This is a genomic window from Streptomyces sp. KPB2, from assembly GCF_003950055.1.
Classification (GTDB): Bacteria; Actinomycetota; Actinomycetes; order Streptomycetales; family Streptomycetaceae; genus Streptomyces; species Streptomyces salinarius.
In genome coordinates this window covers 7,701,448-7,756,863 of record NZ_CP034353.1, presented here as the reverse complement: position 1 = coordinate 7,756,863, position 55,416 = coordinate 7,701,448, and the positions used below count along the sequence as shown (strand labels likewise).

Below are 55,416 nucleotides of genomic sequence, written 5' to 3'. Positions count from 1 at the left end.
CCGGCGTTCCACACGTTGGCGCTGAAGGCCAGGTAGTCCTTGCCGGGGATGTCCTTCTCCCCGTCGGTGACGACGATGCCGTAGGCCGGCAGCGAACGCAGGTCGGGCTTGGGGACGTCCGGGACGGAGGCCTTGCCGGTGGGACGCTTCGACAGCGGCTGGAGCGCCAGGGCCTTGCGGGAACCGTCGGTCTGGCCCCCCTTGTCGCCGACCGGCATGGAGCGCGCGGCCTGCTTCTTCAGCGCCCACGGCAGGGCGGGCGGCGCCGCCCTGAGCGGTCCGTGGCCCACGTTGTACGAGGGACCCGCCCCGCTCGTGACCGGCGCGGCGGCCTGGGCGGGTGTCGGGGCGTGCCCCGGCCCGTGGTCCGCATGCGCGTCCGGGGCCTGGTGCGCGGCCACGTGACCGGCGTGCTCGCTCGCCGTCGCGGACCGGGACGCGGCCGCTCCGGCGGCGCCCTGGTCGTCCTCGTAACTCCGTTCCACCACGGTCACCTTGACGGTGGCAGGCTTGTTCGCGATGCCGAACAGGTCGCGGTACTTCTTGGCGACGCCGACCTTGGCGGTGTACGTCCCGGCCGCCAGTGCGACGGGCTCGGTGTAGGAACCCCCGTAGGTGTTGGCCGCCCAGCCCTTCTCGACGCCCCACACCGAACCGAGGGTGAACGGGTTGGTGGGGCAGCTCTCCGGATACTTGGAGGTGGCGGGCGCGTCCGGGCGTACCCGGCCGCTGGCGTTGTTCGGGCAGAAGTCCTCGGTCCTGCTGAGGACCTTCCTGCCCGCCTTGTCGGTGACCGTGATCTCCGCGAAGCCGGGCAGTCCGGAGAAGTCCTTCACCGTGCCCTTGGGCAGTGTCTTGGCCCTGGCCTTTCCGCCCGCGTACACGGTCTGCGTGATGGTCACCGGGTCCTTGTAGGACTTCCGGGTCACCTTCAGCTCCAACGGCCTGCCGTCCGCCGTGAGGTAGGTGCCGAGGTCGAGGTAGACGCCCGGGTCCTCCTTCCAGGAGGTGAGCGTGAGTGAGTCGGTGGCGGCGATGAGGCTCAGTTCCGGCCCCGTCGCCGCCTTCGCCGGCTCCGCGGTGGCGGCCACGAGTGAGGCGGTCACGGCCATCGCGGCGACGGCCGTGGTGCCTGCGAGCAGCGGACGCCGCAGCCGGGTGGTGCGCGTTCTGGTCATCGATCCCTCGTCCTTCTGATGCTTGGGGGGTGCTGTGGGAAGGAAGCAGGCGGGCACGTTGTTGCTGTGCTCGCGCTGTGAGAGGGACCGGTCGGCTGCCCGGTTGTCCAAGGGGTGTGAAACGGCGGGAGGTTGGCCGGATCGCAGTGCTCGACGGGACCGGACCGAGGTCCGGCGGTCCGGTCGCGGGCACCCGGAAGTTGCCCGCCGCGCGTGCCCCTACTGCTGGTGCCCGAGCGGCAGTTCGGCGAGACCCCGCCAGCCGGCGGGCGTGAGGCCGACCACGTGCAAGGCGCTGATCACCGTGGTGATGGGCAGCACGGCGGCGGTGCGGCGGGCGATGACGGCGGCGGCCCCCGGGGTCACGTCCAGGGCCACGGTGACGTGCACCGGCGGGCGAGGGCCGAACCGGCCGCCGTAGGGCACCTGCGCCGGAAACGCCGTGCGCACGGAGTCGGCCACCTGGCTCAGGCCGGGCACCGGGACACCGACGAAGCCGCCGGTGCGCGCGACCTCGGACAGACGGACGGGGATCGGGCCGGCCGGCAGGGCGGACCGCAGCCGGCGCAGCTCCGGCTCCCCCACCTCGTCGGCGGGCAGCCAGGGGTAGAGGAGCGCGGCGTGCGCGGGCACGCCCGGCCGCACCGCCGCCCCGTCCACCTCGGCGGCCGACCGCAGCAGCGGCTCGGCGTCCGGCACCAGTGCCAGCACCGCCGTCGTCCCCGTCCGGGCCACCGTGTTCCTCCCCGGGCCTCGTCGTCCCGTGCCCGGTCCGACCCTACGGCTTCAGGGCGGGACGCCGGTCCATGGCACGTGCGGGAAACTCGGATGCGGGTACGGGGCGGCCACCCCTAGGCTGCGCGGCAGGGGGCGGGCGTGTCACCGCACGGGCCTCTCGTGGGCCGGAGCTCCGGGTACGAACGTCATGGATCAACGTGATGGATCGAGGTTGCGCGGCGTATGACCAGTCAACTGTTCGCGATCTGCTTCAACACCTCCCTGCCCGCGGACCTGGCGCGCTTCTGGTCCGGCGTCCTGGGCTGGGAGTCGGCCACCGACGCGGGCGACGGCCTCGCCGTGCTGCCTCCTGACGGCGCCGGGTTCCGCATCCGGTTCCTGCCGGACGCAACACCCAAGACCGGCCAGAACCGGGCGCACTTCGACCTCACGAGCACGTCCCCGGAAGACCAGCGGCGAACGGTGGCCAGGGCGCTGCGACTGGGCGGTAGACACATCGACGTGGGCCAACTCCCGGAAGAGGGACATGTGGTGCTCGCCGATCCGGACGGCAACGAGTTCTGCGTCGTCGCGGCGGGCAACGACTTCCTGGCCGGCACCGGCACCGTCGGAGCACTGGCCTGTGACGGCACGCGGGAAGTCGGCTACTTCTGGAGTGAGGCGCTGCGGTGGCCGCTGGTCTGGGACCAGGACCAGGAGACCGCGATCCAGTCCCCGGCCGGCGGCACCAAGATCACCTGGGGTGGTCCCCCGGTGGCACCGAAGTCCGGCACCAACCGGCTCCAACTCGAACTCGCACTCGCCGCCGACGCCGACTTCGAGGCGGAGACCGACCGCCTGCTCTCACTCGGGGCGAGGCACGCCGCCGGTGCCCGCGAGGTGGGCCGCGGCCGGGCGTTCATGCTCGACCCGGACGGCAACGAGTTCACGGTGCGACGCGTCGGCTGAAGTGCCGTGTGGTCCCACCCCCGGCACCCGGGGGGCCGGGCGAGACGACCACTGCTCTGTGGAACCCGGCCGGTGCCCTTGGCAGCGTGCGCCGGTGTCGGCGATCAGGGGGTTCCAAGTCACCATCGACTGCGCGGAACCCGAGCGTCTCGCTCGCTTCTGGTGCGAGGTGCCGGGGTTCGCCAAGAACCGGGTGGAACCGGGTGCGCCTCGACGTGCGGGTGGCCACCGGGCTCACCGGCTCACTCGTTCACCTGCTCGGTCCCGCCGGGCAGGCGAGGTCACGTGCGGGACGTTCCCCGGTGGTCAGGAACCGGGTCGCCGCCTCGTTGGCGCAGGTGTTGCGGCCGTACGGGTAGACACCGTGGCCGCCCTGGTCGACCGTCACCATCGTGGCCCGCCCGCCGAAGGCCCGCCGCAGTTCCCCGGCACCCGCCAGTGGGGTGCCGGGATCGCGCTCGTTCTGCAGCATCAGCACGTTGGACGGCCCCCGGTCGGTGATGCGCGCCGGCGGTTCGATCCGCTTGCGCGGCCAGAACGCGCACGGGTTGATGTTCGCCGTGGAACCGCCCAGCATGGGGTACTTGAGCCGGTCGACGGCGGCGTTGTGCTGGTACCGGCCGATCCCCCTCGGCCAGCGCGAGTCACCGCAGACCACGGCGAAGCGTGAGGCCATGGTGTTCTCCAGGTTCGCGGGCAGCTCCGGGAGCGGCAGCGGCCGGCCCGTGTCGACGGCCTGCCAGAACTCGGCGAGCCGGGGCATGGAGCCGTCGGCGTAGAGGCTCTCGAAGGTGTAGCCGCGCAAGGCCGCCCCGTCGACGTCCTGGACCGGATTCGCGTCCAGCCGCTCCGCGAGTGCGTAGAACTTGGCGGTGACCTGTGCCGGCGTGGAGCCCAGACCGTACTCGGGGTGCGCGACGGCGAACGCGGCGAAGTCGGGGAAGCGGTCTTCCAGCCCGCGGGCGAACAACCGCATGGCCGTGATGTCGTAGCCGCCGGGCCCCAGGTTGCTGTCGAGTACGATCCGGTCGCCGCGCCGCGGGAAGAGCGTCGTGTAGACCGCGCCGAGGTAACTGCCGTAGGAGGCGCCGAGGTACGACAGCTTGCGCTCGCCCATGGCCGCCCGGATGCGGTCCATGTCGCGCGCGGTGTTGGCGGTGGTCGTGTGCGGCAGCATCCACGCGGTCGGCGAGCCGAGGCACTGCTCGGCGATCTTCCGCGCGGGCCCGGCCGCCCGTGCGACGTCGGCCGCGGTGTGCGCGTACGGCGGGAAGTTGCCGCGCCACTGCTGCTCCCGCGTCAGGTCGCAGGTCACCGGTGTGCTGCGGCCGACGCCGCGGGGGTCGAAGCCGATGATGTCGTAGGTGTCGAGCACCTTCTGCGGCAGGCCCGAAGCGGCGAGGAGAGCCGGGTAGGTGAGGCCCGGGCCGCCGGGGCCGCCCGGGTTGGTGACCAGGACGCCACGCCGCCGCGACGGCTTCTCACTCGGCAGCCGGGAGACGGCGATCTCTATCCGGCGGCCGTTCGGGGCGCGGTAGTCCAACGGGACTTCCAGGGTCGAGCACTGCAGGCGGGGCGGGGCGGCATCCTCGGGGCACGGGCCCCACTTCAGGCTGCCCGGCGCAGACGCGGCCCCCGACGAGACCGCCGACGCCGGCAGGGCGGTCACGGCCAACGTGGCCACGGTGAGAGCGAGGGACAGACTTCTGCGCATGGGGTGCCTCCTGTGGGGGCTTGACCGGTACCTGATCGAGTCTGTTCGGCCGGGGCGGTCCGCACATCGGCCCGGCCGACCGGTTCCGCCTCCGACCTTGGGAGAGGCTCCGGTTGGACCTGGGTCCAAGGCGTCTCGGTCTTCGGTCGGATCCGCCGGCCGCGCGGTGTGGCGACAATGGCGTGGTGAACACGGAGGTTGTGCCGCGGTCCGGGGCGTGGCAGCACGCATGGCGGCTGGCGGTGGCGGCGGTCGTGAGCCTGCCGCTCTGGCTCTCGACCGCCGCGCTGATGCGGAGCCGCTTCGGCGACCCGGGCGCCTGGGTCCTCGTCGGCGATCCGCTGGTGGGCCTGGGCTGTCTGGCGGTCCTTCCGTGGCGGCGGCGGTGGCCCGTCCCGGTCGCCGTGGCCGTCACGGTCGCCTCGAGCGTGTCGGCGCTCGCCACGGGCGCCGCGCTGCTGGCCCTGTGCTCGGTCGCCACCCGCCGCCGTCCGGTGGAGATCGGGGCCGCCGTCCTGGCCTACGTGACCGCCTCACGGCTGGCCGGCGAGGTCTACCCGGTGCAGGGGTCGGCCGGCTCGATGTGGTGGGTCCAGGTCGTGGTGCCGGCGCTGACGGCGGGGACCGCGGTGGCCGCGGGCATGGCGGTCGGGGCGCGGCGGGTCGAGGTGCGGTCGCTGCGTGAACGGGCGGAGAGCGCGGAACGGGAGCAGAGCGCGCGGGCGGCGCAGGTACGAGCCCTGGAGCGGAACCGGATCGCCCGCGAGATGCACGACGTCCTCGCCCACCGCATCTCCCTGGTCGCCATGCAGGCCGGGGTCCTCGACCACCGCGGTGACCTTTCGGCCGAGGAGAACCGGGTCCTGGTCCGCGGTATCGCCGAGGGGGCCCACCAGGCGCTGGAGGAGTTGCGAGAGGTCCTCGGCGTGCTCCGGGCCGACCCCGGTCGTCCGGAGCCCCCGCAGCCGTCCCTCGACCGTGTTCCCGACCTGGTGGCCGACACCCGCGCCTCGGGGCTCGACGTCAGGCTCACCAGCACCGTGACCGCGACTCCGCCCGACGGCGTCGGACGGACCTGTTACCGGATCGTCCAGGAAGCGCTGACCAATGCCGCCAAGCACGCCCCCGGCGCGGTCGTGCGGGTCACCCTCGACGGCGCGGCGGGCGGCACCCTCGACATCGGCGTCCGCAACGGACCGGCTCCGCCGCGCCCCGCACGGCCGCCGGCCTCCGGCTTCGGGCTGCTCGGCCTCGGCGAACGGATCACCGTCGCCGGCGGCGAACTCGGCCACCACCCCACGCCCGACGGCGGATACGTCCTCACCGCACGACTGCCCTGGCCGAAAGGCCCCGCCCACCACCATGAAAGGGGGACATGAGTGGACGGCCGCCCCGCTCCGGTTCCCGCTGCCGCTCCGGTCCGGATCGTCGTCGTCGACGACGAGGAGCTGGTGCGCATGGCCCTGCGGCTCGTCATCGACGGCGAAGCGGACCTGACCGTCGTGGGTGAGGCGGCCGACGGGAACGCCGCTCTCGCCGTGGTGGACGAGCAGCGGCCCGACGTGGTGCTGATGGACGTACGGATGCCGGGACGGGACGGTCTGGACACGACCCGGGAGCTGCTCGCCCGGCCCGCGCCGCCCCGGGTGCTGATGCTGACCACCTTCGACTCCGACGACCTGGTGCTCGGCGCGCTGCGTGCCGGGGCGCACGGCTTCGTCCTCAAGGACACCCCTCCCCCACGCATCCTCGACGCGGTGCGCACCGTCGCGGACGGCAACCCGGCGCTGTCCCCGGCGGCCACGGCGCGAGTGATCGCCGCGGCCACCGGCCCGGGCTCCTCGCACGGGCGCGACCGTACCCGCGAGGCCGCACGCCGGCGGCTGTCCGTGCTGACGGAACGGGAGTGGGAGACCGCCCGGGCCATCGCGGACGGGCTGGGCAACGCGCAGATCGCCCAGCGGCTGCGCATCACCGTCGCGACGGTCAAGGCCCACACCGGCAGTCTGTTCGCCAAGCTGGCGGTGGAGAACCGGGTCCAGGTCGCGCTTGTGGTCCGCGACGCGGAGGATACGACGGGGAGTTGACCGTGGGACCGCGGTCGCCCGCGGTCCCGGGGAGCGGTAGCGGCCCGTCAGGCCTCCGGCGGGCTCAGCGTGTCAGCGTCTCGAAGCCGGCGTCCGCGCAGTACTCGACGACACGTCCCTCCGCCTCCGCGTCACCGTTGTCCATGGCCTGGGCCGTCGCCTCCCCCAGCGTGCGCCCGTCTCCGAGTGACTCGTCCCGCAGAGGCCGCGCCGTGAGGAGGGCGAGCTGCGCGAAGCCCTCGACCTCGTCGTACCCGGACGACTCGGCCTCGGTCGTGCGCGCGGCGTCGCGAGCCTTCTGCCACGCCCCGAGCTGGCGGCAGTACTTCTCCTGCCGGGCGGTCAGGAGCTGCTCGTCCGCGCCGTCGGAGGAGGAGCACGCTGCCGTCAGCACGAGCAGGGCGAGCGTCGGCAGTAGTGCTGTCCTGAGTGTGTGCACCGCGTCTCCCCCGGCTTGACCTTGATTCGTTCGACGCCCCCTGGCTCACGGAACCTACACCGTCGAACGGCTGCGTACCGGCGGGGCCCGGACGGACGCTGCCGCGCGAGGCCGGCCCGGGCGCGCGTGTCGTGATGGCCGAAAGCGGTGGGCGAGGAGGAAGGGTTCGACGACGCCATGCCTGTCGCACATCGGCACACGGGTGTACGGTCTCCGGCCGAAGGCCTTTTGGGAGCGCTCCCATATGTCCTGTCATCTGTCATGTGCACGTCATCGAAGGAGGTTCGCGTTGAAACGCCTTTTGGCCCTACTCGCGACCGGCGCATCGGTCGTCGGTCTCACCGTGCTCGCCGGGCCCCCGGCCCAGGCGGCCACCGGTTGCTCGGCCGAGTACACGATCACCAGTCAGTGGGCGGGCGGTTTCCAAGCCGGCGTGAAGGTCACGAACCTGGGTGATCCCGTCAGCGACTGGACGCTCGGGTTCACGATGCCGGACACCGGCCAGAAGGTCGTCCAGGGCTGGAACGCCACCTGGTCGCAGTCGGGTTCCGCGGTCACCGCCACCGGCGTCGACTGGAACCGCACACTGGCCACCGGCGCGACGACCGACCTGGGCTTCGTGGGATCCTTCACGGGCTCCAACCCTGCGCCCACGTCCTTCAGTCTCAACGGCGTGGCCTGCACGGGGTCCGTCACCGACCCGACGGACCCCCCGACCGACCCGCCCGCGACCGGGACCCCCGCCGACGTCAACGGACAACTGCACGTCTGCGGTGTGCACCTGTGCAACCAGTACGACCGTCCCATACAGCTGCGCGGCATGAGCACGCACGGCATCCAGTGGTTCGGCTCGTGCTACGGCGACGCGTCCTTGGACGCGCTGGCCGACGACTGGAAGTCGGACCTGCTCCGCGTGGCCATGTACGTACAGGAGGACGGCTACGAGACCGACCCGGACGGGTTCACCCGCCAGGTGAACCGCCTGGTCGACATGGCCGAGGCACGCGGCATGTACGCGTTGATCGACTTCCACACGCTCACGCCGGGCGATCCGAACTACAACCTCGACCGGGCCAAGACGTTCTTCTCCTCCGTCGCGGCGCGCAACGCGGACAAGAAGAACGTGATCTACGAGATCGCCAACGAGCCCAACGGCGTGAGCTGGGCGGCCGTCAAGAACTACGCCGAGCAGGTCATCCCGGTCATCCGGGCCGCCGACCCGGACGCCGTCGTGATCGTCGGCACCCGCGGCTGGTCCTCGCTGGGCGTCTCGGACGGCTCGAACGAGAGCGAGGTGGTCAACAACCCCGTCAACGCGGCCAACATCATGTACGCGTTCCACTTCTACGCGGCGAGCCACAAGGACAACTACCGGGCGACGGTGAGCCGGGCGGCCTCGCAACTGCCCCTGTTCGTCACCGAGTTCGGCACGGTGAGCGCCACCGGCGGAGGCGCGGTGGACCGGGCGAGCAGCATCGCATGGCTGGACCTGCTCGACCAGCTGAAGATCAGCTATGCGAACTGGACGTTCTCCGACGCCGACGAGGGCAGCGCCGCGTTCAAGCCGGGCACCTGCAACGGTTCCGACTTCAGCAGCAGCGCCGTGCTGACCGAGTCCGGCACGCTGCTGAAGAGCCGGATCAGCACCGCCGACAACTTCCCGACGAGCTGACCCGCGGCGGGGCCCCGGACCCGTCCGGAGCCCCGCCCTGGCCGGAAGCGTCCGCCATCCGGCACCGCCGTCCCCCGGCCGGCAGGGCGGTCAGACGACCGGAGGGCGGCCCAGACGTGTCATCCGGGCCACGGTCGCCCACCGCATCGGCCGACGCGGACCGCCCGGCACCCGGACCCCTTCGGCGAACCCGGCCGCCCATGCCCGCAGACCGCCCCACGAACGGGTCCGCGCCAGGGTCAGCAGGGTCCACGCCGCGAGATAGGCCGGTACCAGCGGCGCCGGCAGGTGCCGTTTGGCCAGCCACACCCGATTGCGGGCCGTCATCCGGTAGTACACGGCATGCCGCGCCGGCGAGGTCCACGGGTGCTGCAGCAGCAGCGACGGCTCGTACACCACCCGCCACCCGTCGTCGAGCGCCCGCCACGCCAGGTCGGTCTCCTCATGGGTGAAGAAGAAGGCGTCCGGCCAGCCGCCGATCCGGTCCAGCATCCGCATCGACAGCGCGTGTCCGCCGCCCAGGAACGTGGTCACCTCACCACCGCGCAGCGGGTCCTTCGACCGCAGCCGGGGAACGTGCCGGCGCTGGGTGCGGCCGCGCTCGTCGGCGATGCGGAACGACACGATCCCCAGGCGGGGATCGGCCTCGTACATCGAGGCCAGCGTCTGGAACACGTGCGGGTCGACGAGCAGTCCGTCGTCGTCCAGGTCGACGACGACGTCCACGTCCCCGTAGGCCCGGAGGTGCTCGACGGCCACGTTGCGGCCGCCGGACACGCCCAGGTTCTCCGCCAGTTCCACTCCGTCCACGCCCGCGGGCAGCTCGGGCAGCGGGCTGCCGTTGCCGATGACCACGACGCGCGCGGCCGGCCGGGTCTGCCCGGCCACCGAGTCCAGCAGCGCCCGCAACTCGGTGGGCCGGTTGCCCAGGGTCAGGATGGCGATCCCCAGACGAGGGTGGCTCACGGGTGGACTCCGATCGACGTCGCGGTGACGCAGCCTATCGGCCCGCACACCGGTCCGCGCCCGGTGAAGGAGCGTGTCAGGGCTTGAGGGCGACTCCGCAGACGGACACGTCGGCCGTGGGCTCCTCGGGCCGGTCGGTGTCCGGGCGCCAGGTGGCCGTGGACACGACTCCCGGATCCACCGGGGTCAGTCCGGCGAAGTAGGCCGCGATCTCCTGCGGGGACCGCAGGTGGTAGGTGTTGGCCGACTGCCCGTTGTAGGCCTCGACCGCCCGGTTGAGCGCCTCGTTGCCGTTGGTGCCGTCGCTCAGGGCGAGGTAGCTGCCCGGGGGCAGCCCCGCCAGCAGGGTGCTCACCAGCTCCGCGGGACGCTCGGCGTCGGAGATCTGCCCCATGATCCCCAGCATGGTCAGCGCGACCGGGCGGCTGAGGTCCAGGGTCTTGGCGGCTTCGGCCAGGATCCGTTCGGGGTCCCGGACATCGGCGTCGACGTAGGCGCAGGCGCCCTCCGGACTGCTGGTGAGCAGTGCCTGGGCGTGGGTGAGGACGAGTGGGTCGTTGTCCACGTACACGATGCGGCTCTCCGGCGCGATGCGCTGGGCCACCTCGTGCGTGTTGTCCGCTGTGGGCAGTCCCGTGCCGATGTCGAGGAACTGCCGGACACCGGCCTCGCCGGCCAGGAAGCCCACCGCGCGTGCCAGGAACCGTCGTTGCACCCGCGCGACGGCGGCGAACTCGGGAAACGTCGTCAGGATGACCTCACCGGCCTCGCTGTCGACCGGGTAGTTGTCCTTGCCGCCCAGCAGATAGTTCCAGACACGGGCGGAGTGCGGACGATCGGTCTGCAGTCTGGCCCTGACTTCTTCGCTCGGATCACTCATGGGCAAAGCTTCACACAGAGCCGCACGTCATGGGGCCAACTGCCGCCCGCTCGCACCGCGTCCGGCTCAGGGGGACGGTACGGCCGGGGACCGCAGGCCCAGCCACTGCTCGGCGTCCCAAGCCCGGAACCGCTCGACCTCGGTGAACCCCAGCTTCGCGGCGAGGCGCATCGAGCGAGTGTTGGCGGTCTGCGTGGTGAGCACCACCGGCTCGCCGGGAAGGGCGCCGTCGAGCCAGTCGAGAGCCGCCGCGCACGCCTCGCCGGCGTACCCGAGACCCCAGGCCCGCGGCAGGAACAGGTAGCCGAGATCGATCTTCCCCACGGCTGCCGGGCGTTGGTGCTCGGGCGCTCTCCGGAGCAGGATCTCGCCGATCATCGCCCCGTCGAGTTCGACGACGAAACACCCGGGCCACCGCCCCGGCAGCCCGGGCACCTCGCGCTCCAGCTCCTCCGGCGGGCGGGGGCCGCCGAGGTAGGTGTGCACCTCCGGCGAGGCCAGCAGCTCGATGAACGCCGCACGGTCCCGGGCCTCGGACTCACGGAGCACGAGTCGGCCCGTCCTGATCGGCTCGGGCGGCCAGGCGACGGGTTCCAGGTCTGACATGCGCGCAGGCTAACAGCCCCGGAACCCGGCCGGCCCGGGTTCAGCGCAGTCCGGCGAAGAGGTCGTTCTCCGGCAGGGCCGCGCCCGTGGTGTCCCGGACGAGTACGAAGGTCTCCATGCCCATCAGTTCACCGAACCTCTCCTTGCCCATCCTGAGGAAGAAGATGTTCTCGCCCTGGCTGGCGTGCGCGGCCAGCGCGTCGAACTTCTGACCGCTGAACGCGGTGGTGTCGACCCAGGTGGTGATCTCGTCGTCGGGCAGCCCGATCTCGGCCATCGCGGCGGCCTCGTCGGGGTCCGGCTCGGGCACGTCCTCGCCGAACTCGCGCATGATCTCGCCGAAACGCCCCATCATCGAGCGGGGCGCCGTCGTCCAGTAGACCTTCGGCGTCAGCTCCGTCATCTCCAGTGCCGCCATCGTGATGCGGTGCGCCTGGATGTGGTCGGGGTGGCCGTAGAAGCCGTTCTCGTCGTAGGTGACGACCACATCGGGCCGGTAGTGCCGTATGAGTTCCGCGAGTCGTGCGGCGCCCTCCTCCACCGGTGTCCGCCAGAAGGAGCCCGGGGCGTCGTTGCCGGGCCAGCCCGCCATTCCGGAGTCGGCGTAGTCCAGCATCTCCAGATCACTGACCTTCAGGACGTCACAGCTCTCCCGGAGTTCCTGACGGCGCATCAGGGCGACGGCCGCCGGATCGTGTCCGGGGTCGCCCGGCTTCACACCCCCCGGTCCGTCACCGCAGCCGCCGTCGGTACACGTCACGAGCACCGTGCGGATGCCTTCCGCCGCGTACCGCGCCAGGACGCCGCCCGTTCCGGTGGCCTCGTCGTCGGGATGGGCGTGCACGGCCATGAGCGTCAAGGGTCGGTCCGTCATGAAACTGTTCCTCCTGAGGACATGCGTCTCGGTATACATGCGTCCCGAACGAATGGGGCGGGCATGCGCCTGTGCAACAGCGTGGGCCGGGCCCGCTGTTCCCGACGGTGCCGAGCGCGCGCGTCAGGGCGTGGAAAGAGCCGACCCCGTGGGGTCGTCCGGATCCGGGGTGTGGGGAAGGGGACCCAGTGAGGTGCCCTCCCAGAGCAGTGCTCGCCATCCCTGGTCGGGCGAACCGGTGAGGATGACGATGCCCGTGTTCGCCAGGGGGTGCTGCGCGGCGTAGGCGACGTCCACGTTGTCCGCCCGCGCCGCGACCCACATGCGGATCGCGGCACCGTGGCTGACGACGGCCACCGTCTCCGCGCCGTCCTCGTGGGCCTCGGCCACGACGGCGTCGAACCGCCCCAGCGCCTCCACCCCGTTCTCGCCGCCCGGCATACGGAGCCCTACGTTCCCCGCGGACCAGGCGAAGGCGGTGTGCATGTAGCGGCGTGCCGCCTCGTCGTCGCCGCGCATCTCCAGATCGCCGGCGGCCAGCTCCCGGACACCGGCCCGGACCCGGACCTCCAGTCCGGTCGCGGCGGCCAGGGGCGCGGCGGTCAGCTGGGTGCGCACGAGCGTCGAGGCGTACAGCGCGTCGATCCGCTCCGACGCCAGCGCGTCCGGCAGTGCCGCGGCCTGTTCCTGGCCCAGGGAGGTCAGACCGGGGCCGGGCTCCGCGGTGTCGAGGAGGTGCTTGAGGTTGGACGGGGTCTGGCCGTGCCTGATGAGCAGGAGACGCATGCGGCGGGGCTTTCCGGGAGGTGGACGGGACATCCCCACCATGCCACGCCCCACGGGGAACGGGCGGGCTCCCGGGGCCTCACCAGTCGTGGACGGTGCCGTCGCGCAGGCGGTTCACGGGCAGGTAGGCGGGCTCGTAGGGGAAGCGGGACGCGGCCTCGTCGTCGAGCTCGACCCCGAGGCCGGGTGCGTCGCCGGGGTGCAGGAGGCCGTCCTCGAAGCGGTAGGACGTGCGGAACACCTCGAGCGTCTCCGGGGCGTGACGCATGTACTCCTGGATGCCGAAGTTGTGCACGGCGAGGTCGAGGTGGAGGGCGGCCGCCATGCCCACCGGTGAGATGTCGGTCGGACCGTGCATGCCCGACCTGATGCCGTACACGGCGGCCATGTCGAGCAGTTTGCGTACGGCGGTGATGCCGCCGGTGTGCGTCACCGCCGAGCGGACGTAGTCGATCAGCCGGTCCCGGAGCAGCGTGGTGTAGTCGTGGACGGAGTTGAAGACCTCCCCGATGGCCAGCGGGGTGGTGGTGTGCTCGCGCACGAGCCGCAGCGCCGCCTGGTCCTCGCCCGGGGTCGCGTCCTCCAGCCAGAAGAGGTCGTAGGGCTCGAGGTCCCGGCCGAGCCGCGCGGCCTGGATGGGTGTCATGCGGTGGTGCCCGTCGTGCAGCAGCGGGAGCTCGGGGCCGAAGGTGTGCCGTACGGCTTCGAAGACCGTGGGCATGTGGCGCAGGTAGGCGCGGGTGTCCCAGGTCTCCTCGGTGGGCCTCGGGTGGGTGGTGCCCGTGCGCCGGGCGGGCTCGTAGTCGTAGCGCTCGCCCTCTCCGGCGGCGGAGGCGGCCACGCCGTACACGGAGTCGAGACCCGGGATGCCGCTCTGGATCCGGACGGCGCGGAACCCGTCGGCCAGGTGCTCGCGCACCGAGTCGAGCAGTTCGGGTATGTCCCGGCCGGAGGCGTGGCCGTAGGCCAGCGCGCCCGTGCGGCACGCGCCGCCGAGGAGCTGGTACACCGGCATGCCCGCCGCCTTGCCCTTGATGTCCCACAGGGCGGTGTCCACGGCGGCGACGGCCGCCATGGTCACCGGGCCCCGGCGCCAGTAGGCGCCCCGGTACAGGTACTGCCAGGTGTCCTCGACGGCATGCGCGTCCCGGCCGAGCAGCAAGGGGGCCACGTGCTCGCGCAGGTAGGCCTCGACGGCCAGCTCACGGCCGTTGAGGGTGGCGTCCCCGAGGCCGGTGAGCCCGTCCTCGGTGGTGATGCGCAGGGTGACGAAGTTGCGGCCCGGGCTGGTGACGACGACGTCGGCTGCGGTGATCTTCACGTGGGTCCGTCCTCGGGACTCGGAAGCGGCGGTGGCGGCGGGACTCCGGCCACGACCACCCTTTTACGCGTCGCCGTCGTCGTCAACGGCCCGCTGCCGACCGGGGCGGCCGGCCGGCCGTGTGAGGTAGCGCAGGAGCAGGGTGTCCTCCTCGGCGATCGCGGAGGCCAGGCGCAGGTCGGTGGGCCGGGCGGGCGGTCCGGTGGCGATGCGGCCGGCGGGGCCCGCCGTCAGCAGGGGGGAGACGGTCAGGCGGAGTTCGTCGACCTGGCCGGCTGCGGCCAGCGCCCCGAACAGGTGGGGTCCGCCTTCGCAGTCGATGCGTCGCAGCCCGCGCCGGGTGAGAGCCGCGACCGCCGCGACGAGGTCGACGGCGTCCTCGCCCGCGACGACGACCTCCGCCCCGGCGTCCTGCCAGGCCCGACGGGTGGGCGCCGGTGCCGACGCGCAGGTGAGGACGATGGTGGGGACGCGTGCTCGGGTGATCACGGGGGCGTCGGGGGGCAGTGTCCGTCCGGTGGTCACCACGGCGGTGGGCGCGGTGTCGGCCAGGTCGTGACGGCGTCGGCGGGCGAGGGTGTGCCGGTCGGGATGGACGCCGCGGAAGCCTTCGACCATGGCGGTGGTGGCGCCGATCAGCAGTACGTCGGCGAGGTCGCTGCCGAGTCGCAGCACCTTGCGGTCGGGCGGTGTGGACAGGGGCCTGGCCAGACCGCCGACCTCCACGGCCCCGTCGGCGCTGGCGACGAAGTTGACGGCCAGCCAGCGCGGGCGGAGCGGGTAGGTGTAGAGGCGTTCCAGGTCGTCGTCGTCGAGGGGCCGGGCGTCTTCGGTGGGCCAGATCTGGTGCATCAGGCGATCCAGGTTCCGGTGCGGGCGGGGGGACGGCTGCCGTTGATGCCCGCGGCCATCTCGACGGTCTGCCGGGTGGGCCGGACCTGGTGGGCCCGGAAGACGGCGGCGCCGTCCCGGGCCGCGACGGCCGTGGCCGCCAGGGTGCCGGTCAGCCGGTCGTGCAGTTCCACATCCAGCATCTCGCCCACGAACGTCTTGTTGGACAGGGCCATCAGGACCGGCCAGCCGGACCGGGTGAACTCCCGGACGTTGCGGAGCAGGAGGAGGTGGTCGGGGGTGTTCTTGCCGTAGCCGGTGGCATCGATGAGGATGCCGCCCCGGGGCACGCCGGCGGCCTCGGCGCGTTCCGCGAGGCCGACGACGGAGGTGCGGACGGCGGCCACCACGTCGTCGTAGCCGGGGCGGAAGGGTTCGGCGCGGGGGGTCCGGCCGCCGGTGTGCGTGCACACGTAGCCGGCACCGTGGTCGGCGGCCACCTCGATCAGTTTCGGGTCGGCGGCGGCCCATGCGTCGTTGAGGAGGTCCGCGCCGGCCCGGCAGGCCGCGTCGCCCACTTCGTGGCGCCAGGTGTCGATGCTGATCAGGAGGTCCGGGTAGCGGTCGCGGGCCCATTCGACGAGCGGGACGACACGGGCGGCTTCTTCTTCGGCGGTGACTTCCTCTCCCGGACTGGCCGCCACTCCGCCGAGGTCGATCATGTCGGCTCCCTCGGCGACGGCCCTGGCGATGGCGTTTTGGGCCGCTTCGGCGGCGAAGGTGGCTCCCTGGTCGTAGAAGGAGTCCGGTGTGCGATTGACGATCGCCATCACCAGGGGCCGGTCGCTGACGATGCGGCGGCCGCGGAACTCGAGGTCGACTGCTGTGGCGTTCATGCGGTCATGGCTCCTGTCGTCGCTCGGGCGGGGCTCACCGCCGGTCGGCCGCGCCGGCGGTGGTGAGGGTGTTCAGGTCCGCCTCGGCGAGTTGCCGGGCGGAGACCCTGGCCCGGGTGCCGACCAGGTCCGTGAGTGCGTCGCCGTGGTCCCAGAGGTTGACGTTGAGGGCGGCGGTGACCCGTCCGTCGCGCAGCCAGAAGGCGAGGAACTCGCGGGAGTCGGGATCGCCGCGCAGGACCAGTTCGTCATGGGCCGGGTCGGCCAGGCCGCGGTACTCGCAGCCGAGGTCGTACTGGTCGGAGAAGAAGTACGGGTCGGCGCCGTACGCGTCGTGGCCGCCGAGGAGGTTGCCGGCCACGTGGGTGCCCTGGTCCTTGGCGTTGGACCAGTGCTCGACGCGTACGCGTCCCTCGTGACGCGGGTGGTCGTGGGCGGCGACGTCCCCGGCCGCGTAGACGTCGGGGGCCGAGGTGCGCAGTGCGGCGTCGACGGCGATTCCGCCCGCCGCGAGGTCCAGGCCCGCCGCTTCGGCGAGTTCGGTGCGGGGCACGGCACCGGCTCCGACGACCACCACGTCGGCGGGCAGTTCGCCGCCGTCCTCCAGCAGCACCGCCCGGCCGTCGGCGCGGGTGCCCCTCGCCCTGACGCCCAGACGCAGGGTGACGCCGTGGTCGGCGTGCAGATCGCGGAAGACCGACCCGACGCGGTCGCCGAGGACGTTGCGCAGCGGCAGCGGAACGGGGTCGACCATGGTCACGTCGGCACCGTGGGCGCGGGCCGCGGAGGCCACCTCGCAGCCGATCCAGCCGGCGCCGACGATCACCACCCGGGCACCGTCGGTCAGCTTCTCCCTCAGGGCCAGGGCGTTGTCGAGGGTGCGCAGCATGTGCACGCCGGGGCCGTCGAAGCCCGGCAGGGTGCGCGGGCGGGAGCCGGTGGCCAGCAGCAGCCGGTCGTATCCGTGTTCCACTCCGTCGGCGTCGACGATCACGTGGTCGGCCGGGCGCAGGGCGGTGACGGTGGTGTCGCGGCGCAGTGCGATGCCGTGCTCGCCGTAGTAGCCCGCTCCCCGGACCCAGTCCGGTTCGTCCCGCTCGCCGAGCAGGACGCCCTTGGAGAGCGGGGGCAGTTCGTAGGGGTCGTGGCTTTCCTGCCCGAACAGGGTGACGTCTCCGTCGAACCCCTGTTCACGCAGGGCCGCCGCGGCCGACGCGCCGGCCAGTCCGGCGCCGACGATCAGGATCCGCCGGGGCGGGTGCTGCGCTGTGGTCATGGCTGCCTCCGGGACAGTGTGAGGGTGCGTGGCCGGTGCCTTGCTACCGCTGGACGCCGGTGAGCGCGAGGAATTCGTGCCGGGACGCCGGGTCGTCGCGCAGGGTTCCGAGCATGGTGGAGGTGACGGTCTTCGATCCGGTGGCCTGGACTCCGCGCAGGGTCATGCAGGTGTGTTCGGCTTCGACGACCACCCCGACTCCCCGGGGCCGGAGCTGTTCGGCGAGCCAGTCCGCGGTCTGCTTGGTCAGCCGTTCCTGCACCTGGGGCCGGCAGGCGAAGTGCTCCACGACCCGGGCCAGCTTCGACAGTCCGAGGATGCGGGTACCCGGCAGGTAGCCGACGTGCGCCTTTCCCACGAAGGGCAGCATGTGGTGCTGGCAGACCGAACGCACGGGGATGTCGCGGGCGAGGACGAGTTCGTCGTAGCCCTCGTCGTTGGGGAACGTGGTCATCCGAAAGGGGCGGGCGGTGAGCAGTTCGGCGTAGCCGCGGGCCATCCGGCCCGGAGTGTCCCGCGTCCCCTCGCTGTCCACCATGATGCCGAGCGCCGCCAGGAATTCCCGCGCCGCACGCTCGGCGGCTTCCAGGTCGGGTCCGGTGACGTCCTCGATCACCTGCAGTGGGACTGTGGCAGTCATCCCTCGTCCTCCTCGTGAGCGGGTCGGCCCGGAGGCCGGCGGGAGCCCGGGCCGGGACCCGAGCGGTGGCCGGCCGACCCGGGCGGGCCGGCCGGCGGGTGTTCAGCGCGTGCGGACTCCGCCGCCGGGGCGCCCGAACCACGCCGGGTCGTGGGCGGCCGCGAGCCGTGCCAGGGCGAGCGCGCCGACGAGCAGGCCGAAGTCGCGGAGCGCGACGTCGTAGAACCCGGAGTAGGTCAGCAGGTTGACGATGATGCCGGTGAGCCAGAGCGCGACGACGTAGGCGGCGTACCGGGGCTTGAGGGCCACGGCGACGCCGGCGACGATCTCGATCGCTCCCACGACGTACATCGCGGTCTGCGCGGAGAACGGCAGCACGTCGACGATCCACGGGGCGAGGTAGGACGGCCAGTCGGTGAGGGCGTTGACGAATTTGTCGATGCCCATCCAGATCGGCAGCACGGCGTACCCGACGCGCAGCAGCCAGTACGCGCCGTAGGCGGGTTCGTCCACGGCGCGCCGCCATCCCGATTCGAGGGAGTGCGTGCGCGCGGGGACATGAGCGGGAGCAGCCATGACGGCCTCCGTCTATCAACAAGGTTTGTTGTTTTTACAGGCTGGCCACGTCGCCGAACGTTTGTCAAATCTCATTGGTGTTACATTGACAGTGTGGGTACGAACGAGGACCGTGACAGGGACGCCATCAGCGACCTGAGCAGCCTGGACGACCCGGTGCGGCGTCGGCTGTACGACTACGTGCGGACCTGCGACGAACCCGTGGGCCGGGAGGAGGCCGCGCGGGCGGCCGGGATCAGCCGCACCCTCGCGGCCTACCACCTGGACCGACTGGCCGACGCCGGCCTGCTGACGACCAGCTACGCGCGCGCCGCCGGACGTGGCGGTCCGGGCGCGGGTCGTCCGGCCAAGCGCTACGCACGCACCGACGAAGAGCTGTCGGTCAGCGTGCCGCCCCGCGACTACGGCCTACTGGCGGGGGTACTGGCCGAGGCCGTCGCGGCCGACGACTCCGGGACGGTGCGCGAGGCGGTGGCCGCGGCCGCGCACGCGGCGGGCCGGTCGGCCGGAGGCGAGGACCTCACGACGGCGCTGCGCGGCTGCGGCTACGAGCCGGCGACGACCGACGAGGGAGGCGTCGACCTGCGCAACTGCCCCTTCCACCGGCTCGCCCAGGAGCACACCGAACTGGTGTGCTGGCTGAATCTGCACCTGGTGCGGGGCCTGCTCGAAGCGGGCGGGCAACCGCCCGGACGGGCCGTGCTGGCACCCCGCCCCGGCCACTGCTGCGTGGTCGTCGACCCACCCGGACGGACCGCCTGAACCACCGGCGGACGCGGGCGGGCCGGTCGGAGCGGGTCCCGCGGCTCCGTTTCCTTTCCTTTCACACCCCTGCGGGCGGCTGCTCCTCGCTGCTGCCGGTCCGACGGAGCCGGTCGGTGCGCCGGGTGAGGGTGTCGATGCGGTCGGCCAGTTCCCGGTGGTGCGCACGGAGGTGCTCGCGGGCACCGGACAGCGGCTCGATGAGGCCGGCGGCGTCGTCCCGGCCCAGGGCCTGGACGAGCGGAGTACGAGCGTCGGCCGGCAGACCCGTGAGGGCGGTGACCTGGCCGGCGAGCTGACGCAGGTCCGCGGCGTTGCCCCGGGCCCAGGTGGTGACGGCGCGGTCGGCGGCGCGGCGGTCGCGGGTGGCCTGGACGCGCTCTTCGCCGGTGCTGCCGGGGGCACCGGGCCGCAGGCGCAGGTAACGGCGTTCGGCGGCCTGGCGGCTGGCGACACCGAGCGGGCCGGCGAGCTCCGCCCAGCTGGCCCCCGCCTCGCGGGCGGTTTCGATCAGTCCCGTCTCCCACCCGGCGAGCTGGTCACGCATCTCGCGCAGGAGCAGCAGGGCGGCGAGCGCCTGGTCCGAGCTGACCTCGCCGCGGGACTGCTTGCCGTCCCGCGGCGCCTGGGCACTGTGGACCGCCTCCTCGATCGCCGCCAGCGCCGCCTTCGCGGCGAGGAAGGACACGGGCTGGGCTGCGGGTTCCCGCGGGTCTGCGGCCATGGTCACCTCCCGACTCGATGCCGTCCACGCGGTGTCGTCCAGTGGATGACATCAATTGTTGTCATCGTTCCGATGACATGGTACAAGAAGAAGCAAGACCCAGCGCATGAGCGGATCTACTCGACCGGAGGTGTTTCACCATGCTGATGCGCACCGACCCGTTCCGTGAGCTCGACCGGCTCACCCAGCAGTTGTTCCCCACCGCGTCCGGCACCTGGTCCCGTCCCTCGGCGATGCCCATGGACGCCTACCGCGAGGGCGACGTGTACGTGATCGCCCTCGACATCCCCGGAGTCGACCGGGACGCGATCGACATCGACGTCGAGCGCAACATGCTGACCGTCCGGGCCGAGCGTCGTCCCGTCGCCGGCGGCGACGAGGCGCAGATGGAACTCTCGGAACGCTCCTTCGGCGTGTTCTCCCGCCAGCTGATGCTCGCGGACACGCTCGACACCGAGCGGATCAGCGCCGACTACGACGCGGGCGTGCTCACCCTGCGCGTCCCGATCGCCGAGCGGGCCAAGCCGCGCAAGATCTCGATCGGTGCCGGCCCGGACCACAAGGAGATCTCCGGCTGAGGCGGGAGCCGCGCTCCCGGCGGCGGAGGACGGGGTGTCCCCCGCCCCCGCCCTCCGCCCGCCCGTCGGCACCGACCGCCCGGGGAAGGAGGACTGCGATGACCATGCGGTGGGACGTGTTCCTCGATCAGGTACAGGAACGCGGCGAGTATCCGACCCGCGCAGAGGCCGACCGTGCGGCACGCACCGTACTGGCCCTCCTGGGCGCCCACCTGGTGGGCGATGTACGGGCCGAACTGGCCGCGAGGCTCCCGGAGAGCTTCGCCCTGATCCTCCTCAATCCGCTGCAGGCCACCGAGCCGCTGTCCGCCGACCGCTTCGTGCGGGCCACGGCGGCGTGGATCGAGGGAGCCACCGAACAGACCGCCACCTGGGACGTCGGGGCCGTGCTCAGCGTGGCCGCCGACGCGGCCGGCGAAGAGCTGACCCGCCGCGTGCTGTTCCAGCTCCCGCCCGGGTACGACCTGCTCTTCGGGCGGCCCCAGGACGTCGCCGTCCCGAGCGCGGGCCGCGCCTCCCGGGGCTGAGACCCGCTCCCACGACAACCGACCGACCGGCCATACCCCACGACGCCGTACCACCAGCCCACGACACAGAAAGGCGCCCCTCACCGATGCAGTCCCAGACGGCTCCGACGACGATCGATTCCGAGCCGGCCATGTCCTACGCGCAGATGCTGGAGCAGGTCCGTTACCACGGCGCCTACCCCACCAGGGAGCGTGCCGAGGAGGTCGTGGCCGCCGTCCTGGCCGCCCTCGGCCGTCGCGTCACCGGCGAGGAGCGGGTCGAGCTGGCCGCCCGTCTCCCCCGCGAAGCGGCCCGGATCTTCGCCGCGCAGATCCCGGAGACCGGACCGATGACCGGCTGGGCCTTCGTCAGGGACCTCGCCACCCGCACCGGCGGCACCCTCGCCACCACACGGTGGGACGTCGGCTCGGTCCTGGGCGTCGTCGCACGCCTCGCCGGGCCCGCCCTGCTCGACCGCGTCCTCGCCCAGCTGCCTCCCGGCTACGCGATCCTCTTCGGCCGCGCGGAACTGACCCAGGCCGCCTGAACCCCCGGGGGCGGCACGGGAGTCGCCGCCCCCCGGAGCCGGGGCCGCCCGGTCCGGCCCAGGGCAGCGGCGCCCCGCCCCGTCGCGTTCGGCAGTGCGTCGGCCGAGCGGTTGCGGCGCGGTCGGCGACCGTGGGCCCCGACCGGCCGGCCCGAAAAGTCCGGGGCACGGTCAGGAGGAGGCGTCGAACGGGTTGGCGGCCATTCTGCCGGGGAGTCCCGAACTCACCGCGCCGGCGGCGGAGCTTTCGGGCTTGCGCGCCGCCTGGTCCCGGAAGCACGCCAGGAAGACCCCGGCGAAATCCAGCCTGGGGTGGCGCTCCAGCACCTCGTCGCGGAAGCGGGACGGGTAGGCGTCCGCCTCCCTGCCCACGACATCGGTCGCGGCGGCCCGGGCCAGCAGGTGCCCCTCGGGGTCCACGGAGACGTCCACCTGCGGCCACATGTGCCGGACGATCACGCCGTACAGGCGTTCACGGCGCTCGGCCGGCCAGCCGGCACCGGCGGCGAAGACCCTGGCGACGTGCCCGCCCGCCTCCTCGAACGCGAGGGTGTGGCTGTCGAAGGCCGGCACCAGCCCGATGTCGTGGAACAGCGCGGCGACGTAGAGGAGTTCCGGATCGAAGGGGACGCCGTCCGTCGTGCCGCGGGCCGCCGCCCACAGGTGGACGCGCAGCGAGTGATTGAGCAGTGCCGGGGACAGGTGGGCGGTCGCCACGTCCAGCGCGGCGGCCGCCGTCGCACCGTCGGGCGGGGAGAGGGCTTCGAGCAGGACGCCCTTCACCGCGAGCCTGCCGGTGCCGGGCCGGGCGGCACGACGCGGATGATCGTCCTGCCGCGTTTGCCGCCGCCGGGCGCGAACGCCTCGGGCGCTTCGGCGAGCGGGCGCACCTCCCCGACGGACGGCTTGAGCCGCCCGTCCCGCACCCGCTGCATCAGGGCGGTGAGCCCGGCCCGGTCGGGTTCTACGACGAAGAAGACCGCGCGGCCGTTCGCCGGCCGGACCTCGGGCGGCTGGGCAATGGTGACGAGGGTGCCGCCGGCCCGGACGAGGGCGGCCGAGCGGGCGAGGATCTCGCCGCCGATGACGTCGAAGACGACGTCGGCCTCGCCCGCGTCCTCCAGCCGCTCCGACTCGAGGTCCAGGAAGACGTCGGCGCCGAGACCGAGTGCGGTGTCCCGGTCCGCGGACCGACCGGTGGCGATCACCCGCGCGCCCACCTCCCGGGCGAGCTGGACCGCGATCGACCCGACGCTCCCCGCGGCGCCGTGGATCACGACCGTCTGTCCCGCGGTGAGCCGCCCGTGTTCCAGGAGGCCCTGCCAGGCGGTCAGCCCCGAGATGGGCAGCGCGGCGGCCACGGTGTGGTCGACGTCGGCCGGGAGGGGGGCGAGGTTGCGGGCCTCCACGGCGGTGTACTCCGCCAGCGATCCGTCGCGCGTCCAGTCGGCCATGCCGAACACCCGCTGGCCGACGGTGAGGCCGGTGGTGCCGTAGCCGAGTTCCTCGACCACCCCCGACAGCTCGTGTCCGGGGACGCTCGGCGTCCGGTCGCGACCGGCCCGGTCCGTCCAGGTACCGGGCCAGTCGAGCTCTCCGCGGGTGAAGCCGGCGGCGTGCACCCGCACCACGACGTCGTTCTCGGCGGCATGGGGGTGGGGGAGTTCCGCCAGGGTGAGCCCGCCGGAACCCGCGTCGCGATCGTGGACGGTGATGGCCTGCATGAGAGGTCCTCGCAAGAAGTGGTGGTCGTGCACTCACACGTCCCCCCGGCGGCCCGGTGGGCACGCCACGTGTCGTGATCTCGACCGTATGCCCCAGTCGCTCCGCCCGTGTGGGCCACTTCGGTGGCGCCGGAACGAGCCATTTCCCCCACCGGGCCGGGAGGCTTCTCCGGCCTCGCCACCCCGCACGCCGACCGCCTCGCCGCCACGAAATCCGGCGTACCGGTGCGGATCAACCGGTCGGCGCAGCACCGAATCGATTCGCCGGGTGAACGGCGCCTTCTTCGGCCGCATCGGCGTCCCCGAACTGTGAGTCTGGGCCACGCACCGACCACGGATCGACCGGCCGCGGCAACCCGACCCGGCGATCCCCCACCGTTTGGAGTCCTTCGTGCCTCTTCGTCGTATCGTGACCAGCGCCCTCGCCTCCCTCTCCCTGGCGCTCGCCTCGGTCGGCGCGCTCACCCTGAGCGCCGGCCCGGCCGCGGCGAACCCCTGCGGCTTCTACGAGACCGCTTCCGACGCCTACTACAACCACTGCACCTCGGACGGCTCGCACATCGTCATCGAGATCGACGACTGGGGGCCCAACAGCGAGCGGTGCGTGGTGCCCGGCGTGACCTGGATCGGCGCCGCCTCCGACATCGACGGCGCCTGGTACACCGGCCGGACCTGCTGAGCCGAACCGCGGGCACGGCCAGAACCTGAACGGCTCGGCTCTCCGGGGAGGGCCGAGCCGGATTGACCGATTGCGAGGGCCTTCCGGCGGGCAGAGAAGCCACAGTAATGTCATGGACACGACCCCTCTCCCCCACAAGGAGGTCGAGCATGCACGTGCGCACACTGGCCGGGCACCTTGCCGCGGCCGCGCTGATGTCGTTGCCGCTGTTGAGCGGCGAAGCCGTGGCCGTCGACCCGCCGGGCGACACCCCGGGCACTCCGGCCGCAGCCCGGGTTCTCACCTACGACGCCGGTGGCTCCGCCGAGTTCAGGTCCGCGGTCGACCGGGGCGCGGAGATCTGGAACGAGAGCGTCGAGGGTGCACAGCTGCGTCCGGTCCAGGCCGGCCAGCGGGCCGACATCCGCGTCGTGGCCGACGACGGCTGGCCCCGCGCCCTCCCCACGTCCCTGGGCAAGGGCACCGTCTGGATCGGGCGTCAGGCCGTGAACGAGGGCTACGACACGGTGCGCATCTCGTCGCACGAACTGGGTCACATCCTGGGGCTGCCGGACCGCAAGCCCGGGCCGTGCTCCAGCCTGATGTCGGGGTCGAGTGCGGGCGTCCCGTGCACGAACCCGTACCCGAACGCGGCGGAGAAGGCGGAGGTCGAGGACAACTTCGCCGGTGCGGCCGGCTCGCCGTCACCCGTGCCGGGAGCGGCTCGGGCCCTCTTCGTGGACTGACCGGCACACGAGCACCGGAGTGCGCCGTGCGGGGAAGCCGTGAAGGGTTCCGGCACACGTCCGAGGGCTCGATCGGGCAGAGGAAGACTGGAAGCACTCGCTCGGCGCCCCGAACAGGCGGGGCGCCGCACCGCGTTGGGAGGCCATCACCCATGTTCACTCTGGTACGGAGAAAGGTGCGGACGGCGGCGCTCGCGCTCTCGACCGCCGCGACCCTCCTCGTCGGCGCCACCGCCGCGAGCGGCGCGCCGGCGGACCCCGCCGCCCCCGTCAAGCAGGGGCCGACCTCGGTGGCCTACGTCGAGGTGAACAACAACAGCATGCTCAACGTCGGCAAGTACACACTGGCGAACGGGGGCGGCAACGTCTTCGACGTCGCCGTGATCTTCGCGGCGAACATCAACTACGACACCGGCACGGACAAGGCGTACCTGTACTTCAACGACAACGTGCGACGCGTCCTCGACAACGTTGCCACGCAGATACGGCCGTTGCAGCAAAAGGGCATCAAGGTCCTCCTCTCGGTGCTCGGCAACCACCAGGGCGCCGGATTCGCCAACTTCCCGTCCCAGCAGGCCGCTTCGGCGTTCGCGAAGCAACTCTCGGATGCCGTGGCGGAGTACGGCCTCGACGGCGTCGACTTCGACGACGAATACGCCGAGTACGGCACCAACGGCACCGCGCAGCCCAACGACAGTTCGTTCGTGCACCTGGTGACGGCCCTGCGCGCGAACATGCCGGACAAGATCATCAGCCTGTACAACATCGGTCCGGCCGCCGCACGCCTGTCCTACGGCGGCGTCGACATCTCCTCCGACTTCGACTACGCCTGGAACCCGTACTACGGCACCTGGCAGGTCCCCGGCATCGCGCTGCCCAAGTCGCGGCTGTCACCGGCGGCGGTGGAGATCGGCCGGACCTCCCGCGGTACGGCGGCCGACCTCGCCCGTCGCACGGTCGACGAGGGGTACGGCGTCTATCTGACGTACAACCTCGACGGCAGCGATCGCAGCGCCGACGTCTCCGCGTTCACCAGGGAGCTGTACGGCAGCGACGCCGTCTACACGCCGTAGGCGGGCACGGCTCCCCGTCGGCCGGCCCGGGTGTTCTCCGCCGAAAAGGGTTGGACGCCCGGGGCCCGCGACGGTAGCTTGCGGTGGACCGTGACGCCGCCCGAGGAGGTGAGACCCGTGATCGCTGTATCGACGTGGGTGCTCCCCCTTTCCGTCATGGCCGGCGGCTGACGCAGGTGTCGCCGGGAGCGCCTCCCACCCAAGGCACTCCCGAAAGGCAACACCCATGGACTCTGGGCACTTCACCCCCGGGCCGTCGTCCGGCGACGCGGACGGGCACGACTTCGACGTGATCGTCGCCGGCTGCGGGCCGACCGGCGCGGCGCTGGCCGCCGAGCTGCGGCTGCACGACGTACGGGTACTCGTTCTGGAGAAGGAGACCGAGCCCGCGTCGTTCGTCCGCATCGTCGGTCTGCACATGCGCAGTATCGAGCTGATGGCCATGCGCGGGCTGCTGGACCGCCTGCTGCGGCACGGACGACGGCGCCCGGTCGGCGGCCTCTTCGCCGCCATCCCCGCGCCCGCGCCGGAGGGCCTGGACGCGGAGTACCCGTATCTGCTGGGCATCCCGCAGCCCGTCGTCGTCCGGCTCCTCGAGGAACACGCGGTCGCCCTCGGTGCGCGGGTCCGGCACGGGGACGCGCTCACCGGTTTCGAGCAGGACGACGAGGGGGTGACCGTGAAGCTGGCCGACGGGGAGCGGCTGCGTACGCGCTACCTCGTCGGCTGCGACGGCGGGCGCAGCACGGTGCGCAAACGGCTGGGCGTCGGCTTCCCCGGCGAGCCCTCGCGCAACGAGACGCTGATGGGCGAGATGCGGGTGGGTGCGGCGCCGGAGGAGATCGCCGCCGGGGTGGCCGCCGTGCGCGAGACCCAGCGGCGGTTCTGGCTGCGGCCCTTCGGTGCGGGGATCTACAGCGTCGTGGTTCCCGCCGCGGGAGTCGGCGATCGCGCCCAGGCACCCACCATCGAGGACTTCAGACAACAGTTGCGCGTCGTCGCCGGAACGGATTTCGGTGTGCATTCCCCACGCTGGTTGTCCCGCTTCGGGGACGCCACCCGGCTGGCGGAGCGCTATCGGGTCGGGCGGGTGCTGCTCGCCGGCGACGCCGCGCACATCCATCCGCCCACCGGCGGACAGGGCCTCAACCTCGGCGTGCAGGACGCGTTCAACCTCGGCTGGAAACTGGCCGCACAGATCCGGGGCTGGGCGCCGGACACCCTGCTGGACACCTACGAGGCCGAACGCCGACCCGTCGCCGGGGACGTGCTGGACAACACCCGGGCCCAGACGGAACTGATGTCCACGGAACCGGGACCGCAGGCCGTGCGCAGGCTCCTGACCGAACTGATGGGCATCGACGAGGTGAACCGCCGTCTCGTCGAGAAGATCACCGCGATCGGCATCCGCTACGACTTCGGTACGGGCCCCGACCTGCTCGGCCGGCGCCTGCGGGACATCGACGTGGCACAGGGCCGTCTCTACGGTCTGCTGCACCGCGGACGGGGTCTGCTGCTGGACCGTACCGGACGCCTCGCCGTGAACGGCTGGTCGGACCGGGTCGATCACCTCGCGGACCCCACGGCCGCGCTGGACGTTCCGTGCGTCCTGGTGCGCCCCGACGGCCACGTCGCCTGGGTCGGCGACGATCAGCGGGACCTGGAGGAGCATCTCTCCCGCTGGTTCGGCCGTCCCGTCGGCTGACGCACCGGGGAGCGCGGGAAGCCGCCGCTCACCCGGGCGGCTGGACCCGGTCGAAGAGGGCGAGGGCTGCGGCCGGGTCCGGGCTCACGAGGCGTTCCAGACCGGCCGTCGTGAAGCTCGCCCACCTGGCGGCCCGGGTCCACATCCGCTCCTCGAAGACCCGGACGGTGTCGTCCGGGTCCCCGGTGCCGGCGGCGAGGGACTCGGCGAGTTCGGCGCCTTCCAGCAGCGCGAGGTTGGCCCCCGCCCCCAGCGGCGGCATCAGATGGGCCGCGTCGCCCAGGAGCGTCACGCCGGGGACATGGGCCCAGGTGTGCGCCACGGGCAGGGCGTAGAGCGGGCGGTGGACGAATTCGGTGCCGTGCCGGAGGAGGTCGAGGAGGGGAGCGGCCCAGCCGTCGAACAGGTCCAGCAGACGCGACCGCACGGCCCCGGCGTCGGCCGTGTCCCGCTTCGTGTGCCGGTCGAGCGGCGCGCGGAACTGGGCGTACACCTTGACGTGGCCTCCGCTGCCGCGCTGGGCGACGAGCGCTCGGTTCACGCCGTACGCGGCCACGGAACCGTCGCCGATCAGCCGGGCCAGGTCGGGGTGGCGGGTGTCGATGTCGTCCAGCGAGGTCTCGACCGCGGTGACGCCGGTGTAGTGCGGCGTCACCGCCGAGACCGCCAGGCGGGTTCGGGACCGGGCGCCGTCCGCGCCCACCACGAGGTCGAACGTCTCCTCCCGTCCGTCCGCGAAGTGGACCCGCACGCCGTCCCGGCCCCCCGGGACCACCTTCGTCACGTGCCCGCCCCAGCGGACGTCGACGGGGCCGAGCAGCAGGTCCCGGAGCTGCCCGCGGTCGATCTCGGGATTGGCCCGGTCGTCCGGACCCGGCCGCCAGTCGCGCAGAACGGTGCCGTCGGTGTCCAGGATGCGCATGGCCTGGCCCTCGGGTCGGGACAGCGCCCGGAATTCCGCCAGCACCCCCGCCTTGTCCAACGCGAGCTGCCCCAGCCCTTCGTGCAGGTCCAGAGTGCCGCCCGGGGGCCGCGCGTCGGGGCCGGATTCGCGTTCGAGGACGGTGACGGGGCAGTCGTGGCGGTGCAGGACGCGGGCGAAGGCCAGTCCGGCGGGGCCGCCGCCGATCACGGCGATACGGTGTCTCATGTCGATACACTGTATTTTCGCCGTACGCCGCCACGCAACCGTTCGGTGCGGTCAGTACGGTGTGATCATGACTGTGTGGGACCGGCCCGAGCCGCCGAATCGCCCCGTTCCGCTCGACCGGGAGCGGATCGTCGCCGCCGCCGTCGCGCTCGCCGACGAGGGCGGCCTGGCCGCGGTCTCCCTGCGCAAGGTCGCCGCCCGGCTGGACGCCGGTCCGATGCGGCTGTACGGGTACATCTCCACCAAGGACGAGCTGTTCGACCTCATGGTGGACGCGGTGTACGCCGAGATCCTGCCCGGGGAACGAGCCGGTGACTGGCGGGAGGCGCTGCGCTCCCTCGCCCACGGCACCCGGCGCGCCGCCCTCCGGCACGAGTGGCTGGCCGACCTGCTCGGCGGCCGCCCGGCCCTCGGTCCGAACGGCCTGGCCGTGTCCGAGGCGACGCTGGCGGCCCTCGACGGCCTCACCGACGTCGACACCGTCATGCGCGCCGTGGAGACGGTCAGCGCCTACTTCACCGGCGCGATCAGGCGCGAGATCACGGATCTGCGGGCCGAGCGCGCCACGGGCCTGTCCAAGAGCGAGTGGCAGCGCGCCCGCGGCCCGCACGTGACGCGCATGCTGGCCACGGGCCGCTTCCCGGCGCTGGCCAGGGCCGTGCACGACGGCACGCACGTGGACGCCGAGGAGTCCTTCGCGACCGGCCTGGAGTGGGTCCTCGACGCCGTGGCGGCGAAACTCGGCTGACGTCCACGCGCAGGGGTCGTTTTCGGTGCCCCGCCGCTCTCCTCTGGGTACGGAACCGGGCAACAACGCCTCGACGAGAGACTGGACATGACTGGACACCAACCCGCTCATCAACCACCTCAACGCGTCGGCGTCGTCGCCGAGTCCCTGCCCGGGGAGACCCGCGTCGCCGCGACGCCCTCGACGGTGCGCCTGCTGCTCGGCCTCGGTTACGAGGTCGTCGTCGAGTCGGGGGCCGGCACCGCCTCCGGCTTCGGTGACGAGGCCTATGCCGAGGCGGGGGCGAGGGTCGGCGAGGCCTGGACCGCGGACGTCGTACTGAAGGTCAACGCACCCACCGACGAGGAGATCTCGGCGCTGCGTGCCGGGACGACGCTGGTGGCGCTCATCGCTCCGGCGCAGCGGCCCGAGCTGCTGGAGGCGCTCGCCGCACGTGCCGTCACCGTGCTCGCCCTCGACGCGGTGCCGCGGATCTCGCGGGCGCAGTCGATGGACGTGCTCAGCTCCATGGCGAACATCGCCGGGTACCGGGCGGTCATCGAGGCCGCGCACGTCTTCGGACGCTTCTTCACCGGGCAGGTCACCGCGGCGGGCAAGGTGCCGCCGGCGAAGGTCCTCGTGGCGGGGGCCGGTGTCGCGGGGCTGGCCGCCATCGGGGCCGCGTCCAGTCTGGGCGCGATCGTGCGCGCCACCGACCCCCGTCCCGAGGTCGCCGACCAGGTGCGGTCGCTGGGCGGTGAGTATCTCGCGGTGAACGTGACCCAGGAGGAGAGCACCGACGGCTACGCCCGGGCGACGTCGGCCGACTACGACCGGGCCGCGGCCGAGCTGTACCACGAGCAGGCCCGCGATGTGGACGTGGTGGTCACCACCGCGCTGATACCCGGCCGGCCCGCCCCGCGACTGCTGACGGCCGCCGACGTGGCGGCGATGAAGCCCGGCAGTGTCGTCGTCGACATGGCCGCCGCCCAGGGGGGCAACGTCGAGGGGACGGTCGCGGGCCGGAGCGTGGTGACCGACAACGGCGTCACCCTCATCGGCTACACGGACCTGGCGTCCCGGCTGCCCGCCCAGGCGTCGCAGCTGTTCGGCACCAATCTGGTCAACCTGCTCAGGCTGCTCACCCCCGGCGGGGACGGCCGGCTCGTCGTCGACTTCGACGACGTGGTGCAGCGGGCGGTGACCGTGGTCCGCGCGGGCGCGGTCACCTGGCCGCCCCCGCCGGTCTCCGTGTCGGCGGCCCCGCCCGCCACCGCCCCGGCGGCGGCCACCGCCGCCCCGGTGGGCGCGAAGCCGTCCCGCCTCACCCCGGCGGGGCGTTTCTCTCTGATCGGCCTCGGCATGCTCGCGACCTTCCTGATGGTCGCCTTCGCCCCGGCCCAGCTGGCGGAGAACTTCACGGTGTTCGCGCTGGCGGTGGTCATCGGCTACTACGTCATCGGCAAGGTGCACCACTCCCTGCACACGCCTCTGATGTCGGTGACCAACGCCATCTCGGGGATCGTGGTGATCGGCGCCCTGCTGCAGATCGGGCACGAGAGCGCGCTCGTCACCGTGCTGTCCTTCGTGGCGATCCTGCTGACGAGCGTCAACATCTTCGGTGGCTTCGCGGTCACCCGCCGCATGCTGTCCATGTTCTCGAGAGGCGAGTCCCGATGACGTCCATGACCGCCTCCCGCGCCGCCGACCTGGTCGCGGCCCTGCTGTTCGTCCTCAGCCTCGCCGGTCTGTCGCAGCACCGGACCTCGCGCGCCGGCGTCGTCTACGGCATCGCGGGGATGGCCCTCGCGCTGGTGGCGACCGTCGTCGTCTCGGCGCAGAGCGTCTCCGCCGGGCCGGTCGCGCTGATCCTGCTCGCCACGGTGATCGGGGCCGCGCTGGGCCTGTGGCGGGAGCGGCGCGTGGAGATGACCCAGATGCCCGAGCTGATCGCGGTGCTGCACAGTTTCGTCGGTCTCGCGGCCGTCCTGGTCGGCTGGAACAGCTATCTGGAGGTCGAGGCCCACGGCTCGCGGGGCCGGATCGCCGCCGATCTGGTCGGCATCCACCACGCGGAGGTGTTCATCGGCGTCTTCATCGGCGCGGTCACCTTCACCGGCTCCGTGGTCGCGTATCTGAAGCTGTCCGCGCGGATCAGGTCCCGGCCCCTGATGCTGCCCGGCAAGAACGCCCTCAACCTGGGGGCGCTGGCCGCGTTCGTGGTGCTGACGGTCTGGTTCACCGTCAGTCCGAACCTCCCGCTGATGGTGGCGGTCACGGTTCTGGCGCTCGCCCTGGGCTGGCACCTGGTGGCCTCGATCGGCGGCGGCGACATGCCCGTCGTCGTGTCGATGCTCAACAGCTACTCCGGCTGGGCCGCGGCGGCGGCCGGGTTCCTGCTCGACAACAACCTGCTCATCGTCACCGGCGCCCTGGTCGGATCCTCCGGTGCGTATCTGAGCTACATCATGTGCCAGGCGATGAACCGCTCCTTCCTCTCCGTCATCGCGGGCGGATTCAGCATCGAGGCCCCGGCCGGCGGGGACGAGGATCAGGGCGAGCACCGTGAGATCCGGGCTCACGAGGCGGCCGAGCTGCTCGCGCGGGCCCGGTCCGTGGTGATCACCCCCGGCTACGGCATGGCGGTGGCGCAGGCCCAGCATCCGGTCGCGGAGCTGACGCGGCGGCTGCGCGAGCGCGGGATCGAGGTGCGCTTCGGCGTCCACCCGGTCGCCGGGCGGCTGCCGGGGCACATGAACGTGCTGCTGGCCGAGGCGAAGGTGCCGTACGACATCGTGCTGGAGATGGACGAGATCAACGACGACTTCGCCCACACGTCCGTCGTGCTCGTGATCGGGGCGAACGACACGGTCAACCCCTCGGCCACCGAGGATCCCGCCAGTCCGATCGCGGGCATGCCCGTGCTGCGGGTCTGGGAGGCGGAGCAGGTCGTCGTCTTCAAACGCTCGATGGCCTCCGGCTACGCGGGGGTGCAGAACCCGCTGTTCTTCCGGGAGAACAGCGGCATGCTCTTCGGCGACGCCAAGCAGAGCGTCGAGGACATCCTGCGGGCGCTCGGCCCCGAGACCGGAGCGGGCCCGGCGGCCCCGGCGCAGGGGGTCACGGCCGGACGGTGACCGGGCCGTTCAGGACCGGCCCGCCGCCTCCACGGCCCGGTCCTGAACGCCCGCCGGCCGAGGCCGCCGCCCCCGGGCTCCGTCAGGACCCGTCCAGCCACTGGGCCAGGACGGCGGCCTCACTGTGGTCCACGTCCTTGGTGGCCGTCAGCAGGGTGACCTTGTCGTGTGCCGCCATGTCGCGCAGACGCCGCAGCGGAGCCTCGTGATCGGGGTCCTCCAGTTCGGCGAGGTAGCGGCGCCGGAACTCGTCGTAGCGCTGGGGATCGTGGTGGTACCAGCGGCGCAGGTCGGTCGAGGGGGCGACGTCGCGCAGCCACTCGTCCAGATCGGCCTTCTCCTTGCTCACGCCGCGCGGCCACAGGCGGTCGACGAGCACTCGCTTGCCGTCCTGCGGCGTGGCTTCCTCGTAGATTCTCCGGTATCCGACGCGTGCGGTCATGGCCCACCCTTCCGTGGAGACCCGGCCAGTCTTCCCTCGCGCGCGGGGGCGCGCTTCCCGTTCCGGTGAACCGCCGCGGCGGGCCCAAACACGGAGCCGGCGGTGGCGGCGTCTCAGCCCCGGGCGGGCGGCCAGTCGGCCAGCCCCTCCCCGCCGGGGGGCCGCGCGACGGCCTGCTCCACGGAGTCGTGGAACGAGTAGACCGCCCTCAGGCCGCCGAGGGCGAAGACCTGCAGGAGCCGCCGGTCGGAACAGGCGATCAGCAGCGACCCGTGATGGCTGCGGATGCGCTTGGTCACGGCCACGATCATCCCCAGCCCCATGGAGTCGATGAAGGGGGTGTCGCACAGGTCGAGCACGAAGTGCCGGTGCCCTTCGGCGAGGCGCCGGCCCACCTCGTCCCGGACCAGGGGCGCGAAGGCGATGTCCAGCTCGTCGTCGGCCTTGACGACCGTCCAGCCGTTCGCCACCCGGCAACCGACCCGCACGTCCCGCCCCGCGACGCCCTGATCACTCACTTCTCGCTCCCCTGAACCGCTGCCCTATTTGCCCGTCTCATCCAGGAAACGCGGTACGGCCCCGGTGCCACAAGAGCCCGGTTTTCAGATGGTGAGCGAGAGACCCCGGGACACCCGTTCCGCGGTGCCGAGCAGCGTCGCCACCGCCTCTTCGAGGTGGGCCGTGCGGTTGACGTCCACGGAGATGCCGAGCGAACCGATCGTGTCGCCGCGGCGGACGGGGACCGCGACGCACGCGGTGCCCAGCCGGTACTCCTCGATGTCGGTCACCGCCGGGCCTCGCGGGGCGGCGTCGAGACGGCGCAGCAGCTCGGCGCGGTAGGTGATGGTGCGCGGGGTGAGATCGTTCAGTGTGTGACGGGAGAGGTAGTCGGCGCGGGCGTCGGCGTCCAGCTCGCGCAGCACGCTCTTGCCGAGCGCGGTGGCGTGTCCCGCGTCCTCGAAGCCGACCCACAGGTCGACACGGGGCGCCTTCGGCCCGTCCACGATCTCCGCGACCCGGATCTCGCCCTCCTCGTAGAGGGTCAGGTAGGCCGCGGCCGACAGGCCGTCCCGAAGTTCCGTAAGCGTGGGCCGGACCCTGCTGAGCGCCGTCTGGTCGCGGCTCCCGGCGTGCAGTGCGCCCAGCTTCTCCCCCAGGACGAAGGTGCCGTCGTCGAGTTTGCGCACGTAGCCGTCGTGCACCATGGTGCGCAGCAGGTGGTAGGTGGTGCCCAGGGCCAGCCCCGTCTCGCGCGCCAGCTGCTTGGCCGGTACGCCGCTCCCGTGGGCGCCCACGGCTTCCATCAGCCGAAAGGCTCGCTGCACCGAGGCGATGAGCGTGGGGCCCTCCTGACCGCTCATCCCTCCACCCTGCCCCCGGCCGGAACGGTCCGGCAAGGCGGGAACCGGGGGCAATGAGTACGGCCTGAGTATCCGCGCTCATGTCCCGGCACGTGGCGGGGGCCACACTCCCAGGCATGACGAACCTTCCGCCCCCGGCCGAGGAGCTGCGGCTCCTGGACGCCGAGCTGCGGCAACTCGATATGCGCCGTGCCGTCCTGCTGCGGCGCCGTGAGTGGCTGGTCCACACGCTGCGGGCCGCCGCCCGGCAGCCCGCCCCGGGTGCCGGGACCGCGCCGGGGGGCGGGCCGCCGCGGGCCGGCGGGGGTGCCGTCGCCCGCCGGCCGGAGGCCTCGGCACCCGGTGTGCAGAACGTCCTGCTGGTGCTCGGCGGTGTGCTGCTGACGATCGCGGCGGTCGCGTTCACCCTCGTCAGCTGGGGCCACCTGGGGATCGCGGGACGCGCGCTGGTGCTCGGCGCGCTCACCGTCGCGGCGCTGGGCGGGCCCGTGGTGCTGCTGCGGCGCGGGCTGCGGTCGACCGCCGAGGCCGTGGCCGCGCTGGGGACGGCCCTGACCGTGCTGGACGCCTACGCGCTGCACGAGGTGGCGTTCGCCGGCACGGACGGTTTCGGGTACGCGGCGGGCGCGTCCGCCGTCCTGGCCGGGGTGTGGACCGCGTACGCCGTGCTTGCGGGCGCGTCGGCGCCCACCGGCGCCCGGGGGACGGCGCAGGGTGCCTCGGCGGGCGAGGGCACGCGCCTCGGGCTCCGGCACCCCCTTCCGCTCGCCGTGGCGACCGCCCATCTTCCCCTGCTGCTCTGGGCGATCGCCGCCGGCGCGGGCCCGCACACGGTGACGGCCGTGCTGCTGGTGACCGCCGCGGGTGGTACCGCTGTCGCCCTGCGGGCCGTCCGGGTGTCGGTGCGGGTCGTCGCCGTGGTCGGCGCACTGGGCATGGGCCTCGTCGGCGTCCTGTCGGCCGGATGGCTCTGCTGGAGCGCGTCCGACCCGGGTACGGCCGCTCGGGCGGCGGCGCTCCTGGCCGGGGCGGCGGCGGTCGCGCTGCTCGCCGGCCGGTTCGTCCCCGACGCCGATGTCGCCGTGGGTGCCGCTCTGGCCGCGGGCCTGTGCCTGGTCTCGGGGGCCGGCGGGGTGCTGTGGGTCGCGGTGCCCGGTGAGTGGACCGTGCCGGGGTGTCTGGCCTGCGGCGTCGCACTGCTGGCGGTGAACCGGACCGCACTGCCCCGGCCGCTGCGCCGGGGGCTGGTACGTGCTTCGGCGGTCGTGCAGTGCTTCGCGGTGCTGTGGTCGGTTCCCCTGGTCGCCGGTACCGTCCTCGGTCCCTCGGCCCAGGCCGCGCGGCCGTGGTCCGGCGTGCCGGGGGACGTCCGGGACGCCGTGTTCACGCACGTGCCCTGGCCTCCGTACGCGGCCACCGTGCCGCTGGTCCTGGCCGCCGTGGCCGCGGTGCTGCTGCTCGCCGGACGGAACACGACGCGGCGCCCGGCCGCCACGGCGGCGGCACTCGTCCTCGGCTGGGCGGCGGCCCTCGTTCTTCCGCCGGTGCTGCAACTGACGTACACGGCCGGCCTGGTGGCGCAGGGGGCCGTGGTCGTGGCGGCGCTGGGCTTCGCGGAGTGGGCCGACCGCACCGAGCCGCGGCCGTCGCCCGTGACGCTCACGGCCCGCCTGCTGGCGCTCGTCACCTCGGTCGACCTCGCCCTCCTCTCGCTGGCCTCCGAGCCCGCGACGATCGGTGTCCTCGCGTCGCTGACGGCCGTGTTCGCTGCCGTGTGCCGCCGCCCGGGGCCGGCTTCGCTCGCCGCGCTCGTCCATGCCACGGCGCTGGCCTGCGCGATCGGCGCGTCCGCGGGCTGGCGGCCGCCTCAGACGGCGCTGCTGGTTCTCGTCGTCCCCGCCGTCGCGGCGCTGGTCGCGGCGCGGACGAGCGGCTCGCGCGCGACCGTGCCGGTCGAGGCGGCGGGCGCGGCTGCCGGGCTGCTCGCGCTCGCACTCGCCGTGACCGATCCGCCGATGCTGGCCCTGGTGCTCTCCCTCGGCGGTGTCCTCGTGGCGGGCACCGCGCTGCGTCCGGAGCGGCGGCCGGCCGGCTGGGCGGCTGCCGCGCTGTTCCTGCTGGCCGCCTGGGTGCGCCTGACGGCCTGGGACGTCACCACGCCGGAGGCCTACACCCTCCCGGTGACCGGGCCCGCGCTGGTCGTCGGCTATCTGCGCCGGCGCCGCGACCCGGCGGTCTCCTCGTGGACGGTGTACGGGGCCGGGCTGGCCGTCACCCTGCTGCCGAGTCTGCTCGCCGCCTGGGACGACCGGCACTGGCTGCGACCCCTGCTGCTGGGTGTCGCCGCGCTCGTGGTGACCCTGGTGGGCGCCCGGCACCGTCTCCAGGCGCCGCTGGTTCTCGGCACGGGTGTGCTCGCGCTGGTCACGCTGCACGAACTGGCCCCGTACATCACCCAGGTCGTCGGCGCGCTCCCCCGCTGGGTGCCTCCGGCCCTCGCCGGTGTGGTGCTGCTCGTGCTGGGGGCCACCTACGAGCAACGGCTGCGGGACGCGCGGCGGCTGCGGGACGCGCTGGGACGGCTGAGTTGAGCCTGTCACGTGCACAAACGTGGGGCCCGGTGTCGAACCGGTGCAGCTTTGCGGCCGGGGTCGTGGAAGCCGGACGGGGCCGCACATCTTGCCGCGGGCCGCTGATCGCCTTCGTGATAACACGAGGTGATCGATTCGAAAGGCCTACGACTCATGGGTATCTTCAGCCGACGCCAGACCGCCACCGCGGAGCCGGCAACGGCCGCCGGCCAGGACCGGCCCGCCGCACGGTCCGCGACGGGGACGGCCACGCTCGATCCGGCGCTGCGCGCGCTGACCGGGCACTGGACCATCGACCGCCCGCACAGCCGGATCGGCTTCTCCGTGCGGCACGCCATGGTCACCACGGTCCGCGGGGCCTTCACCGACTACGACAGCACGCTGTACTTCGACGGAGCCCGCCCCTCCGAGTCGCGGGCCGAGATCGTCATCCGCGTCGCCGGCGTCGACACCGGTGTGGAGCAACGGGACGCCCACCTCGTCGGCAAGGACTTCTTCGACGTTCGCCGCTACCCCGAGATGACCTTCCGCAGCACCTCGACCACCCACGAGGGGGCGGAGAGCTTCCGCATGACGGGGGAGCTCACCATCCGGGACACCACCCGGCCCGTCGAGCTGCAACTGGACTACCTCGGTTCGGTCGTGGACCCGTTCGGCTACGAACGGGCCGGCTTCGACGGGACCACCACCATCGACCGCAGGGACTGGGGTCTGGTCTACAACCAGCGGCTCGAGGCGGGCGGCAGCATGGTGAGCGAGAAGGTCCGCCTGCAGTTCGACATCTCCGCGATCCGCGCCTCCTGATCCCGGCCCCGCCGCTCAGCGCGAGCCGGGCGGCGGGGGCTGGTCCGCCACGGCGGCGGTGAAGCGCGCCGCGAGCGCGGCGGCCGCGGCCCGCAGTTCGTCTCCGCCGTCGATACGGAAGGCGAAGGGCATCCCGGCGAGCCAGTCCTGCACGTACATGTCCGGGTTGCGGGTGCTGCCGACGAGGAGGCAGCCGTCGTCCAGGGGTTCGAGCCGTCCCATGGGCGGGCGGATCCAGGGGGCGACCTCGGCCGGCGGGGCGTCGAACACCACCCGGGTGGTGAACTGCCATCCGCTGCCCAGGTTCTCCTCCAGGACCGCCACCGGGTCGAAGGCCGCGGGCGGCTCGAACCCCTGGGCGGTGGGCCGGACCTGGCCGATCCGGTCGACCCGGTAGGTGCGCATCGCGTCGGCGCGGTGGGAGTGGCACAGCAGGTACCAGCGCCCGTGGCGCACGACGAGGGACCAGGGGTCCGCCTCCTCCTCCCACGCGTTGCCGGCCTCGCTGCGGTAGGCGAGCAGTACGCGGCGCCGGTGCGCGACGGCCTCGACGAGGGCACTGGTGACGGCCGGATCCGGATGGGCCGCGTTCGGGTCGGGAGCGGCGGACGCGTACTCCCGCAGCAGTGCCGCCTGCCGGCCGACGCTCTCCGGCAGCGCCTTGACGACCTTGCCCAGGGCGGCGCCGACGAGATCGTCCGCGTCGGCCACGGCCGGTCGGCCGCTCAGCGCCGCCATCACCAGGCCCAGGGCCTCGGCCTGGGTGAAGTGCACGGGCGGCAGTCTCGTCCCGCGTCCCAGCCGGTAGCCGCCGTGCGGTCCGCGGGCCGACTCCACCGGGATGCCCGCCTCTCTGAGGATCCCGACGTACCGCCGCGCCGCGCGCTCCGTCACGCCCAGCCGCACGGCGAGTTCGTCGGCCGTCGTGGCGGGGCGGGTCCGGAGGATCTCCAGGGCGCGGAGCGCTCGCGCGGTGGGGCTGACGTCGTTCGGCACGGGCACAGGCTAATCCGCACCTCTGACACGCGTGAGGGGCGCGGGAGACGAACCGGCAGTGGATCGTCCGGATCTCCTCCTACGGTGAAGCCAAGCAGAGGAAGGGAACCGATCATGGACATCCTGCTCATCGGCGGCCTGTGGCTGGACGCGACCGTGTGGACTCGCGTCGCGTCCACACTGGAGTCCCTCGGCCACCGCCCGGTGCCGCTCACCCTCCCGGGACAGGGCGACGGGGCGGCGACCGCGACGCTCGACGACCAGGTGGCGGCGGTGCTGGCCGCGGTGGACGCGGCGCCCGGCAAGCCCATGGTGGTGGGGCATTCCGCGGCCTGCGCACTGGCCTGGCTGGCCGCCGACCGGCGACCGGAGCGGCTGGCCAGGGTCGCGCTCATCGGCGGCGTCCCGACCCCCGACGGGCAGCCGTACGCCGACTTCTTCGAGGTCAGGGACGGTGTCATGCCGTTTCCGGGCTGGGAGCCCTTCCAGGGACCGGATGCCGCGGACCTCGACGAGGCGGCGAGGCGCGAGATGGCGGCGGCCGCGGTCCTGGTGCCCGAGGGCGTGGCCCGGGGTGTGGTGCGGCTGACCGACGAGCGCCGGTTCGACGTGCCGGTCCTGCTCGTGTGCCCCGAGTTCACGCCCGCGCAGGCGCGCAAGTGGATCGACGCGGGCGAGGTTCCGGAGCTCGCCCGGGCCGGGCACGTCGACTTCGCGGACATCGACTCGGGCCACTGGCCCATGATCACCCGGCCTGTCGAGCTGGCCGGGATTCTGGCCGCGGCGGCGCAGGGGGCCTGACCCCGGAGGACCGAGTACGTGCGGAGTCCCGCCGGCACGGTCGGCACCGCCGTCGCCGGCCGGCGGTGACTCAGTGGAGGCAGAGGCAGAACGGGTGGCCGGCCGGGTCGGCGTAGACGCGCCAGTTGGCGTCCGGGCGGATCTGGTCCGTCCGCTCCAGGACCGTCGCGCCGAGTGCGAGCGCCCGCTTCTCCTCGCCTTCGAGGTCGTCGACGTCGAAGTCGAGGTGGAGCTGCTGGGGCCGGTCCTGTCCGGGCCACTGGGGCGCCCGGTAGCCGTCCACCCGCTGGCAGGCCAGCGGTGTCCCCTCGAACCCGTGCACCTCGACCCACCCGGCGTCGTCCGGGTCGGCGACCACCCGCCCGCCGAGCAGCTCCGCGTAGAACTCCGCGAGCCGTACCGGATCGGCGCAGTCCAGCGCGACCGCCTGCAGCTTTCGAATCACGTCCGCCACTCCTCGCTCTTCGGGCGCCTGGGTCGCGCCCGCACGTGACGTCCTACCCGGCGCGAGGGCGGGCATGCCCGGCCGGAACCCGATCGGATCCCTCCCTCCTCCTGTGCACATGGCGATGCACGCACCGCGTGCATAATGGGTGCAAGGCCAGTCGAACGGCTGGGGGAAGGGACGCACGTCGTGAGTGACTCACTGGATCACGCAGTACTGGACGCAGCCGTCGACAACGTCCGGCTCGCCGGAATGCCGGGCCTGTTCGCCGAGGTGCGGGACGGCGACCGGGTCTGGCGGGGCGCCGCCGGGGTCGCCGACACCGCCACCGGCCGCCCGGTCGGCCCCGACATGCGCCACCGGGTCGGCAGCATCACCAAGACCTTCACGGCCGCCGCGGTCCTGCGGCAGGTGGAGCAGGGACGGATCGGTCTCGACACGCCGATCGGCCGGTATCTGCCGGGGGTGCTTCCCCGGCGGCGCGGCGACGCCGTGACGGTCCGCATGCTGCTGAACCACACCAGCGGTCTCGCCGAGTACCTCCCCCACGCCTACCCGTCCCTCAAGGCGTTCCCCGCGCTCGCGGACACCGGGCCCCAGAGCCTGGACGACCACCGGTTCACCCGGTTCGAGCCCGCCGAACTGATCGAACTGGGCGTCGCCGCACCCGCCGTCGGCGCCCCGGGCGGCACGCCGGGCGTGTACTCCAACACCAACTACCTGCTGCTGGGCCTGCTTCTGGAACGGGTGACCGGCACCACCGCCGAGCGGTGCATCACCCGCGACGTCATCGAGCGCGCCGGGCTGCCGGACACCGAGCTGCCCGCCGGGCCGTACGTGGACGGGCCGCACTCGCGCCTGTACGAGGCCTGGTTCGGCATGATCGACCCGCCGCGCGACTACAGCGTCTACGACATGTCGTGGGTGGGGCCGTCGGCCTCGCTGATATCCACCGTCTCGGACCTGAACCGCTTCTTCGGCATGCTGCTGGCCGGTGAGATCGTGAGCCCGTGGTCGCTCGCGGAGATGCGGCGCACCGTGCCGGTCGTCTCGCAGGAGGGACGGACGATCGAGTACGGCCTCGGTCTGCACCCGGTCCCGGCGCCCGGCCCGGTCACCTTCTGGGGTCACGGCGGTACGGCCTGGGGCGCCGGGACGCTGGCCGCGATCAGCGCCGACGGCAGGCGCCGGATGGCCGTCGCGGTGAACCTCCAGAGGTGGAACGCGCTCGACGCATCGGGCCGGCCGCGGCCCCATCCCATCGACGACGCGCTCGCGGAGCTCCACCGCGTGGCGATGTACGGCTGACCGGGCCCCTCGGCCTCGCGGAGGTCGCGCGGATCGGCGGGCCGGTGTGTCAGCCGGTGTGGAGGACGCGGAAGCGGCCGGGTTCCGCCGGGTCGCGGTCGACGACCTGGACCGGAGCATCGAGCCACTGCCACACGGTGGCGCCCGGCGCGCGGGAGAAGCGGATCCGTCCCCGGGTGCCCTCGGCCGAGACCTGGGCCCAGGTTTCGGCGGTCAGGGGCCGGCCGACGCCGTGCGAGCGCAGCACGCCCGCGAGGACCGCCACCGTGTCGTAGCCCTCGAAGGCGACGAAGGAGGGCGCTTCGGCCAGCCGCTCGCGAAGGGCCGCCCCGACGCGCGCGCCGAGGGGGCCGAGTCGCTCGGGAAGGTAGCGCAGGAACGGGATCGCGGCGCCGTCCCCGGCCAGCGCCGCCGCCCATGAGGCGAACTCCGGTTGCCCGGCCGGTGCACCGATCAGGGTGCCGGCCAGGCGCCGGTCGCGGCGGACGGACCGGACGATCGACACGGCCGGTTCGGGGATGCCGACCAGGAGCAGCAGGGCGCTCGCGTCCTGCTCGGCGAGCGCGTCGCACACCGGCGCGGGGTCCGGCTCGGGCAGGTCGAGGGCGACGAGGGTGCCGCCTCGCGCGGCGAGGTGGTCCCGCAGAATGCGGGCACCGGACGTCCAGTAGAGACTCGGCTGGGCCACCACGGCGATACGGCGGTGGCCCGCGGCGAGGAGGAAGTCCGCGTAGATCCGCCAGCCGCGGGACTGTGCCGTGGGCAGGCGTGCGACCCACGGCGTCCGCCGCTCGGTGAGCGCGTCGAGCACGGCCGACGAGCACAGGAACGGCAGACCGAGGGCATCGGCCCGGGACGCGGCCGCACGGGCGACGACGCTGTGGTACTCCCCCGCGAGGGCGGCCACGCCCAGGCGGGCCAGTTCGTCCACGGCCGCCGCGGCCCGGTCCGGATCGGCCGCCGTGTCCCGGACCACCAGTTCGAGCGGTCTGCCCGCGACGCCACCGGCGTCGTTGACGTCGCGTACGGCCAGTTCCATTCCGGCGAGCAGGTGGCGGCCCGCTTCGTGCCACCCGGGCCGGGTCAGCGGCGCCAGGGCGCCGATCCGGACGTGCGCGTCGCTGTCGTCCCGCCCTCGGGGGCGCACCTGGGTGACCATGCCGGACATTGCATCCGCCGCAGACGCGGGCGGGCAACCGATTATGCGGTCGCTCGGGGCCCGGCGGCCCAAAGCTTCGGCCAAGTGGCTTGCGTGATGGGTGAGTTGTGGCAGTATCCGCTGCCATGTCGCTGCTTGGCACGTCCTCGTCCGACGCGTGGCCGCTCAGGGCCGGCCGTCGTCCGTTCGTGGTGCTGCTCGCGCTGATCCTGACGGTTGGCACCCTGGTGAGCGACGCCGTCGCGGCGGCCGGGCCGACCGGCTCCGGGGCGGCGTCGACACCCGACCGCGCCCGCTACGACGTGGCCCTCCGGTCCGACGCCGACGGCGGTCACTGGACGGGGCGGCAGCGGGTGTCGTTCCGCAACGCCTCCGACCGGCCGCTGCGCGAGGTGTACCTGCGCCTGTGGGGCAACGGGGAGGACGGGTGCGGCACGCCCGGCGGGCCCGGCGCGCCGGGCGTCTCCTCCCCGGTCGTCGTGTCGGGCGTACGAGGCGGCACGGCGGACCCGCTCACGGTGAACTGCACGGCCTTGCGCATCGCCCTGCCGAAGCCCCTGGCGCACGGGAAGCGGGCGTCCGTCGCCTTCGACGTCTCGATCACGGTGCCCGACCGCAACGCCCGCTTCGGCCGCGAGGGCGCCGTCCGTTTCCTCGGCAACGCCCTGCCGGTGCTCGCCGTGCACGACGAGCGGGGCTGGCATCTCGACCCGTACGTGGCCGTCGGCGAGAGCTTCTACGCGCTCACCGGTGACTTCCGGGTCCGGCTCGACCACCCGTCGGGCCTGAAGGTACCGGCGACGGGCCGCACCTGGACCCGCCCGGGCGGTCCGGGCCGTACGGTGACCCTCAGCGTCGCGGAGCGGGTGCGCGACTTCGCGTGGGCCGCGGGTCCCTTCCGCACGGCGACGCAGACCTCCCACGGGGGTGTGCGGGTGAGGGCGTACTGGGCGCCCGGCACCTCGGCGGCGGGCGTGCGCCTCAGCCGCGAGGAGGCCGTCGCCGCGATCGACCGGTTCGGCCGGGAGTTCGGGCGCTATCCCTACGGCGAGGTCGATCTCGTGATGACCAGTGGGTTCGGCGGCGGCATGGAGTATCCCGGCCTCGTGCTGCTCGGCACCACCGAGGAGGGCGGCGCCGTCGTCCACGAACTGGCGCACCAGTGGTGGTACGGCATCGTCGGCAACGACGAGTACGCCTCGCCGTGGCTGGACGAGAGCTTCGCCCAGTACGCCAACTTCCGCTTCTACGGCCTGGAGACGGACGACTGCTGGTCGGACGTCTACTGGCCCGACGACGGCACGGAACTGACCGCCTCCATGGGCTACTGGTCGCAGCACCGCGGCGAGTACCACCTCGTCTACACGGCGGGGCCCTGCGCCCTGTTCGACCTGGAACGCACCCTGGGCCCCGGGGCCATGGCGCGGCTTCTGAAGGGTTATGCGCGGGACCACTGGTTCGGGGTCTCCACCACCGAGGACTTCAAGCGGGCCGCCCAGTCCATGACGGACGGGGATCTCGGCCCCTTCTGGGAGAGCCACCACATCGGGTGACGCGGGTTCAGGTCACGTCCAGGTCGCTGTAGAGCATGTCGTGGTCCGAGTGCGCGGTGCGGACCACCCGGTGCCGGAGCGGGGCGATGCCGCGCAGGAAGACGTAGTCGAACTTGCTGCGCCAGTCCGTGGTGGGCTCGCAGTTGCCGGCGGCCGCGGGGCGGCACCGCGGGTCGGTGTCCGTGGCCAGCGCCCACATGGGGTCGAGTTCGGCGGCGTCCGGCACGGCGTTGAAGTCGCCGAGGACCACGGCGCGGTCGTGCCGGGCGACTTCCCGGGCCAGCACGCTCACCTGGTCCCTGCGGAACGCCTCCTGGCGCCGCTGGGCGAGGTGCGTGTCGAAGACCCGGACGGACCGGCCGCCCACCTCGGTGGTGACCGCGAGATATCCCCGGTCCTCGGAGCCGCCGTCGGGGTATTCGACGTTGACCCGGTCGGTGATCGGTGCCGCCGAGAGGATGGCCTGGCCGAAGCCGCCCGGGTTCCACGGTGCTCCCCCGCAGCGGCTCCAGTTGTCCAGGACCGATCCGTACGCGACGTGGTAGACGAGCCCGTGGTAGACCTCCAGGTAGTCCCGGATCCGGTCGACGTCGCGGGCGCACGCTTCCTGCATGCCGATGACCTGGGGCGCGTAGGCGGCTATCTCCGCCGCCCGGTCGAGGTTGCTCGCGTCGCAGGGGTTGCACAGGTTCCACGTCATGACCCGGTTCGGCACGACGTCCTTGACGGCTTCGACGGACCGGCCGGAGGGTTCGCCACCGGGGCCACTGGGGCCCACCAGCGCCACGCAGGCCAGCGCCACGGCGCATATGAGCAATCGCGAGCCGCCCTTGTTGAGCACCGCCGCCTCCTGGGTGTGGACACATGGCAACCGACGTTCCCACGGACGAGGTTATGGCACGAGGACGCGGGCCCCGGCGCCGCGGTGCGGGCGTCCGCACCGGTCGGGCACGCCCTATGCTCGCCGCCATGGATACCGAGGCGGTGCGGTCGTTCGTCCGCGCGGCCGAGCTGGGTCAGCTGCGGCACGCGGCCGACGAGCTCGGCGTGACGCAGCAGGCGGTCTCGAAGCGGATCGCGGCCCTCGAACGCGCACTCGACGTCCGGCTGTTCACCCGCACCGCCCGGGGGGTCGAGCTGACCCTCGACGGCCAGGCCTTCCTGTCGCACGCCCGGAACATCGTCGCGGACGTCGACCGCGCCGTCGCCGCGATCCGGCGGGGCTCGCGGGCCCTGCGCATCGACGTTCTGGGCCTGCGGAGCGCGCAGGCCGTCGTCCTGCACGACTACTGGCGCTCACACCCCGAGACCGAGCTCGACGTGGTGACGCTCAAGGTCGACGATCCGCGTCTCGCGGTGGCCGCCGTGCAGGCGGGCGACGTGGACGCCTCCTTCCGCTCGGTGACCGACCCGGCCACCCTGCCGCGCGAGGTGCGGATGATCCACGCCTTCCACTCCCCGCTGGAACTCGTCGTCGGTCCGAGGCACCCGCTCGCCCCCGCACGCGCCGTGACTCCGGCCCGGCTGCGCGGGCACCGGATCTGGGTGCCCGGCATCGCGCCGGGCAGCGAATGGGCGGACTTCTACGATCAGCTCACCGCGGCGTTCGACCTCCGCGTGGACGCCACCGGCCCGAACTTCGGCAACGAGGTGCTCCTCGACATCCTCGCCGACTCCGACGACGTGGCCACCCTCGTGGGCTCGCGCGACCGGTACGTCTGGCCGGCCGGCCACGACCTGCGCCGCATCCCGATCGTGCGTCCGACGCTCGCCTACCCGCTCTCGCTCCTCCTCCCCCGGGAGAATCCGCACCCGGGGCTCCGGGCCGTCGTCGGCCACTTCGCGACCCTGGCCCCACTGCCCGAGGACACCTGGCTCCCCTCCTGGGCGACGGGCCCCCGGGGCGACGCCGACCGCGACACCGCACACGCCTCGCGGCGCTGACGGCACCCGCGGAGCGGGGGTGGCCGCCCGCGTCGGGCGTCCTGAACGTCGACGGACCGTCCGCCCCCCGGACGGACACGTACCGACTCGGCCCCGTCACCACCGGGCCCCCGGCCCGCGCGCCAGGGGCCCGGTGCGCCCGAGGCCTACTGGTCGAGGATCGCCTCGACGATGCGCAGCAACCGCTCCCCCGCCCGGTCGATGCTTCCGTTCTGCGTGCTGACCTGCGCGCCTTCGAGTACGAAGGTGATCTGGGCGGCGACCTGCTCGGGGTCGGGCAGCCCGGCCTCGGTGCACATGCCGACCAGTCTGCGCGTCTGGCGCGCCTTGTGCTCCTCGATCACCCGCCGCGCGGGGTGGGAGCGGTCGGGCAGTTCGGCCAGCGAGTTGACGAAGGGGCAGCCCCGGTACGAGAGCGTCGGCAGGCCCTCCGCGATGAAGCGGGCCAGGCCGAGGATCTGCTCCCGGGGCCGGCCGGGGTGTTCGGCCTCGACCCGGTCGAAGGCCGCCTGGTACTCGGCGGCCAGGATCCGCAGCCACTCGGCGACCAGTGCGTCCTTGGTCTCGAAGTGCCGGTAGATCGCCATCTTGGTGGTCTCGGCCTTCTCGGCGACGGCCTGGACGCCGACGCGCTGGATCCCCTCTCGCTGGAACAGCTCTTCGGCCGCGTCGAGGATGCGCTCACGCGGCGGCAGCTTCGCCACTCTGCCCGGTCTGGCGGCGGTCGATGTCATCCCTGCTCCGTGACGTGCGCTCGATGGGGCCCTTCCCCTCCTGTTACGGTACCAGTCCGTCCCACACGATACCGCTCGGTATCGAGTGGTACTCATGAGTATCGTTCGGCGTCTTCCGAGGAGTGACAGTGAGGGTTTCCGAGTACGTGCGCCACGACGCGGTGGGGCTCGCGGAGCTGATGGCCAAGGGCGAGGTGTCCCCCGCCGAGGTGGAGGCGGCCGCCCGCGAGGCGGTGCGGACGGTCGACCCGGCGCTCACAGCCGTCGTGGAGACCTGGCCGGCCGACGACCGGCCCGCCCCCGGCAGCACGCCGCTGGCCGGAGTGCCGTTCCTGATCAAGGACTTCGGAATCTCCATGGCGGGCCGGCGCACCGAGATGGGCAGCCGTCTGGCGGCCGGGCACGTCGCCCGCTCCGACTCCTTCCTGATGCGGCGCTTGCGCCGGGCCGGCCTGGTGACCCTCGGGCGTACCGCGACACCGGAGCTGGCCTACAGCATCACCACGGAACCGGTGCTGTACGGCCCGACCCGCAACCCGTGGGACCCCGGCCGCGGCGCCGGCGGGTCCAGCGGCGGCGCGGGTGCGGCCGTCGCGGCCGGGGCGGTTCCCCTCGCCCACGCCACCGACGCGGCGGGCTCGCTGCGCATCCCCGCCGCGTACAACGGCCTCTTCGGGCTGAAGCCGACCCGCGGCCGGGTCTCCATGGGGCCCGCCCTCGACGAGGGGTTCAACGGGCTGGCCGTCCAGGGCTGCGTCAGCCGGACCGTACGGGACAGCGCGGCGCTGCTCGACCTGATACGCGGCCCGGAACCGGGTGACCCCTACTTCGCCGAGCAGCCGCCCGTCCCCTACTCGCAGGAAGTCACCCGCGCTCCGGGCCCGCTGCGGATCGGGGTCCTCCCGCAGGCCTGGGGCGGACGCCGGACCACCGCCCCGGTGGCCGACGCGCTGGAACGTACGGTGCGGCTGCTCGAATCCCTCGGCCACCGGACCGAGGAGGTCACGGTCGGCCTCGGTGCCGGCTGGGAGGAGTTCGTGCTGGCCAACGCCCGCCTGTCGACGGCGAATCTCGCGGCCTCGGTCGACGGTCTGGCCGCCGCGTTCGGCCGGCCCGTCGACTCCTCGACCCTAGAGCCGTCGACACTGGCCGCCCACCGCTACGGACAGCGGGTCAGCGGGCCCCAGTTCGTCGACGCCCTCGCCCTGCGCAACCGCGTCGCCCGCGCTCTGGCCGGGTTCTTCGGCACCCACGACCTGCTGCTCACCCCCACCCTGCCGGAGCTGCCGCCGCCGCTGGGCGCCTACGGCGAGGGGGCGGAGGCCCTCGACGGCCTCGGCTGGATCGACCGGCTCAACGACCGCTCACCGTTCACCATGGCGTTCAACGTGGCCGGCACTCCGGCCATGTCCGTGCCGTTGACGGCCGACACCGGGACGGGACTCCCGATCGGCATGCAGTTCGCCGCCGGTTTCGGGCGCGAGGATCTCCTCTTCCGCCTCGCCGGACAGCTCGAACGGGCACAGCCGTGGTCGGGCCGGACCCCCGCCGTGTGGGCGGGGAGCCGTCGGGCAACCGATGCGCGGTGAGGGCCGAGGTCTTACGAGGGGCCGTCGGAGGGGCGTTCCCGGCCGGACTTCGTCGCCTCCTGCGGCGGCAGGAACACCAACCGGTCGGCGACCGCGTCGAGATGGCGCGGGGGGAGGTCCATGGTGACGGACAGGTCGTCGGCCGAGGCGAAGCCGCCGACGACCGCCCGTGTGCGCACGATCTGCGCGGCCCGTTCGTCCGACAGGGTGAGGTGCCGGGCGAGGACGTCGGCCGGCACGTTGTTGACGTCGACGAGACCGCCGTCGGGGAACGCCCGGTCGGGCAGGTCGGCGCGGCCGATGCGCAGTTCGAGCGCCTGGCGCGGGTCGGTGGCGGCGATGCCGCGTGCGGTGTGCCGCGCCGCCTGCTCGTCGCGGTGCGCGGCGAGCAGGGCACGCTGCCGGTGCTGCAGGGGGCGGATCAGCTCCGCGTCGGGGCTCTTCCACACCCGGGACCGGATCCCGAACGCGTGGCCGGTCCCGACGAGGATGTTGAAGAACATGGCGACGCCGAAGACGGTCTCGTTCGTGGCGGACACGTCCGGGTCGAAGACGAGGAACAGCGCGGTCGCCACGCCGTAGGGCACGGTGGCCAGTGCCTGCGCCCCGCTCTTCGTGCGCACCGTCGCGTGGATCATCAGGGGCAGCGTCCCGACGCCGAGGGTCAGGACGGGGATCAGTGCCCACAACGAGGTGAGCAGCGTCCGGGCAAGGTGCTCCCGCCTGCTGAAGGGACCGAAGTCGGCCATGGTGCTCCCCCGTGTCGGTCGGCGCGCTGTTCCTACCAGGGTAGGGACGGCCGGACGGGATGCCGCGGTTGCGGATATCCGGGTGCTCGCAGGGGCCGGAGGCGTTATGTTCGTGACATGAACGTCATCGGCACACGCACCTCCGCGACCGCGCGAGCGACCAGCTCGCCGGTTGCCGCCGCCTGACCTTCCTTTTTCCACCGGCGACCGGAAACGGCCCGTCGGTGGTTCACGTGGCGCCCGATCGCCTTCGCCCCGGTGCGAGGACCACACCACGCTGTTCTCCGGTGCCCCTCCCGCCTCGAAGCGAAGGAGTCACCTCATGGACACCGAGCACGTCGTCCGGACGTTCGTCGAGTACTACGAGGAGCACGGTCATCGCCGGATCACCGGCTCGACACTGCTGCCCGAACCCGGCGACCCCGTGCTGTTCACCAGCGCCGGCATGCATCCGCTCACCCCGTACCTGGAGGGCCGCCCCCATCCGCTGGGCCGGCGGCTGGTCAACGTGCAGCGCTGTCTGCGCACCACCGACCTGGACGCGGTCGGCGACAGCAGCCATCTGACGGTGTTCCAGATGCTCGGCACCTGGTCGCTGGGCGACTACGAGGGCCCTCAGAGCCTCGACTGGGCCCACCGGCTGCTCACCGAGGGCCTGGGCGTCGACCCGGGCCTGCTGCACGCCACCGTGTACGGGGGCGGCGAGCAGGTCGGGCCGGACACCGAGTCCCTGCGGCTGTGGCAGGAGCGCGGCGTTCCCGTGGAGCTGACGGAGGAGGACAACTGGTGGTCCAACGGGCCGGTGGGTCCGTGCGGACCCGACTCGGAGATCTTCCTGTGGAGCGGTGACACCCCGCCCCGGTCCACGCCCACGGGCGACGACCGCTGGGTGGAGGTCTGGAACCACGTGATGATGCGTCACCGCCGGCTCGACGACGGCCGTCTCGTGCCGCTTCCGCAGCGCAACGTCGACACCGGCCTGGGTCTGGAGCGCCTGGCCTCGCTGCTCCAGGGCAGGTCGTCGGTGTTCGAGTGCGACGTCTTCGAGCCGTGGCGTCGGCTGCTGCCGTCCCTGTGGCCGCTGGACGAACCGTCGTTTCGCGTGGTCTGCGACCATCTGCGGTCGTCGGCCGTGGTCGTCGGCGACGGGGTGCGTCCGGCCAACACCGGCCAGGGATACGTGCTGCGCCGCCTGGTGCGACGGCTGCTCACCGTGGTGTGGCGGGACGATCCCTCACGGGAGCTGGGCGATCTGCCGCGGGAGCTGATCACGCACACGTGGGACCACTTCCGCCAGGACGGGGATCCCGGTCTCGTACGGCACGTGCTCGTGGAGGAAGAGCGCCGGTTCCGGCGGCTCCTGGAACGCGGCCGGAACGTGCTCGCCCGGCCTCGCTTCCGGGGCCCGCTGGGGGAGGAGGACTTCCACTACCTCCACGACACCCACGGTCTGCCGCGCGAGCTGGTGACGAGCCTGCGCGAGGGCGAGTACCCGGAGGCGGGAGGCGTGGGGACCGGACGTCGGTGACGCCCCGTCACCCGGTGCGGCGCGCAGGTCGCCGGTGGCGCCGGACGGCCCCGTAGGTCTCTTCGAGGGCGGTGGTCGCCGCGTCGTAGGAGCGCTGGGCGACGCCGACGAAGAGGCAGTCGACGACCGCCAGCTGGGCGATGCGGCTGACGGTCGCGCCGGAGCGGAACGGCGTTTCCCGCGCGCAGGTCGTCAGCACCAGGTCGGCACTGGTCGCGAGCGTGGAGCCCGGGTCGTTGGTCAGGGCGATGGTGGTGGCTCCGCGTTCGGCCGCGGCCCGGAGGGGTTCGGTGGTGTCCTCGGTCTCGCCGGAGTGGGAGACGGCCAGGGCCACGTCGCCGGGTCCCAGCAGGGCCGTCGCCGTGAGCGCCGCGTGCCGGTCGCTCCAGATGAAGGCCATCCGGCCTATGCGGTGGAGCTTCTGGTGCAGGTCCTGGCCGACGAACGCGCTGGCACCGACACCGAAGATGTCCACCCTGCGGGCCTTGGCCACGGCGTCGACCGCCCGGCCCAGCACCTCGACGTCGAGTCCGGCGCCCGAGTCCTCCAGGGCCCGGACCTCGTTGTAGATGATCTTGCTGACTATCCGGTCCAGCGAGTCCGTGGGGCTGATGTCGGTGCCGCCCTGCGCCGCCCGTTCGCCGCCCAGGGCGTGCTCCCGCGCCGCCGCGGCGGCCAGCGCCAGGCGCAGCTGGGGGTAGTTGCCCGTGCCGATGGTGCGGCAGAACCGCATGACCGTGGCCGCCGAGGTGCTCGCCCGCTCCCCCAGCGCGTGGATGGAGAGCTCCGCGACCTGCCCCGGGTCGGCCAGGACGGCGTCGGCCACCCGCCGTTCGGAGGGAGCCAGGGCGGGGCGGGCGGCGCGGATGCGCGTGAGGATGTCGGCGGGCGGAGCGTCCTGGGCGGACCGCTCCGGTACGCGGGACGAGGACTGGCGGACCATGGCCCCTCCTGGGTGTGGTGAACACAGGGTAAGGGGGCGCCCCGAGGGCGTCAAAAAGTTACGCGGTGAACGACCGCACGTTACTTATTGACATCCGGAGGGCGGCGTTCCCATACTCGGACGGCGATCCGCACCGGTCACCGACGACCCGGTGGCTCTCGACGTGCCGGGTCCCTCGGGCAAGGGGCGAGCCGTATGACTTCAGTGGTGGCGGTGGATCTGGGGAAGACCGGTTGTCGCGCCCTGCTGTGGCGCGGCGCCGGCTCCTCACCGTCCGTCAGCTCCGTGGCCGGTGCGCCCGGTCTCGCGGCGCCCGACGGCGTGGCGGCGGCCCGTGCGGCCGTGCGTGCCGCCGTGGAGCCGCTGCTGCGCGAGCAGGGCGGTGCCCGGCCGGAAGCGGTCCTGGTGGGTGCCGCCGGAGCGGCTTCGGCCCCCGCGGCGGCCCGTTCCCTGGCGGGCGCCCTCCTGGAGGACCTGCCCGTCGACGAGGCGGCGGTCACCAGCGACGCCGTCACCGCCCACGCCGGTGCGCTCGGCGGGCGGGCGGGTGTGGTGCTGGCAATCGGCACCGGGTCGGTCGCGGTCGGCATCGGCGCCGACGGGACGTACGCACGCATCGACGGGTGGGGTCCCCTGCTCGGCGACGACGGCAGCGGCGCCCGCATCGGCACGGCCGGACTGCGCGCCGCCCTGCGCGCCCACGACGGCCGGGGCCCGGCCACCGCTCTGCTGGACGCGGCCGTCCGTCTCTTCGGCGATCCCGAGCGCTTGCCGGCGACCGTCGGACGGGACGGCAACCCGGCTCGTACGGCCGCCTCGTTCGCCCCGGAGGTGGCCCGTGCCGCCGCTGCGGGGGACGCCGTGGCCTCGGCGATCGTCCGGGAGGCGGCCGCCGACCTGGCCGAGACCGCCCTCGCGGCGGCCGGCCGGATCGCCTCGGACGGCGGCCCGCTGCCGCTGGCCGTCACCGGCGGTCTCACGGGGCTCGGCCCGGCCCTGACGGCGCCGCTGACCGCGGCGCTCACCGGGTCCGGACTCCCGGTGCGGCTGACGTCCTCGCTCGGCGACCCCCTCGACGGGGCCCGGTTGCTGGCCGTGGACCGCTCCACCCCTCATGCCCGTCTCGTCGTCCGCGTCCGCCGGACGGCCGCCCATCCCCCTCCCCCCACGCCGGCGACCCCACCGGCCCGTGCCTAGGAGCAAGCGTGCGCCAGCTCGACCTCGTGGTGATCGTGGTCTATCTGATCGGGATCGCCTGGATCGGCCTGCGGAAGGCAGGCCGGCAGAAGTCGGCGAAGGACTACTTCGTCGGTGAGGGCCACATGCCGTGGTGGACGGTCTCCTTCTCCGTCGTCGCCACGGAGACCAGCGTGCTGACCGTCATCAGCGTCCCCGGCGGCGCCTACAGCGGCCAGGGGTTCGGCAACGTCGAACTCGCCCTGGGCTACGTCGTCGGACGTGTCGTCGTGGCCACCGTGCTGATCCCCCTCTACAAGCGCGGCGGCTTCGTCAGCGCCTACCAGTACCTGGGCGACCGGTTCGGGCTGAAGCTGCAGGGGCTCGCTTCGGTGACGTTCGTGTTCACCCGGCTCCTGGCCGAGGGCGTGCGGCTGTTCGCCTCCGCCATCCCGATCAAGCTGCTGCTCGACGAGTTCGGCGTGCACGCGAGCTACCGCGTCATCATCGTCGTGATCACGCTCATCACCGTCGTCTACACCTACCTGGGCGGCATCAAGGCGGTCATCTGGACCGACGCCATCCAGATGGTCCTCTACCTCGGCGGCGCGGTCCTCGCCGTGGCGGTGCTGTCCGCGCACGTCGGCGGGGACGGCTACGCGCGTGCCCTGGACGCCGGCAAGTTCACGCTCTTCGACACCGACTTCGACCTCGCCCACATCCTCACCAGCCCGTTCGCCCTGCCCACGGCCATCGTCGGCGGCGCCATCTTCGCCATGGCCTCGCACGGCTCCGACCAGCTCATCGTCCAGCGCGTGCTGGCGACCCGGACACTGCGCGAGGGCCAGAAGGCCATGATCGCCTCGGGCGTCTTCGTGACCGTCCAATTCGCCGCGTTCTCGCTCGTCGGCGCGCTGCTGTGGTCGTACAACGAGGGCAGGTCCTTCTCGGACCTGGGCCTGTCCAGCTCGGACAACCTCTACCCGGAGTTCATCCTGCACGGGCTGCCGGTGGTCGTCTCGGGTCTGCTCGTGGCCGGCATCCTGGGCGCCGCGATGGGCTCGCTGTCCTCTGCGTTGAACTCCATGTCCAACTCGACGGTCGCCGACATCATCCACAGCTTCTTCCGCACCACGCCCTCCGAGGAGGCGCTGCTGCGGCTGGCCCGCTGGATGACACTGGTGTGGGCGACGCTGATGGCGGTCTTCGCCTGCGCCTTCAGCGCGAGCACGGGCAACGTGTATCTGACCGGTCTGACCATCGCGGGCTACACCTACGGCGCGCTGCTCGGCGCCTTCCTGCTGGGGCGGCTCGTCAAACGGGCCAACGAGGCCGACTCCGTCGTGGCCTTCCTGGTCACCATCGGCGTGATGACGTACATCGTGCGCGGTGTGAAGATCGACGTCACCACGGGCGGGACGACGGTGTCGCAGGCGATCGCGGCCCAGTGGCTGGTGCCCATCGGCGTGGTGATCACCCTGGTCGTCGGCGGTGTGCTGAGCCTGTTCCACCGGGCGCCCCGGTCCGCGGCGGGCAACGCGCCCGACGAGGAGCCGGGTGCCGGTCCGGACCGGCTGACCACGGCGGCCGACCGGAAGTGATCCCGTCCGGGCGGGCCCCGCGCCCGTCCGGCCCGCCCAACTCTCGCAGGAGTGCATCGTGCGTGTGATCGGCCTGATGTCAGGCACGTCCTACGACGCCGTCGAGGCGGCCGCCGCGGACCTCGAACTGCGGGACGGGACCCTGGTGATGCGTCCGCTCGGCCACCTCTCCGCCCCCTACCCCGACCGGCTGCGCGACCTGATCGCCGGCAGTCTGCCCCCGGCCGCGGTGACGATGCGGGCCGTCGCCGAGCTGGACACCGGCATCGGGCAGGCGTTCGCCGACGTGGCCGTACGTGCCGTGCGCGAGCTGTGCGGGGGTGGCGCCGACCTGGTGGTCTCGCACGGGCAGACCCTGTACCACTGGGTGGAGGACGGTGCCGTGCGCGGTACCCTCCAGCTCGGGCAGCCCGCCTGGATCGCGGAGGCGACCGGACTGCCCGTCGTCTCCGACCTGCGCGGCAGGGACGTCGCCGCCGGTGGCCAGGGAGCACCGCTGGTCGCCATGACCGACGTCCTCGCCCTGGCCGCCCTGCCCGGCGTCCCCGCGGCCCTCAACCTCGGCGGGATCGCCAACGTCACCGTCGTCGCGCCCGGCGCCGAGCCGCTGGCCTTCGACACCGGGCCCGCGAACGCCCTGATGGACGCCGCCGTACGGCACTTCACCGACGGTGCGGCCGCGTACGACGAGGACGGGCGCCGGGCCGGGGCGGGCCGGGTCGATCCGGCGCTGCTGCGGGTGCTGCTCGACGACCCCTACTACGGCAGGCCGGCTCCGAAGAGCACCGGCAAGGAGCACTTCCACCTGCCGTACCTGCTCGACGCGCTCGCGGCGGCGCCCGTCGCCGAACCCGACGACGTCCTGGCGACGCTGGCCCGGCTCACCGCCGTCACGGTGGCCGACGCCTGCCGTGCGCACGGCGTGACGCGGCTCGTGGTGTCCGGCGGCGGGGCGCGCAATCCCGTGCTGATGGGCCTGCTCGCCGAGGAGCTGCCCGGGGTGGCCCTCGGCTCCAGCGACGCGCTCGGGCTGCCGTCGGACGCCAAGGAGGCGCTGGCCTTCGCCCTGTTGGGCTTCCTGACCGTCAACGGCCTGCCGGGGGCGGTCCCTTCGGGTACGGGGGCGCGCCGGGCGGCTCTGCTCGGCACCGTCACACCGGGGCTGGAGCCGCTGCGCCTGCCCGAACCGGCAAACGAGCCGCCCCGGCTGCTCCGTATCGCCGGCG

General features: G+C 73.0%; 55 protein-coding genes and 1 pseudogene (2 of these 56 cut by a window edge). 27 read left to right on the top strand and 29 right to left on the bottom strand.

Features of this window, described 5'->3' with window-relative positions; translation table 11 throughout:
- Both D1J63_RS35155 and D1J63_RS35150 read right to left on the bottom strand, forming a co-directional pair.
- On the bottom strand, nt 1–1,178 hold the 5' portion of the coding sequence (locus D1J63_RS35155) for a lysyl oxidase family protein (protein ID WP_125634624.1). 577 nt of this gene lie to the left of the window's left edge; the window shows 1,178 of its 1,755 coding nt (coding positions 1–1,178); it begins with the start codon at nt 1,176–1,178; the stop codon falls past the left edge of the window.
- A 219-nt stretch (nt 1,179–1,397) separates the two neighbouring features.
- On the bottom strand, nt 1,398–1,913 hold the full coding sequence (locus D1J63_RS35150; RefSeq protein WP_241235644.1) for a 2'-5' RNA ligase family protein: 516 nt from the start codon (nt 1,911–1,913) through the stop codon (nt 1,398–1,400).
- Between the two features lie 225 nt (nt 1,914–2,138).
- Here D1J63_RS35150 and D1J63_RS35145 point away from each other — a divergent pair, with 225 nt between their 5' ends.
- Nucleotides 2,139–2,864, top strand: coding sequence for a VOC family protein (locus D1J63_RS35145; protein ID WP_125634622.1), 726 nt, complete (start codon nt 2,139–2,141; stop codon nt 2,862–2,864).
- Nucleotides 2,865–2,958: 94 nt separating this feature from the next.
- Nucleotides 2,959–3,045, top strand: a pseudogene (locus tag D1J63_RS37410) (VOC family protein); the annotation flags it as partial.
- Nucleotides 3,046–3,114: 69 nt separating this feature from the next.
- Here the strand turns inward: D1J63_RS37410 and D1J63_RS35135 are convergent.
- The gene (locus D1J63_RS35135) at nt 3,115–4,578 is read right to left on the bottom strand and encodes an alpha/beta hydrolase (protein ID WP_125634620.1); all 1,464 of its coding nucleotides are present in this window, start codon (nt 4,576–4,578) and stop codon (nt 3,115–3,117) included.
- A 185-nt stretch (nt 4,579–4,763) separates the two neighbouring features.
- Between D1J63_RS35135 and D1J63_RS35130 the strand changes: the two genes are divergently transcribed.
- Nucleotides 4,764–5,957, top strand: a complete 1,194-nt coding sequence (locus tag D1J63_RS35130; protein ID WP_164713118.1) for a histidine kinase — start codon at nt 4,764–4,766, stop codon at nt 5,955–5,957.
- A complete protein-coding gene (locus D1J63_RS35125) occupies nt 5,958–6,665 on the top strand; it encodes a response regulator transcription factor (protein WP_125634617.1) in 708 nt (235 codons plus the stop codon).
- A gap of 64 nt (nt 6,666–6,729) precedes the next feature.
- Here the strand turns inward: D1J63_RS35125 and D1J63_RS35120 are convergent, their stop codons facing one another.
- Nucleotides 6,730–7,104, bottom strand: coding sequence for a hypothetical protein (locus tag D1J63_RS35120; protein ID WP_125634615.1), 375 nt, complete (start codon nt 7,102–7,104; stop codon nt 6,730–6,732).
- 289 nt (nt 7,105–7,393) lie between these two features.
- Here D1J63_RS35120 and D1J63_RS35115 point away from each other — a divergent pair, with 289 nt between their 5' ends.
- On the top strand, nt 7,394–8,776 hold the full coding sequence (locus D1J63_RS35115; RefSeq protein WP_164713117.1) for a cellulase family glycosylhydrolase: 1,383 nt from the start codon (nt 7,394–7,396) through the stop codon (nt 8,774–8,776).
- A gap of 90 nt (nt 8,777–8,866) precedes the next feature.
- Here D1J63_RS35115 and D1J63_RS35110 read toward each other — a convergent pair whose 3' ends face one another.
- From D1J63_RS35110 to D1J63_RS35060, 11 genes are all read right to left on the bottom strand, one after another.
- Nucleotides 8,867–9,742, bottom strand: a complete 876-nt coding sequence (locus D1J63_RS35110; protein ID WP_125634611.1) for a glycosyltransferase — start codon at nt 9,740–9,742, stop codon at nt 8,867–8,869.
- 76 nt (nt 9,743–9,818) lie between these two features.
- Nucleotides 9,819–10,622 carry an SAM-dependent methyltransferase gene (locus D1J63_RS35105; RefSeq protein ID WP_125634609.1) on the bottom strand — a complete coding sequence of 268 codons (804 nt, stop codon included), beginning with the start codon at nt 10,620–10,622 and terminating at the stop codon, nt 9,819–9,821.
- Between the two features lie 66 nt (nt 10,623–10,688).
- Nucleotides 10,689–11,228 carry a GNAT family N-acetyltransferase gene (locus D1J63_RS35100; protein ID WP_164713116.1) on the bottom strand — a complete coding sequence of 180 codons (540 nt, stop codon included), beginning with the start codon at nt 11,226–11,228 and terminating at the stop codon, nt 10,689–10,691.
- Between the two features lie 40 nt (nt 11,229–11,268).
- A complete protein-coding gene (locus D1J63_RS35095) occupies nt 11,269–12,102 on the bottom strand; it encodes a PIG-L family deacetylase (protein WP_125634607.1) in 834 nt (277 codons plus the stop codon).
- 123 nt (nt 12,103–12,225) lie between these two features.
- On the bottom strand, nt 12,226–12,888 hold the full coding sequence (locus tag D1J63_RS35090) for a histidine phosphatase family protein (protein ID WP_125634605.1): 663 nt from the start codon (nt 12,886–12,888) through the stop codon (nt 12,226–12,228).
- 79 nt (nt 12,889–12,967) lie between these two features.
- A complete protein-coding gene (gene manD, locus D1J63_RS35085; protein ID WP_125634603.1) occupies nt 12,968–14,209 on the bottom strand; it encodes a D-mannonate dehydratase ManD in 1,242 nt (413 codons plus the stop codon).
- Between the two features lie 63 nt (nt 14,210–14,272).
- Nucleotides 14,273–15,061 (bottom strand): dihydrofolate reductase family protein, encoded by a 789-nt coding sequence (locus D1J63_RS35080; protein ID WP_125634601.1) that lies wholly within the window; start codon nt 15,059–15,061, stop codon nt 14,273–14,275.
- The gene (gene folP, locus D1J63_RS35075; protein WP_125634599.1) at nt 15,061–15,936 is read right to left on the bottom strand and encodes a dihydropteroate synthase; all 876 of its coding nucleotides are present in this window, start codon (nt 15,934–15,936) and stop codon (nt 15,061–15,063) included. The genes D1J63_RS35080 and folP overlap by 1 nt, the downstream gene beginning before the upstream one ends.
- A gap of 34 nt (nt 15,937–15,970) precedes the next feature.
- Entirely contained in the window at nt 15,971–17,212 is a 1,242-nt protein-coding gene (locus D1J63_RS35070) for an FAD-dependent oxidoreductase (RefSeq protein WP_125634597.1), read from the bottom strand.
- A 43-nt stretch (nt 17,213–17,255) separates the two neighbouring features.
- Complete coding sequence (gene folE, locus D1J63_RS35065; protein ID WP_102929320.1) at nt 17,256–17,852, bottom strand: GTP cyclohydrolase I FolE; 597 nt, start codon at nt 17,850–17,852, stop codon at nt 17,256–17,258.
- A 102-nt stretch (nt 17,853–17,954) separates the two neighbouring features.
- Entirely contained in the window at nt 17,955–18,428 is a 474-nt protein-coding gene (locus D1J63_RS35060; RefSeq protein WP_125634595.1) for a DoxX family protein, read from the bottom strand.
- Nucleotides 18,429–18,521: 93 nt separating this feature from the next.
- Between D1J63_RS35060 and D1J63_RS35055 the strand changes: the two genes are divergently transcribed.
- On the top strand, nt 18,522–19,190 hold the full coding sequence (locus tag D1J63_RS35055; protein WP_125634593.1) for a helix-turn-helix domain-containing protein: 669 nt from the start codon (nt 18,522–18,524) through the stop codon (nt 19,188–19,190).
- A gap of 61 nt (nt 19,191–19,251) precedes the next feature.
- Here D1J63_RS35055 and D1J63_RS35050 read toward each other — a convergent pair whose 3' ends face one another.
- Nucleotides 19,252–19,914: a type III effector protein gene (locus tag D1J63_RS35050; RefSeq protein WP_125634591.1), complete on the bottom strand. Its 663-nt coding sequence runs from the start codon at nt 19,912–19,914 to the stop codon at nt 19,252–19,254.
- 140 nt (nt 19,915–20,054) lie between these two features.
- Here D1J63_RS35050 and D1J63_RS35045 point away from each other — a divergent pair, with 140 nt between their 5' ends.
- From D1J63_RS35045 to D1J63_RS35035, 3 genes are all read left to right on the top strand, one after another.
- Complete coding sequence (locus tag D1J63_RS35045; protein ID WP_102932800.1) at nt 20,055–20,492, top strand: Hsp20/alpha crystallin family protein; 438 nt, start codon at nt 20,055–20,057, stop codon at nt 20,490–20,492.
- A gap of 98 nt (nt 20,493–20,590) precedes the next feature.
- Nucleotides 20,591–21,019 (top strand): DUF2267 domain-containing protein, encoded by a 429-nt coding sequence (locus D1J63_RS35040; RefSeq protein ID WP_102932799.1) that lies wholly within the window; start codon nt 20,591–20,593, stop codon nt 21,017–21,019.
- An 86-nt stretch (nt 21,020–21,105) separates the two neighbouring features.
- Nucleotides 21,106–21,546 carry a DUF2267 domain-containing protein gene (locus tag D1J63_RS35035; RefSeq protein ID WP_102932798.1) on the top strand — a complete coding sequence of 147 codons (441 nt, stop codon included), beginning with the start codon at nt 21,106–21,108 and terminating at the stop codon, nt 21,544–21,546.
- Nucleotides 21,547–21,717: 171 nt separating this feature from the next.
- Here the strand turns inward: D1J63_RS35035 and D1J63_RS35030 are convergent, their stop codons facing one another.
- A complete protein-coding gene (locus tag D1J63_RS35030) occupies nt 21,718–22,329 on the bottom strand; it encodes an HD domain-containing protein (RefSeq protein WP_241235643.1) in 612 nt (203 codons plus the stop codon).
- Nucleotides 22,326–23,270 (bottom strand): NADP-dependent oxidoreductase, encoded by a 945-nt coding sequence (locus tag D1J63_RS35025; protein ID WP_125634589.1) that lies wholly within the window; start codon nt 23,268–23,270, stop codon nt 22,326–22,328. Before D1J63_RS35025 ends, D1J63_RS35030 begins: the two co-directional genes overlap by 4 nt.
- A 391-nt stretch (nt 23,271–23,661) precedes the next feature.
- On the opposite strand from D1J63_RS35025, the gene D1J63_RS35020 reads away from it, so the two are divergent.
- The 4 genes from D1J63_RS35020 (at nt 23,662) to rox (ending at nt 27,452) form a co-directional block, all read left to right on the top strand.
- Nucleotides 23,662–23,949 (top strand): DUF6355 family natural product biosynthesis protein, encoded by a 288-nt coding sequence (locus D1J63_RS35020; RefSeq protein WP_125634587.1) that lies wholly within the window; start codon nt 23,662–23,664, stop codon nt 23,947–23,949.
- Nucleotides 23,950–24,098: 149 nt separating this feature from the next.
- Nucleotides 24,099–24,674: a snapalysin family zinc-dependent metalloprotease gene (locus D1J63_RS35015; RefSeq protein ID WP_125634584.1), complete on the top strand. Its 576-nt coding sequence runs from the start codon at nt 24,099–24,101 to the stop codon at nt 24,672–24,674.
- Between the two features lie 152 nt (nt 24,675–24,826).
- Complete coding sequence (locus tag D1J63_RS35010; protein WP_125634582.1) at nt 24,827–25,747, top strand: endo-beta-N-acetylglucosaminidase H; 921 nt, start codon at nt 24,827–24,829, stop codon at nt 25,745–25,747.
- A gap of 226 nt (nt 25,748–25,973) precedes the next feature.
- A complete protein-coding gene (rox, locus tag D1J63_RS35005) occupies nt 25,974–27,452 on the top strand; it encodes a rifampin monooxygenase (protein WP_125634580.1) in 1,479 nt (492 codons plus the stop codon).
- A gap of 28 nt (nt 27,453–27,480) precedes the next feature.
- On the opposite strand, the gene D1J63_RS35000 is transcribed toward rox, so the two are convergent.
- Nucleotides 27,481–28,602 (bottom strand): NAD(P)/FAD-dependent oxidoreductase, encoded by a 1,122-nt coding sequence (locus tag D1J63_RS35000; RefSeq protein WP_125634578.1) that lies wholly within the window; start codon nt 28,600–28,602, stop codon nt 27,481–27,483.
- A gap of 67 nt (nt 28,603–28,669) precedes the next feature.
- Here D1J63_RS35000 and D1J63_RS34995 point away from each other — a divergent pair, with 67 nt between their 5' ends.
- The 3 genes from D1J63_RS34995 to pntB all read left to right on the top strand — a co-directional run bounded on the left by D1J63_RS34995 (nt 28,670) and on the right by pntB (nt 32,466).
- Nucleotides 28,670–29,350: a TetR/AcrR family transcriptional regulator C-terminal domain-containing protein gene (locus tag D1J63_RS34995; RefSeq protein WP_125634576.1), complete on the top strand. Its 681-nt coding sequence runs from the start codon at nt 28,670–28,672 to the stop codon at nt 29,348–29,350.
- An 87-nt stretch (nt 29,351–29,437) separates the two neighbouring features.
- A complete protein-coding gene (locus tag D1J63_RS34990) occupies nt 29,438–31,009 on the top strand; it encodes a Re/Si-specific NAD(P)(+) transhydrogenase subunit alpha (protein ID WP_125634574.1) in 1,572 nt (523 codons plus the stop codon).
- Nucleotides 31,006–32,466 carry a Re/Si-specific NAD(P)(+) transhydrogenase subunit beta gene (pntB, locus tag D1J63_RS34985; RefSeq protein ID WP_164713115.1) on the top strand — a complete coding sequence of 487 codons (1,461 nt, stop codon included), beginning with the start codon at nt 31,006–31,008 and terminating at the stop codon, nt 32,464–32,466. The genes D1J63_RS34990 and pntB overlap by 4 nt, the downstream gene beginning before the upstream one ends.
- Nucleotides 32,467–32,548: 82 nt before the next feature.
- On the opposite strand, the gene D1J63_RS34980 is transcribed toward pntB, so the two are convergent.
- The 3 genes from D1J63_RS34980 to D1J63_RS34970 form a co-directional block, all read right to left on the bottom strand.
- Nucleotides 32,549–32,908 (bottom strand): DUF488 family protein, encoded by a 360-nt coding sequence (locus D1J63_RS34980; protein ID WP_125634572.1) that lies wholly within the window; start codon nt 32,906–32,908, stop codon nt 32,549–32,551.
- Between the two features lie 113 nt (nt 32,909–33,021).
- On the bottom strand, nt 33,022–33,426 hold the full coding sequence (locus D1J63_RS34975; protein WP_125634570.1) for an STAS domain-containing protein: 405 nt from the start codon (nt 33,424–33,426) through the stop codon (nt 33,022–33,024).
- Nucleotides 33,427–33,510: 84 nt separating this feature from the next.
- Nucleotides 33,511–34,269, bottom strand: coding sequence for an IclR family transcriptional regulator C-terminal domain-containing protein (locus tag D1J63_RS34970; RefSeq protein ID WP_164713114.1), 759 nt, complete (start codon nt 34,267–34,269; stop codon nt 33,511–33,513).
- A gap of 116 nt (nt 34,270–34,385) precedes the next feature.
- Between D1J63_RS34970 and D1J63_RS34965 the strand changes: the two genes are divergently transcribed.
- Nucleotides 34,386–36,860, top strand: a complete 2,475-nt coding sequence (locus D1J63_RS34965) for a hypothetical protein (RefSeq protein WP_125634567.1) — start codon at nt 34,386–34,388, stop codon at nt 36,858–36,860.
- 153 nt (nt 36,861–37,013) lie between these two features.
- Nucleotides 37,014–37,664, top strand: coding sequence for a YceI family protein (locus D1J63_RS34960; RefSeq protein ID WP_102932363.1), 651 nt, complete (start codon nt 37,014–37,016; stop codon nt 37,662–37,664).
- 15 nt (nt 37,665–37,679) lie between these two features.
- Here the strand turns inward: D1J63_RS34960 and D1J63_RS34955 are convergent, their stop codons facing one another.
- A complete protein-coding gene (locus tag D1J63_RS34955) occupies nt 37,680–38,660 on the bottom strand; it encodes a WYL domain-containing protein (protein WP_125634565.1) in 981 nt (326 codons plus the stop codon).
- Nucleotides 38,661–38,774: 114 nt separating this feature from the next.
- Between D1J63_RS34955 and D1J63_RS34950 the strand changes: the two genes are divergently transcribed.
- Complete coding sequence (locus D1J63_RS34950) at nt 38,775–39,461, top strand: alpha/beta hydrolase (RefSeq protein ID WP_125634563.1); 687 nt, start codon at nt 38,775–38,777, stop codon at nt 39,459–39,461.
- A 70-nt stretch (nt 39,462–39,531) separates the two neighbouring features.
- On the opposite strand, the gene D1J63_RS34945 is transcribed toward D1J63_RS34950, so the two are convergent.
- Nucleotides 39,532–39,906 (bottom strand): VOC family protein, encoded by a 375-nt coding sequence (locus tag D1J63_RS34945; RefSeq protein ID WP_164713113.1) that lies wholly within the window; start codon nt 39,904–39,906, stop codon nt 39,532–39,534.
- Nucleotides 39,907–40,095: 189 nt separating this feature from the next.
- Between D1J63_RS34945 and D1J63_RS34940 the strand changes: the two genes are divergently transcribed.
- Nucleotides 40,096–41,214 (top strand): beta-lactamase family protein, encoded by a 1,119-nt coding sequence (locus D1J63_RS34940; RefSeq protein WP_241235642.1) that lies wholly within the window; start codon nt 40,096–40,098, stop codon nt 41,212–41,214.
- Nucleotides 41,215–41,263: 49 nt separating this feature from the next.
- On the opposite strand, the gene D1J63_RS34935 is transcribed toward D1J63_RS34940, so the two are convergent.
- Entirely contained in the window at nt 41,264–42,382 is a 1,119-nt protein-coding gene (locus D1J63_RS34935; protein WP_125634557.1) for an ABC transporter substrate-binding protein, read from the bottom strand.
- Between the two features lie 116 nt (nt 42,383–42,498).
- Here D1J63_RS34935 and D1J63_RS34930 point away from each other — a divergent pair, with 116 nt between their 5' ends.
- Nucleotides 42,499–43,926, top strand: coding sequence for a M1 family metallopeptidase (locus D1J63_RS34930; protein ID WP_125634555.1), 1,428 nt, complete (start codon nt 42,499–42,501; stop codon nt 43,924–43,926).
- 7 nt (nt 43,927–43,933) lie between these two features.
- On the opposite strand, the gene D1J63_RS34925 is transcribed toward D1J63_RS34930, so the two are convergent.
- Nucleotides 43,934–44,797 carry an endonuclease/exonuclease/phosphatase family protein gene (locus tag D1J63_RS34925; protein ID WP_125634553.1) on the bottom strand — a complete coding sequence of 288 codons (864 nt, stop codon included), beginning with the start codon at nt 44,795–44,797 and terminating at the stop codon, nt 43,934–43,936.
- A 98-nt stretch (nt 44,798–44,895) separates the two neighbouring features.
- Here D1J63_RS34925 and D1J63_RS34920 point away from each other — a divergent pair, with 98 nt between their 5' ends.
- Nucleotides 44,896–45,870, top strand: coding sequence for a LysR family transcriptional regulator (locus tag D1J63_RS34920; RefSeq protein WP_164713112.1), 975 nt, complete (start codon nt 44,896–44,898; stop codon nt 45,868–45,870).
- A gap of 146 nt (nt 45,871–46,016) precedes the next feature.
- Here the strand turns inward: D1J63_RS34920 and D1J63_RS34915 are convergent, their stop codons facing one another.
- Entirely contained in the window at nt 46,017–46,604 is a 588-nt protein-coding gene (locus D1J63_RS34915) for a TetR/AcrR family transcriptional regulator (protein WP_102932371.1), read from the bottom strand.
- A gap of 128 nt (nt 46,605–46,732) precedes the next feature.
- Between D1J63_RS34915 and D1J63_RS34910 the strand changes: the two genes are divergently transcribed.
- The gene (locus D1J63_RS34910) at nt 46,733–48,193 is read left to right on the top strand and encodes an amidase (RefSeq protein ID WP_125634549.1); all 1,461 of its coding nucleotides are present in this window, start codon (nt 46,733–46,735) and stop codon (nt 48,191–48,193) included.
- Between the two features lie 11 nt (nt 48,194–48,204).
- Here the strand turns inward: D1J63_RS34910 and D1J63_RS34905 are convergent, their stop codons facing one another.
- The gene (locus D1J63_RS34905) at nt 48,205–48,942 is read right to left on the bottom strand and encodes a helix-hairpin-helix domain-containing protein (protein ID WP_125634547.1); all 738 of its coding nucleotides are present in this window, start codon (nt 48,940–48,942) and stop codon (nt 48,205–48,207) included.
- A 322-nt stretch (nt 48,943–49,264) separates the two neighbouring features.
- Here D1J63_RS34905 and D1J63_RS34900 point away from each other — a divergent pair, with 322 nt between their 5' ends.
- On the top strand, nt 49,265–50,470 hold the full coding sequence (locus D1J63_RS34900) for an alanine--tRNA ligase-related protein (RefSeq protein ID WP_125634545.1): 1,206 nt from the start codon (nt 49,265–49,267) through the stop codon (nt 50,468–50,470).
- 7 nt (nt 50,471–50,477) lie between these two features.
- Here the strand turns inward: D1J63_RS34900 and D1J63_RS34895 are convergent, their stop codons facing one another.
- A complete protein-coding gene (locus D1J63_RS34895; RefSeq protein ID WP_125634543.1) occupies nt 50,478–51,413 on the bottom strand; it encodes a MurR/RpiR family transcriptional regulator in 936 nt (311 codons plus the stop codon).
- Nucleotides 51,414–51,608: 195 nt separating this feature from the next.
- Here D1J63_RS34895 and D1J63_RS34885 point away from each other — a divergent pair, with 195 nt between their 5' ends.
- The 3 genes in view from D1J63_RS34885 to D1J63_RS34875 are tightly spaced (at most 58 nt apart) and all read left to right on the top strand, a layout consistent with a single transcriptional unit that may run on beyond the window.
- Nucleotides 51,609–52,610: a BadF/BadG/BcrA/BcrD ATPase family protein gene (locus D1J63_RS34885; RefSeq protein WP_125634541.1), complete on the top strand. Its 1,002-nt coding sequence runs from the start codon at nt 51,609–51,611 to the stop codon at nt 52,608–52,610.
- An 8-nt stretch (nt 52,611–52,618) separates the two neighbouring features.
- A complete protein-coding gene (locus D1J63_RS34880) occupies nt 52,619–54,190 on the top strand; it encodes a sodium:solute symporter (RefSeq protein ID WP_125634539.1) in 1,572 nt (523 codons plus the stop codon).
- Nucleotides 54,191–54,248: 58 nt separating this feature from the next.
- Nucleotides 54,249–55,416, top strand: the 5' portion of a protein-coding gene (locus tag D1J63_RS34875) for an anhydro-N-acetylmuramic acid kinase (RefSeq protein WP_125634536.1). 35 nt of this gene lie beyond the right edge of the window; only the first 1,168 of its 1,203 coding nucleotides appear in the window; it begins with the start codon at nt 54,249–54,251; the stop codon falls past the right edge of the window.

Bases quoted from the DNA above. Each gene is read 5' to 3' on its own strand.
- D1J63_RS35145 (WP_125634622.1), top strand. From the start codon at position 2,139: ATGACCAGTCAACTGTTCGCGATCTGCTTCAACACCTCCCTGCCCGCG.
- D1J63_RS35135 (WP_125634620.1), bottom strand. From the start codon at position 4,578: ATGCGCAGAAGTCTGTCCCTCGCTCTCACCGTGGCCACGTTGGCCGTG.
- D1J63_RS35105 (WP_125634609.1), bottom strand. From the start codon at position 10,622: ATGAGTGATCCGAGCGAAGAAGTCAGGGCCAGACTGCAGACCGATCGT.
- D1J63_RS35100 (WP_164713116.1), bottom strand. From the start codon at position 11,228: ATGTCAGACCTGGAACCCGTCGCCTGGCCGCCCGAGCCGATCAGGACG.
- D1J63_RS35095 (WP_125634607.1), bottom strand. From the start codon at position 12,102: ATGACGGACCGACCCTTGACGCTCATGGCCGTGCACGCCCATCCCGAC.
- D1J63_RS35090 (WP_125634605.1), bottom strand. From the start codon at position 12,888: ATGCGTCTCCTGCTCATCAGGCACGGCCAGACCCCGTCCAACCTCAAG.
- D1J63_RS35080 (WP_125634601.1), bottom strand. From the start codon at position 15,061: ATGCACCAGATCTGGCCCACCGAAGACGCCCGGCCCCTCGACGACGAC.
- folP (WP_125634599.1), bottom strand. From the start codon at position 15,936: ATGAACGCCACAGCAGTCGACCTCGAGTTCCGCGGCCGCCGCATCGTC.
- D1J63_RS35070 (WP_125634597.1), bottom strand. From the start codon at position 17,212: ATGACCACAGCGCAGCACCCGCCCCGGCGGATCCTGATCGTCGGCGCC.
- folE (WP_102929320.1), bottom strand. From the start codon at position 17,852: ATGACTGCCACAGTCCCACTGCAGGTGATCGAGGACGTCACCGGACCC.
- D1J63_RS35060 (WP_125634595.1), bottom strand. From the start codon at position 18,428: ATGGCTGCTCCCGCTCATGTCCCCGCGCGCACGCACTCCCTCGAATCG.
- D1J63_RS35050 (WP_125634591.1), bottom strand. From the start codon at position 19,914: ATGGCCGCAGACCCGCGGGAACCCGCAGCCCAGCCCGTGTCCTTCCTC.
- D1J63_RS35045 (WP_102932800.1), top strand. From the start codon at position 20,055: ATGCTGATGCGCACCGACCCGTTCCGTGAGCTCGACCGGCTCACCCAG.
- D1J63_RS35040 (WP_102932799.1), top strand. From the start codon at position 20,591: ATGACCATGCGGTGGGACGTGTTCCTCGATCAGGTACAGGAACGCGGC.
- D1J63_RS35035 (WP_102932798.1), top strand. From the start codon at position 21,106: ATGCAGTCCCAGACGGCTCCGACGACGATCGATTCCGAGCCGGCCATG.
- D1J63_RS35025 (WP_125634589.1), bottom strand. From the start codon at position 23,270: ATGCAGGCCATCACCGTCCACGATCGCGACGCGGGTTCCGGCGGGCTC.
- D1J63_RS35015 (WP_125634584.1), top strand. From the start codon at position 24,099: ATGCACGTGCGCACACTGGCCGGGCACCTTGCCGCGGCCGCGCTGATG.
- D1J63_RS35010 (WP_125634582.1), top strand. From the start codon at position 24,827: ATGTTCACTCTGGTACGGAGAAAGGTGCGGACGGCGGCGCTCGCGCTC.
- rox (WP_125634580.1), top strand. From the start codon at position 25,974: ATGGACTCTGGGCACTTCACCCCCGGGCCGTCGTCCGGCGACGCGGAC.
- D1J63_RS35000 (WP_125634578.1), bottom strand. From the start codon at position 28,602: ATGAGACACCGTATCGCCGTGATCGGCGGCGGCCCCGCCGGACTGGCC.
- D1J63_RS34995 (WP_125634576.1), top strand. From the start codon at position 28,670: ATGACTGTGTGGGACCGGCCCGAGCCGCCGAATCGCCCCGTTCCGCTC.
- D1J63_RS34990 (WP_125634574.1), top strand. From the start codon at position 29,438: ATGACTGGACACCAACCCGCTCATCAACCACCTCAACGCGTCGGCGTC.
- pntB (WP_164713115.1), top strand. From the start codon at position 31,006: ATGACGTCCATGACCGCCTCCCGCGCCGCCGACCTGGTCGCGGCCCTG.
- D1J63_RS34980 (WP_125634572.1), bottom strand. From the start codon at position 32,908: ATGACCGCACGCGTCGGATACCGGAGAATCTACGAGGAAGCCACGCCG.
- D1J63_RS34970 (WP_164713114.1), bottom strand. From the start codon at position 34,269: ATGAGCGGTCAGGAGGGCCCCACGCTCATCGCCTCGGTGCAGCGAGCC.
- D1J63_RS34965 (WP_125634567.1), top strand. From the start codon at position 34,386: ATGACGAACCTTCCGCCCCCGGCCGAGGAGCTGCGGCTCCTGGACGCC.
- D1J63_RS34960 (WP_102932363.1), top strand. From the start codon at position 37,014: ATGGGTATCTTCAGCCGACGCCAGACCGCCACCGCGGAGCCGGCAACG.
- D1J63_RS34950 (WP_125634563.1), top strand. From the start codon at position 38,775: ATGGACATCCTGCTCATCGGCGGCCTGTGGCTGGACGCGACCGTGTGG.
- D1J63_RS34935 (WP_125634557.1), bottom strand. From the start codon at position 42,382: ATGTCCGGCATGGTCACCCAGGTGCGCCCCCGAGGGCGGGACGACAGC.
- D1J63_RS34930 (WP_125634555.1), top strand. From the start codon at position 42,499: ATGTCGCTGCTTGGCACGTCCTCGTCCGACGCGTGGCCGCTCAGGGCC.
- D1J63_RS34920 (WP_164713112.1), top strand. From the start codon at position 44,896: ATGGATACCGAGGCGGTGCGGTCGTTCGTCCGCGCGGCCGAGCTGGGT.
- D1J63_RS34915 (WP_102932371.1), bottom strand. From the start codon at position 46,604: ATGACATCGACCGCCGCCAGACCGGGCAGAGTGGCGAAGCTGCCGCCG.
- D1J63_RS34905 (WP_125634547.1), bottom strand. From the start codon at position 48,942: ATGGCCGACTTCGGTCCCTTCAGCAGGCGGGAGCACCTTGCCCGGACG.
- D1J63_RS34900 (WP_125634545.1), top strand. From the start codon at position 49,265: ATGGACACCGAGCACGTCGTCCGGACGTTCGTCGAGTACTACGAGGAG.
- D1J63_RS34895 (WP_125634543.1), bottom strand. From the start codon at position 51,413: ATGGTCCGCCAGTCCTCGTCCCGCGTACCGGAGCGGTCCGCCCAGGAC.
- D1J63_RS34885 (WP_125634541.1), top strand. From the start codon at position 51,609: ATGACTTCAGTGGTGGCGGTGGATCTGGGGAAGACCGGTTGTCGCGCC.